This is a genomic window from Gillisella vitis (assembly GCF_021559775.1).
GTDB lineage: Bacteria > Pseudomonadota > Alphaproteobacteria > Rhizobiales > Rhizobiaceae > Allorhizobium > Allorhizobium ampelinum.
Window position 1 is genome coordinate 173015 of the sequence record NZ_CP056050.1, and the last position, 57671, is coordinate 230685.

Sequence of the window (57671 nt, forward strand, 5' to 3'; positions counted from 1 at the left end):
GAAGAGCTGAGTTCTGCAGCAGAAGAGCTGTCCGCCACCGTTCAGGAGCTTTCCGGTGCGGCTGGTGAAATTCTCATTGCGATCGAGCAGATCAGCCGCGGGGCGGAAGCGCAGGCAGCTGCCACGCAGCAGGCCAATGCGGCCATGACTCAGATCGAAAAGAGCGCTTCCCAGACCCAGGAGAGTGCCGAGCAGTCAAGCCAGCGCGCCGAGGAGATCAAGAAGTTCCTGGGCAGAAACAAGGCCGGCCTGGATGCGATTGCGGCAGGTGTTTCCGATGCTCTCGGCGAAACGCGGAACGCTTTGACGGATCTGAATTCGCTCGGCGAGATCGGTTTCCAGATCGAGCGCACGGTGGACCGGATCGTTCTCGTCGCAGTGCAGACCAGCATGCTGGCGGTCAGCGGTTCGGTCGAGGCGGCGAGGGCCGGCGAGGCGGGCCGTGGTTTTGCGATCGTTTCGACCGATATCCGCAAGCTCGCCCAGTATGCCGCCGAGAATATCGATGGCGTCAAGGACATCGTGCGGCAGATCCAGGTACAGATCGCAGCCGTGCAGCGGGAACTGGAAATGATCGTCGTGGCCTCCGAGGCCGAGATCGCCAAAAACAAGCAGATCGTCGATCGGCTGATCGCGGCGGAAGCCGATGTGGACCTGATGGTGCGCGGCAACGCATCGATCCTCAATGCGACGCAGGCGATCCTCGTCGCCGCCAAGCAGGTTCAGGCCGGAACGCAGCAGATTGCATCTGTGGCGCAGGAGGCGAGCGCCGCCTCCGAGCAGGCCGCGACCGCGGCAAGGCAGCAGTCCCGCGGGGCGGAGGACCTAGCGGCGGCGGTCGAGGAAATCGCATCGCTGGCGGACGAACTCCAGATGTCCGGAAACTGAAGCCATGGCAGGGTCACCCTCCCCAGCGGATGTCGATCGACGGCGGCTGGTATTCCGGGTCGGAGAGCAGAGCCACGAGATCGACGCGGGCCTTGTGATGGAGGTCGTGCGGGTGCCGTATATCACCCGAGTTCCGCATGGGCCCGAGGCGCTGGCCGGCATCGCCAATCTCCGCGGTAAGCCGACCCCGGTCCTGTCAATGGGCAAGGTCCTGAACGGCAGCCACAATGCGCGCCCGGATGGCAAGATCATCGTTTACGATCACGGTGGCGCCGTCGGCCTTCTTGTCGATGACGTGCTGCGACTTTCGGCGGATGCGACGGCCGCACCGCTTCAGGATCTGAATGGCCTGCTGGATGCCGCGTTCAAGGTGACGAGGCGCGCGCCGTCTGAACGGACCGCCCATGGCGACCGTGGTGCAAAGGTGGAGGCAAGCGCTCAGCTCATCGCCTTGCTGTCGTTTCGCGTCGCCGGGCAGCTCTATGGTCTGCCGCTCGACGATATCCGCGAGGTCGCGACGTTGACCGGCGATATCGCGGTCATTCCGAATGCGGCGTCGGCGGTGGTCGGTCTCATTCCGATGCGCGACAGTGTTCTGCCCTTGGTGTCGCTGGCATCGCTTCTCGGCCTCGAAGGCGTGCATTCGGCGGTCGAGGGCTCCCGGATCATCGTCGTCGAGCACGAGGGTGATCTGGTGGGTCTGGTCGTTGATGGCATGGATGTGATCCGCCGGCTGCCCAAGGATGCCATTGATACGGTCCCAACCGTTTTGCAGCGCGGGCGCGGCAATGCGCAGATCGAGGCGATCGGCCGGATTGCTGATGGCGGATTGCTGATCTCCATCCTGTCGCCGGGAAAACTGTTCGGCCATCATGCCGTCACCCAAGCGATCGGCCAGAATACAGGAGCCAAACCGATGGGACCGACACGTGAGAGGCAGGACATGTTCGAACAGTTCCTGATCTTCCAGCTCGGCGACGAGAATTACGGCCTGCCGATCGGATCGGTTGACGAGGTCGTCAGGGTTCCGAACGACATCACCCGCATGCCCGGCGCGCCGGCCTTCGTGATGGGCGTCATCAACCTGCGCGGCAAGGCGATCCCGCTGATCGACCAGCGCACCCGTTTCGACACGTTGGCTTTGGCGGAGACGGCGAAGGCGCGCGCCATCATCGTGACGCTCGGGACGCTGCAGGCTGGCTTCGTGGTAGATGGCGTAACGGAAGTGAAGGCCGTCTCATCGGCCGCGTTGTCGGCAGCCCCTGAATTTTCTTCCGACCGGACGGAGGTCTTCGATCGCATCGCCCATATCGAATCCGACGGCCGGATGATCCTGCTCGTCGATCCAAAGGAGCTTCTGAGCCGGGCGGAGCGGGATATCGTGGCGGCGATCACCGAAGACAAGCCGGCGGTGGCTGTTCCGTGATCCGTCTTCTCATCGTTGAGGATTCTGCGTTGATGCGGAAGCTTCTGGGCCAGATGTTCAGCGCGGAAGGGGATTTCGAGATCGAATTCGCCCGCGACGGTGTCGAGGCTCTGAAGGCTGTTTCGAGCTTCCAGCCCCATGTGGTGACCCTCGATATCCACATGCCTTTGATGGATGGGCTCGCCTGTCTCGATCGCATCATGCTCGAACATCCGTGCCCGGTGGTGATGGTGTCGTCACTAACGGAGGAGGGCGCGGAGGAGACATTGACTGCGCTGGAGATCGGCGCGGTCGATTTCATCGCCAAGCCTGGCGGCGCGATTTCACTTTCGATCAATGAACTGACTCCACGTCTTGTCGAAAAGGTGCGGATGGCAGCGACAGTGCGGATCCGTCGCAGCCGGCGGCTCGCCGAGCGCGTTCGGCGGACGCAGGTCGTTCCATCGCAAACCATAATCCCGTCTCGCGGTCGCGGGGCCGCCCCCCAACGACCGGTGCGGGATTCAAGTCGAACCGGTCTCGTGCTGATCGGCACATCGACCGGCGGGCCGCCGGCGCTCGACGCGGTGCTTGCCCATCTGCCCGCGGACTTTGGCTGCCCGGTGGTCGTGGCGCAGCACATGCCGGCCTCGTTTACCGGACCTCTGGCCCGGCGGCTGGACAAGCTCTGCGCTTTGACCGTCAGCGAGGTCAGCCAGCAGACCAAACTGGAGCCGGGCAATATCTATATCGCCAAGGGGGATGCGGATATCATCATCTCTTCGCGCGCCGGGTCGCTGGTGGCAATGGCCGCTCCGAGCGATCAGGCCTATCGGTGGCATCCGAGCGTCGACCGGATGGTGCGCTCGGCGATGAAACATGTGCCGGCAACCGATCTCGTCGGCATCCTGATGACCGGCATGGGGAATGATGGCGCCGCCGCCATGGCCGAGTTGCAGGCCGCCGGCGGTTACACGATCGCCGAATCCGAAGAGACGGCCGTCGTTTGGGGCATGCCGGGAGAGCTGGTACGCCTCAATGGCGCGAGCGAGATCAGACGCGTCGAAGACATCGGGGCTTCATTGCTGGATCGGGTCTGCTGATGGTGATCCCTCCGGCCAATTCGGGAAATTTTGGTGCGGACCCGCTTTCGGGCGCCGATCTCGAGGAAATCTGCGCGATCATCTACCAGCGCAGCGGCATGGTGTTCGGCGAGACCAAGCGTTATTATATCGAGCGTCGCGTCACCGACCTGATCAGCCAGCGCAAGGCCCAATCGGCCAAAAACTACATTTCTATCCTGCGCGGTGACCTGCGCGAGACCGAGTTGCTGATCAACAGCTTCACCGTCAACGAGACCTATTTCTATCGCGAGCAGCACCAGCTCGCCTGCCTCAGCAATTCCATCCTGCCCGATGTGATCAAAGCAAAAGGTCCGGGCGATCGTATCCGTATCTGGTCCATGCCCTGTTCGAGCGGCGAGGAGCCCTATTCTATCGCCATCTGGCTGCTCGAAAACTGGCCGCTGGTGGATGCCTATAATATCGAGATTACCGGCTCGGATATCGATACCGCCATCCTGCGGCAGGCGGTGGACGGCCATTACGGGCAGCGGTCGCTTTCGAAAATCCCGAAAGATATCCTTGACCGGTATTTCGAACCGGAAAAGGATCAGCAACGTCGGCTGATCGGCGATCTGCGGGAATCCGTCACCTTTGCTAAGGGCAACATCGTCGATCGGCCAAGCCTTGCGTCACTCGGGCGTTTCGATGTGATATTCTGCCGCAACCTGCTGATCTATTTCGACGAGGCGGCCCGCGAAATCGCCGCCCGCAATATTCATGAACTGCTTTATCCCGGCGGCTATATCTGCCTCGGCCATACGGAATCCATGTCACGCATTTCGGAGACTTTCGAGCCGGTTCGCTTTCCCGACGCCATCGTCTACCGAGAGGCGGGAGACAAATGAATGGTTGAATTGATCGCCCAATTCGCCATCGAGGCGCGCGAACTGGTCCAGCAGGCCTCGGAAGACCTGCTGTCGCTGGAGGCCAATCCGCGCCAACGGGAAAGCCTGGAAAGCGCCTTCCGGGCGATCCACACGCTGAAGGGCTCGGTCGGCCTTTTCGACTTCGGTCCAATGCTCGGAATATTGCACCAGGCGGAAGATCTTCTGTCGCAAGCACGCGCCGGCAAGATCGTCGTGGACGCGACGCTCATCGATCCGCTTCTCGCGGTGATCGAATGGGTTGACAGCAGCATAGAAGGCATCTCCGAGACGGGGCGTCTTTCCGAAGCGCAGGAGAAGCAGGCGCCGAGGCTGGTGAGGCTGGTGAGCGGCGAAATGACCGAGCGCGACGCCGGGGAGACTGCCCTTGCACCCACGGCAGTTCCGGACTGGGCGTTGTCTCTGCATCACAAGGTTCCCACGACGGATGCGGCAGGAACCTTGATTGCCATCCGTTACGAGCCGCATCCCGAATGTTTCTTCAATGGCGACGATCCGCTGGCAACGATATCGCGGCTTTCTGACCTCAGGCATCTGGCTCTTTCGCTCAAGGAACCCCGGCCGGCGCCGCAGGATTACGATCCGTTCCGTTGCAATCTGCTGATCGAAGCCGTTTCGGGCGGTTCGATAGCGGAGGCGGAAGGCGTGTTCCGGCTGATCCCCGATCAGGTCAAGCTTTTCGCCTTGCCCGGAGCATCCGAGGAACGGGAAACCGCCCAGCTGGAGGTATCGGCAAACCGCCCTACGGATCGTCAGTCGACAACTATGCGGGTCGACTCTGCGCGTATCGACAAACTCGTCGAAATCGCCGGCGAGCTGATCGCCGCCAAAAACGGCCTCGTGCCGCTGGCGGATGAAGCGCGCAGCCACGGCAATGGCCAGCTCGCGAGACGGATCCTCGCCAACCATCACGAAATCGAGCGTCTCGTTGCCTCGCTCTATAGCGCCGTCACTCAGGCGCGCATGATCCCGCTTGAACACACGTTCCGCCGTTTTCCGCGGCTGGTGCGCGAGACATCGGCAAGGCTCGGCAAGGCGCTCGACCTGATCATCGAGGGTGAGGCCGTCGAAGCCGACCGGGAAATCGTCGAGAACCTGTTCGAACCCTTGCTGCATCTCATTCGAAACGGTCTCGACCACGGCATCGAGCCGGAAGCCGACCGACTGCAACAGTCCAAGCCCGCCCGTGGCCGCCTCCTGTTGCGCGCCCGGCAGCGTGGCGACCAGGTCGAGATCGAGGTGGCTGACGATGGCCGTGGCATGGATCCGCAGCGCGTCCGGGCGACGGCGATCGATCGCGGTCTGATATCGGTAGGCCAGGCGTCAGCTCTCTCCGACCAGGACATTCTGCAATTCGTCTTCGCGCCCGGCTTTTCCACCGCATCCTCGGTGTCCGACCTGTCCGGCCGCGGGGTCGGCCTCGACGCTGTTCAGAGTTCCGTCAAAGGGCTTGGCGGGACGCTCGAGCTGCAAAGCACGGTCGGAACCGGCACTTCCTTCGTCCTGAAGCTGCCGATCAGCTTTGCGATGACGCAGTTGATGGTCGTTCAGGTCGGCGATGAGCGCTATGGCATCCCCATTTCGGATGTCATCGAGACACACAAGCTGCCGATCAGCGCGATCCAGTCCGTGCGGGCGGGCAAGGCCTTCGTGCTGCGCAACAGGACGATCCCTTTGCTGCATCTCGGCGAACTCCTGCAGATGCAATCGCCGAGCGCGCATTCCAGCGATCTCAAGGTGCTGATCGTGCGGGCTGGGGAAGACGAGATCGGGGTCGCCGTCGATGAGATTGCCGAGCGCGCCGAGACCCTGACCCGGCCGCTGGGGGGCTTGCTGGAGGGCCTACCTGGAATTGCAGGAACGACTCTGCTGGGGGATGGAAAGGTCCTGCTGGTCGTGAATATAGAGGAGTTAGTGTCATGACAGTGGACCTTGGCAATGGTACCATCGTCCTTTCTGGAAAATGTGGTATCGAAGAAGCGGAGACGCTCGTCAGCTATCTGGAAAATCACCGCGACCTTGCCGTCGATGTGGCGGCAGCAACCGAAATTCACACGGCTCTATGGCAAGCACTACTATTATACAGCCCACAATTCACCGGCACCCCTCAAGGGTCTACCATGGCCGACCTGTTGGTTCACGTAAAAAAAACTTCGCTCATGGACGCGTCAAAAACCTAGTGGCAAGCTTGCGGAGTCTCCATAGGCCTTTTAAAAGAGAGGTTTATGTTGGCGTCCAAGTGGATCGCAGCCCTTTGGTGGAGTTTTAGATGACGGTCATAGTCCTCATGGTTGACGACAGCAAATTAGCCAGGATCGTAGCCGGTAAGGCGATCGCGGCATTACAGCCCGATTGGACGCGCGTTGAGGCTGGAAGCGCCGCCGATGCTTTGGCTGTCGTTAACTCCCAGAGGATTGACGTAGCCGTTCTGGACTTCAACATGCCTGATAAGGATGGGCTTGAACTCGCTAGAGAACTACGCGGTTTGTATCCCAACATGCCGATCGCCGTCGTTACCGCCAATGTTCAGGATGAAATCATTGCAGGGGTCCGCGCGCTGAACGCGACCTTCGTGGCCAAGCCTGTCACGCAAGAAGCTTTGAGCGGCTTCATCTCCGGCGCAGAACTTCGCCTCAGGAAGGCCGCCATATGAGCAGTGGTTCGTTAGCGCTGGACGATCTCGAACGCGATGCCCTGACAGAACTCGTCAATATCGGCGTCAGCCGTGCCGCGGCAAGTTTGCGAAAGATGGTCAACAGGCAAGTCATCCTGTCTGTCCCCTCTGTCGAAGTCGTTACACGAAAGTCTGCGGCTGCCTTGATTGGTCAGCGAGAGAACGAAGATCTCATCGCCGTGCATCAGCAGTTCGAGGGCCCTTTTTCCGGGCGCGCGCTTCTCATTTTTCCTGAAAGCAATGGCCTGTCGCTCGTCCGTGCCATCATTGGCGAGGACATGGACGACGCGGGCGTCGCTGAAATTGCGGATGAAGCTCTCGCCGAAACCGGGAACGTTATCTTGAACGGCTGTCTCGGCTCGATGGCGAACATGTTGCAGCACACGCTGAAAATGTCGCTTCCCGGTGTTCGCCGCGGTAACAGCGCCGCTTTGTTCGACGTTTTCGACAACACCAGTGACCAAAGCTTCGTATTGTTCCTCTACATTAACTTTTCGGTCCAGGATCGAAAGGTACGCGGGTACATCGCCATGCTGATGGACCTGCCGTCTCTGAAGAAACTGAAAAGACTTATCGCCGATTTCATCGACCGGGTGATTGCATAAACGGGCAAACGCGTGACGATCATCAACAGCCCTGACAATAGCGCGAAATCCGAGCTTGAGCGTGCGCGTCCTGATATTGCAGTGGCACGTGGGCAACTTGAGCTCGCGCTCGATGTCGCGGGAGCGTCATGTACCTGGGAATGGGATATTCGACGCGACAGGCTTGTGGCCGATGCCCGGTTTGCGGCAATCACACGGCAGGATCCGGCTGCCCTTGCGGACGGCGCCTCTACAAACTGTTTCTTCAACTCGATCCATCCCGATGACCTCAAGCGGGTGAAGCTCGCTGTCGCAGGGATCATGGCCGGCTCGGAACTCTTTTCCAAAGACTACAGGCTGTTGAAAGACGATGGCGGGTATCGGTGGGTGCACGCCAGAGGCCGCGCGATATTCGATCAGGACGACGAGCCGACCATGTTCGTCGGTAATATGGTCGACATTACGGAGCAAAAGCGGATCACCGAAGAGCTTCGTGTTGCTCAGTCGGCGGGGGGCATTGGTACGTTCGAACACAGAGTGGGGTGGGCGACGATCACTGTTTCGGAACAGTTCTGCCGTCTGTTCGGCCTTCATCCCGCTCGGGTAATCGCGGTCGCCACCTTGAACGAGCTCATCCATCCAGACGATAGAAAGGTAATCGACCTTAGCTTTCCCGATGAACACCAGGACGTCAGCAGCATCGAATTCCGCATAAGACGGGCGGATAACGACCAAGAACGGTGGCTGACGCGTCGTGGCGAATACGTCGATGATGTTGATTCCGGAGGGCATCGCTATGTCGGGGTCATTTTTGACGTGACGGAGGCCAGACAGATCCGAGAAAGATTGCAGGAGGCTAACGAGGAACTGGCCGGCATTGCCCACGAACGAGAACAGTTCATTGCTGTGCTCGGCCACGACTTGCGCAATCCCCTCGCGTCAATGTCCGCTGGTTTGCGAGTGATTTCGAAAGACGTGACCGATCAGCGTACGATACGGATCTTGCGCCTTATGGGCGAAAGCGTACAGCGTATGAGCAGCCTGATAGACGATCTACTGGACCTCGCCCGCGGCCGTCTCGGAGACGGTATCTCCCTTAATATAACGAAGGCAGCGCCTATCGAATCGCTTCTCGCAAGGATCATCAACGAAATTCTGGTCGCGCATCCCGAGCGTATCATCGAAACCGACTTTGATGTGCATCGGCCTGTCGATGTGGATCACGCCCGGCTGGAGCAATTGGTTTCCAATCTCCTCGGGAACGCGATAACGCATGGCGCGAGCGACAGGCCTATAACTCTTTCTGCAAAAGTAGAGGGTAACCTGTTTCAGCTTGCGATTAGCAATGGTGGCACGAAGATTTCAGAGGCCACCATGAAGCGCTTGTTTCAGCCTTTCTCTCGAGGTGAAGGAAACGCGAGCAAGCAGGGTCTTGGGCTCGGACTCTATATCGCAAGTGAAATCGCAAAAGCTCACGGTGGAACCGTCAGTGCGACATCCGACGACACATCGACCTGCTTTATCTTCCGAATGCCACTAGAGACCGCAAGGTAAAACTCGCGTTGTCGGGGTCAGATCTCTATTGAGGCGTTATCATCTGCTCCAAGTAGTGCTTGTTGAGCCAGTTTGCTCGGTTGTTCCGAACTGTGCTTGGGCAAACGCGCCGTGGGCATTCCGGCGCAGGGAATGATATCCGAACAGACGAAACCATCATTCGAGCGATCGCACAAGTAGCCGAGGCAAATCAGCGACTCCGCTCTCAGAGTGGCCGCGGTCGTGGCTATTCGCCTTCGAGGCGATTTCGCAAACCGGAATGAAGGATTCCACGGTCATCTATATATAGGGCAAGATCGCCTTCACTCATAGGTCGCCCGTAGCGATAACCTTGGCCGGCTGGACAGCCCATCGCCCGCAGGGCTGCTTCCTGCTCTGGGGTTTCGATCCCCTCAGCGATCGTCTGCAAACCGAGATCCTGGCTCATTGCGATCAATGCTCTGGTGATTGCCGCTCCGAAGGGTTGGTATCTATGTTCCGGATGAACGCGCGGTCGATCTTGAGGGTCGTCAGCGGGAAGCGCTGCAGGGAACTCAGAGAAGCGTAGCCAGTCCCGAAGTCGTCGAAGGCGACACCGACGCCAAGGTCGCGCAATTGCAGGAGGGTGCGCATCGATCGCTCGTGGTCGCCCAAGGCCACCTCCTCGGTGATTTCAAGCTCGATTGATGCGGGCTTGACACCATGCCTTCTAAGGGCGTCGAGGACTTTGCCCGGAATTGAGTCGGAAACAGGTTCACGCCGATCTTGTAGGTGTCGCCCCGCGAATTCACCCAGGCGCTCACCCGGCAGGCCTCGTCCAGTGTCCACCAACCGATTTCCAAGGCGAGTGCGCTCTGCTCTAGCGCGGGAAGGAACTCACCAGGGGCAAGGAGGCCTCTTTCCGGATGATGCTATCTGATCAGCGCCTCAAAGCCGATCGGCTCAGCGGTATCCAGTCGCACCTGCGGCTGATAGTAGAGCCGGAGTTGTCCATCCTGAAGTGCCTGGCGCAATTCGTCTCTTATCGCTCGGCGCGCCTGGGCCTCGCTCCGCATCGAATGATCGAACAGGCGACCGCATCCACCTCCGGAAGCCTTGGCGCGATAGAGAGCGAAGTCGGCGCTCGCGACGAGCTCGTCGGCGTCTGCGCCATGCTGCGGAGCGATCGCGATGCCAAGGCTTGCGCCGAGATCCAGCACAAGACCGCCGAGATGAAATGGCTTTCTGAAAGCCCCCAGGATTTCAGTTGCTTCCGCATGTGCTTTCAGCGGGTCGCCGCTCCCCGGAAGGAGGATTGCAAATTCGTCGCCGCCCAACCGCGCCACAATAGCGTCTTGCCGCAGCAGATATTGCAGGCGGACACCGACCGCTTGCAGCAGCCCATCGCCGGTCGCATGACCATGCGTGTCGTTGACTTCCTTGAAGCCATCGAGATCCACAAGTATGACGGTCGCGGGTTCACCCAAGGACAGGTGGTCGCCGACATGGCTCAAGAACTGGTGCCGGTTGTGCAGGCCGGTCAAGGTGTCCTGCGCCGCCAAACGCATCAGTTTGTTGTCGCGTTCGCGCCGTTCGGAGATGTCCTTGATGATGGCTCCAGCGCAGATCCCGCGCGGGCCGGACCAACCGAAAGCGTTATTTCAATTGGGAACTCGGTGCCATCCTTCTTAATTGCAGGGCTTTCGACGGTTTTGCCAGCCAAGTTTGGCTTCTCTCCCGCTGCGACTCTGGCAAGGCCCGCCATGTGAGCGCCCCGCATGCGTTCCGGGATAATGATGGTGATCGGTTGACCGACAATTTCGTCAGACTCATATCCAAACAGGGTACAGGCGGAGGGATTGGCAAATTCGATGTTGCCGTCACTGCCGACCGAGATCAATGTTAGGTTCGCGGCCCTGGCAAAATGGCTTAGCGTGAGGGATTGATAGTTTGCGTCAATCACCATGTGTTCCAATTGTTCGGACCTCTCAGTTCTCCCAACCCTATCGTAGGTGTATTAGTAAAGAATAAAAATTGAATCCTCGAGAAACCATTTTTGGCAAAGATGATGCCCGCAAAGTCCTTGGGATTGAATTGACAAAGCGCATTGAGCCCCGCAGCTCCTCGCTAGAGACACCGGCTGTCACAAAATCTTCGTGTCCGGTAGCGTTGGTGCGTCCGCGACTTTTGACTAGAAATGTCGAACACGTAACAGCGGTGTCCTCGTGAGCGGGATTGATGCTGAAAAGTCAGGAGTTCCGCGACAGCTTTGGGCCGGCCATCGCTCATCAGCTCGGTGTACCCGGCGCTTTTCCACGTTCGATTAGTCGTTCTTATATAGAATGAAAATGACCATTATGTGCAAAGGATAATGTTGTGGAAACTCAGGCCATTATTTTCCAGCCAAGCTAATGGGTCCCCAACAACGGGACGCTTCCGGTCATGATGCATGAGGCCGTGTTATCTGGAACCGATCTTGTGGGAGAGCTTAAGCAACTTTTTGAGGAAAATGGATGGAGCGGCATCTGGCGCAACGGCGTATTCGATTACCCCAGCATTGTCACAGTGGCGCTCACGAGGCCCTCGGTGAGGGATGCGACACTGTTGACCGGTGGGCCCACCGGCCGAAAGATCGATTTCCGTTGGTGGTTTGTCTCGTTCTCCCTGCTGGGACTGGTCATCAAATCTTGGGTCAAGTTCGGGCTTTATCGTGGTCATGGTATCTCCAGGGCCCAGTTGGTATTTAGCAGCTTTGGTTCAGCGTATGTAATAAGGTGTAGGAGTCGTGCTCCCCTGCGCTGATCAGGAAAAGACAAGCGACGTGGCAAGCGATGCCGACATGCAGGACAGGATCACTCCCGACGCAAGGTCGAACAGTCTCAGGTAGCCGCGACGGGTGACGATTGTGGCGATCATCTGACTGAACAGCGAATAGGCAAAGCAACAGATCGCCGACATCCCAAGTAGTGCACCGGCAAAGCTGATCCGATCGATGTCCGTGTGAAAGCTCTGGGCAAGGGCGGCGGGAACGAGAAGCAGTTCCAGCGGCACTGTAAAGTTAACCTGGCATCGATCAACATTTGGGATCTTGTGGCATGACCAGATTTGCCCGTGATCCTCTTTATCGTCGCCATCGATTTCCAGCCGAGGTGATTGCCCATGCCGTTTGGCTCTATTTCCGGTTTCCGCTGAGCCTGCGGATGGTCGAGGATATGCTGGCTGCCCGTGGCCTCGTCGTCTCTCACCAAACCGTGAGGCTCTGGGCGGAGAAGTTCGGTAGACATTTTGCCAATGATATCCGCAAGCGATCTGCCGGCAGGCTCGGTGACAAATGGCACTTCGACGAGGTTGTCATCACGATCGCCGGCAAGAAACATTGGCTCTGGCGCGCCGTCGATCAGGACGGTTTTGTTCTCGACGTGCTGGTGCAAAGCCGCCGCGATGCCAAGGCGGCAAAGCGTTTGATGCGAAAGCTTCTGAAAGGGCAATGCCGTGCGCCGCGTGTGATAATCACCGACAAGCTTCGATCCTACGGTGCGGCGAAGCGTGATATCATGCCCGGTATCGAACATCGCTCGCACAAGGGCCTGAACAATCGGGCCGAGAATTCTCATCAGCCTGTCCGACGGCGTGAAAGGATTATGAGGCGCTTCAAGTCAGCGAGGCACCTTCAACGGTTCGTTTCCATCCACGATCCGATTGCCAACCTCTTTCACGTTCCCCGCCACGACATTCCATCCACCCATCATCGCGAATTGCGAGAAACAGCCATGCAAACATGGTACCAAATCGCTGGCATTCAAGCCGCCTGAACCAGAACCTCAACCCCAAATCATGACTGCGAAGCGCTAAGTTTACATTGCCGCTGCGCGACCTTCCGAATATCGAAGCGCTCGAGGACGCCGGCCGGTGTTGTCACGTTAAGTTTCCCATGCCGAGAATGGGTTGAGGTTCTCGGATTTTCAGGGGATGCAAGCCGCAATTTTCCATGCGTCGAAAGCTTCGAGGCGATGGTAGCGAATTGTTTGTGCGGCTCGGCGGCGGGATGGAACTGAAAAGCAATTCCGGGTAGCGGAGTGCATGGAGACGAACCGTTGCAATGCTCCCGTTGATCGGTGGCCCTGCATGGTTCGTTCCCTTTTTCGAAACGGCAGGTGGCTGTTTTCAGCCCGATTGTTGAGGCCTTTGTGTGACCAATGAACGAGGCGGGGTGCCACGTCCGCCTTTGCTGCGCCGTAGGAGCGCAATTTATCAGTGATGATACGTTTGGGAACAAAGCAATAGCGTTTCATCAACGCCACCAGCAGGCGCTTGGCCGCCTTTTTGTTGCGTCGCTTCTGCAAGATTTCTTCAAGAACAGTGCCATGCTGATCGACCGCACGCCAAAGCCAGAACTTCTCTCCAGCACATTTCACAACGGCTTCGTCCAGATGCCAAACATCGCCTGGGCGCGGCTGTCGCCGCCGCAAATTGCGAGCAATCTGGGGTCCGAACTTGGCGACCCAGCGGCGGACCGTCTCATAAGAAACGTCGACACCACGCTCAAGAAGCATTTCCTCAACTTCACGCAGGCTCAGATTAAACCGCAGGTAAAGCCAGACTGCATGAGCAATGATTTGCGCAGGAAAACGGTGACGCTTGAAACTGATATCGGATGTTTGCATCGTCGAAATCTACGACCAACCCGAAACGCAGCCAACTGTGAGCCGATTAACGTGACAACACCGTTGCCTGACTTGCATCAGTTGGGTGTCGTTGGTAACCCCGGCCGTGCAATAAATTCAGGGCCATTGATCAGCTAACCACCGGCAACGGCTCAATCCGCCGCCAGCTTGAACGCGGCACGAAGGTCTTCACTGGAAAATGGCTTTGACAGCAAGCTTACCCCCGCTGGCAACCCTTCGGGAAGTTCATGCCGACCGCTCGCTATGATAATCCCAAGACGCGGATGCATCTCCCTTGCCTTGACGACCAGTGTCTCTCCACTCATACCCGGCAGGCCCAGGTCGGTCACGAGGAAGTCGAAGTGGCCGCTTTGCAGCATCTCGATCGCCTGTTCGCCGCTCCCCGCTTCTTCCACCTGATGGCCGTCGTCAGCGATCATGTCGCAAATGTCCATCCGGATCAGCACATCGTCCTCGACGACCAAGATCTTGAACGGGCGTCCTTGGGGTTCTGATGGCGCTGGAACCGTAGGGACTGGCGCGGGTGCTGCTGTTTGCGGTTGTCGCGCTGTCAGCACCTGACGGATCTTCCTCGCCAGAGCGTCACGCGTGTATGGCTTGGAAAGCAGTTCCACGCCTGCATCGAGTCGCCCATGATGGACGATCGAATTTTCCGTGTAGCCTGAAGTGAAGAGGACAGCCAAGTTGGGTAACCGCTCCTTGGCTTTGCGTGCCAGTTCCGGGCTTTTGAGTTTGCCGGGCATGACGACATCGGTAAACAGCAGATCAATAGGAACGCCGCTTTCGATCACCGAAAGCGCACTTTGAGGATCCGATGCTTTAAGAATGCTATATCCGAGATCCGATAGCAGCTCGATGACGGTGTCGCGGACGTTGTCATCGTCCTCGACGACCAGAATGGTTTCCGACCCGCCGAGCGAAGGGCCGACGTCTTGCCTGATCTCCACGTCTTCGGCGGCCGCGGTCTTTGGCAGATAGAGCTTTACGGTCGTCCCTTGGCCAAGCTCACTATAGATCTTCACGTGCCCGTTCGACTGCTTGACGAAGCCATAGACCATCGAAAGCCCAAGTCCGGTGCCCTTCCCTTCGGCCTTGGTGGAAAAGAAAGGCTCGAAGACCTGCTCTATGACGTCGGGCGTCATTCCGGCACCGGTATCGGTGATCGCCAGCATGACGTATTGTCCGGGCTCGACCTCTGCATGGCGCGCCGCATAGGCGTCGTCCAAGAAGGCGTTACCCGCTTCGACCGTCAGTTTGCCAGCACCATCCATCGCGTCGCGAGCATTGATGGCCAAGTTGAGAACAGCGTTCTCCATCTGCGTCGGATCAATCGACGTGTTCCACAGGCCGCCTGAGACGATCGTCTCGATCTCGATCGCTTCGCCGATAGAGCGACGCAAGAGATCATCCATGTTCGTTAACAACCGGCCGAGATGAACGACTTTCGGCGCGAGAGGCTGTCGTCGCCCAAATGCCAGAAGCTGGCTTGCCAGCTTGCCTCCTCTGATCACACCGGCAAGAGCATTAGTGACACGCCGCTCGGCGCGCTCGTTTCCGGCCACGTCCTTGGCCAGAAGATTGAGATTCCCCGAAATGACCTGGAGAAGATTGTTGAAGTCGTGCGCAACGCCGCCGGTCAGCTTGCCGATCGTCTCCATCTTTTGGGATTGCTGCAAGGCGTTTTGCATTTCGAGTAGCTGGGCTGTTCGCTCTTCGACCCGAGCCTCGAGCTTAGCGGCGCTGATTTCGAGGGCTGCTTCTGCTTCCTTCTGGTCATGAATGTCGGTATTGGTGCCGATCCAGTGAGCGACACCGCCCCCCTCGGGCTTGATCGGGACGGCGCGTGCAATATGCCATCGATAGGCGCCATCATGGCGGCGCAGACGGAATTCCACCTGATATTGCCTGGCAGCGGCACGAGCTTCTGTCCATTCCTGCGCGGCGATATCGATATCATCGGGATGCACCATCGCGGCCCACCCGTTGCCAGTCAATTGCTCCGCGCTCATGCCGCTATAGGCAAACACCTGATCATTGAACCAGTCGAGCGATCCATCGGAACGCGCCGTCCAGACGTGGTTCGGCATCGATTGCGAAAGCGTCCTGAACCGTTCCTCGCTTTCAAAAACACGTTTCTCAGCAGCTTTGCGGATGGTGATGTCAAGAAAAAGGGCGGCGAAACGTTCAGGCCCTACCTTGCGGGCATGCGCCTCATACCAGCGGTTTCCCAGTGCCGGGATGTAGACCTCGAACTGCCTGGCCTGTCCGGTGTCGACGATCTCTCCATACGTGGCGATCAATTCGTCCTGAACGCCTGGTATCGCTTCGCGCACCGGCTGTCCGATCGTCTGGGCGGCAATCAGCCCCGTCTGTCGCTCGAATGCCGGGTTGATGTCGATAAAGACAAAGTCTATGACCCTACCTTCGGCGTCCCGCACCACCTCGGCGGTGAAGAAGCCTTCATGCATCTGCTCGAACAGCCCGCGCCAGCGCTCTTCGCTCTTTTGCAGCGTGACTTCCGCCTGCTTGCGGTCGGTGATGTCGAAAGCGATTCCGACGAAGCGTCTCCGGCCGCTGCGTTCACTGGATATCACCTGGCCTCGCCGTGCGATCCAACGGGTGTCCCCCGTCTTCGGATCGATACGGCGGTACTCGGCATATTCGAGCGGGTTGCTTTGTCCCAGTCGCGCAGGGCCGGAAACCGCGCGGTCATCTGGGTGAAGCAAGCTGATAAGAAGATCATCCGTGATGCGGATATCGGGGTCTAGACCCCAGACTTTCCGGTATTCCTGCGAGACATGGAGTTCGCCGCTTGCCGGAAACCATTCGAATGTGCCAACACCGCCGGCCTGTTGGGCGATCTCCAGCCGCTGCTCGACACGAACCCTCTCCGTCGTATCTTTCAAGATCACCAGAACGCCGGCCGGTATCCCATTCGCATCGAGGAGGGGGCTGAAGTCGAGATTGAGCCAGACATCTTCTGGGCCTGCGCCCCGTTCAATGACGGCATGACGGTCGCGAAAAGAGAGAGTTCGTCCGCCCAACACGACCTTGACGACCCTGCTGTTGAGCGCTGCCAGTTCGGGCCAGGCCTCTGAAATCGGCCGGCCGGGAAACGCGGAGTGCCGCTGACCCGCGAAATCGGCGTAGGCACTGTTATGGAAGACCCAGCCGTCCTCACCCCAGAGAATTGCCATCGGAACGCCGGCACTGAGGACCAGACTCAGCGTCTGCTCAAGCACCGTAGGCCACGCCGCGCGCGGCCCTAACCCCGTGAAACTCCAGTCGATCGTGTCGATCGACCGGGCCAGGTCCCCACGCCGTCCGTTAGAAGGAGCTTGAGCATTCAGTTTCGGCATCTTGATTTCGCGCATTGATAAGAGCCGCGCTATACCAGACATTCACAAGAATGTATAGGATAATGGCTCTAATTAGGAGCGCTCACTGCGACCGATCAAGATCTCGATCAACAGAACAGGTGGCTTTACCATATAGAGCTGGCTCGGGAAATCTGCACAGCTAGGATAAGTGGAGTTTCTGCCTGACTTCGGCTTAGGTGCCGGGAACAGGAGATACCCTGACAAGACGACCGCGCCGGAACCATAGCCCGGCTTTCAAGGCAAAGGTGGCGCTCGCCGCCATCCGAGGCGAGCAGACGCTAGTGGAATTGTCCCAGCGGCAATGTAAACTTAGCGCTTCGCAGTCATGATCTGGGGTTGAGGTTCTGGTTCAGGCGGCTTGAATGCCAGCGATTTGGTACCATGTTCGCATGGCTGTTTCTCGCAATTCGCGATAATGGGTGGATGGAATGTCGTGGCGGGAAACGTGAAAGAGGTTGGCAATCGGATCGTGGATGGAAACGAACCGTTGAAGGTGCCTCGCTGACTTGAAGCGCCTCATAATCCTTTCACGCCGTCGGACAGGCTGATGAGAATTCTCGGCCCGATTGTTCAGGCCCTTGTGCGAGCGATGTTCGATGCCGGGCATGATATCACGCTTCGCCGCACCGTAGGATCGAAGCTTGTCGGTGATTATCACACGCGGCGCACGGCATTGCCCTTTCAGAAGCTTTCGCATCAAACGCTTTGCCGCCTTGGCATCGCGGCGGCTTTGCACCAGCACGTCGAGAACAAAACCGTCCTGATCGACGGCGCGCCAGAGCCAATGTTTCTTGCCGGCGATCGTGATGACAACCTCTTCGAAGTGCCATTTGTCACCGAGCCTGCCAGCTGAGCGCCTCCGGATGTCATTAGCGAAATGCCTGTCGAACTTCTCCGCCCAGAGCCTCACGGTTTGGTGAGAGACGATGAGGCCACGGGCAGCCAGCATATCCTCGACCATCCGCAGGCTCAGCGGAAGCCGGAAATAGAGCCAAACGGCATGGGCAATCACCTCGGCTGGAAATCGATGGCGACGATAAAGAGGATCACGGGCAAATCTGGTCATGCCACAAGATCCCAAATGTTGATCGATGCCAGGTTAACTTTACAGTGCCATGGCGACAGCTCTCTATCCGGCGCGTTCGCGCTCCAGCCGCTCTGTCCAAGAGCCTCCCGCGTCACGATGACCAGCCAGTTTACATGCCTGTCGCGCATCGGAATATGCGCATTTTCGTCGGCAATGAAGGCCGGAAGATCTCGCAGAACCAATGCCATTGATTACTTCCAACGCCGAGAGGAGATCGTTAGACGGTATTAGGCCGAAGCGGAGCGGAACCCCGCTTCGGCTGCGAAAGTCGGAAATTCGCCTCAGCCTTCTGCCTTCTCATTGACGACAGAGGTGGCGATACCAGTCAACGCAATATCGGTCGCCTGTTCCTCGTCGAGCGTCGTCTGTAGCAGTTTGGCTGCATCCTTCAGGCCAAGCTCAAGCGCCCAGGCGCGCAGGGTGCCGTAGCGTGACATCTCGTAATGCTCGACCGCCTGTGCGGCGGCAAGCAGACCGGCGTCGAGGGCGGGAGAACCTTCGTATTCTTCCAGGATTTCGTCTCCCTCGTCGGTGATGCCCAGAATCGCATCGCAGGTCTTGGCTTCAGGCTTCTTGCCGATGATCTTGAAGACTTGCTCCAGACGCTCGACGTGGACCTTGGTCTCGCCGATGTGCTTTTCGAAAGCGTCCTTGAGCTGCTTGCTCTTGGCAGCCTTGTGCAGCTTTGGAAGGGTTTCGACAATCTTGTTCTCGGCGAAGTAGACGTCTTTCAACGTGTCGTGAAACAGTTCGTCGAGGGTTTTGATAGCTTTGGCCATGATGGCGCTCCAAATGATGAGAGGAAAAAAGAAGCCAACCCTTTGTGGAGAGGGCCGGCAATGTTAACGGACGTGGCGAACGGAGGTCTCGGTGGCATAAAGGTTATGCTTGGTGCCGTAGACCCCACCGAACCAGGCGGCGATTGCACCGATCAGGAGAGCAATGAAGCCGAGGATCGCACCGGCCGAGACGGCTTTGGTCGCGGTCTGTGCAGCTTCAAGCGCCTGGGCCTTGGCAGCCTGCACGTTGTCATTATAAGTCTTCATGTACTGATCGACCTGAGTGCGGGCCTGATCAACCGGAATGTTCTGGGCCTTGGCGATCGCGTCCGCGGCACGGTTGCGGGCATCGTCCGCCTTTGCAGTGTCGCCGGTGACGGCGGCCTGAACTGCGGAGATGGCAGCATTGCGCAGCGCTTCCGGATCATTGCCGCCCGAGGCGTCGCGGATCTGCTGTTCAATCCCGGCCATTGGGTTTGCCGAGTTGGCCATCGCTGGGGCTGCTGCGGTCACCGCTGTCGCCGTCGTGCTGCCAACGCCGCTGACAATGCTCGACAGACCGCTGAACGCACCGCCGACCAGAGCGCCGACGGAGGTGGTCAGCAAATAGAGAATAACCAGCGTGGTCACCGCCCAGGTGGTCAGACCCTGGTAGCCGCCGGTCGAATTGCTCGGACGGCCGGAAAGACGGCTGGCGATGTAGCCACCGACGAAGGAGGCGATCAGACCGGCGACCACAAACCACAGACCGCCGGCGATCGAGAATGTGCTGGCATCGGGGTTATCGTAACGCGCCGGGTCGATAACCGCTGCGCCGATACCCACGCCAAGGAGGTTGAGAAGAAACTGGACAGCCAGTCCGACGAAAACGCCAGCAAGGATGGCGCCCCACGAGACTTTGTAGAGCGCTGCGGTCGATCCGCCATCGACGCCATAGGCGATATCGCGCGAGAGGTGGGTAGAAACGGGTTCGGTCATGGTGGCCCCTTAGGTGTTCACGGGATCGTGAGTTCCACCATAACTCGCAAATGTCGTCGATGTTCCGCTTGGGCTACCGCGCGCCGTAAATGAGAATGGCAGTGTGGGGTGACACCGCCGCTCTCATGCTTTTGAATGGATAGATCAGTCCCGACGGATACCGAGCGTGCCATCCTTGCGGACGGCGCCTTCGCGGCGTTCGTCTTCGATATCAACTGGGTGTTGAGGACCGTATCGGAAACCGTTAGTCTCGCCGCTCCAGCCGCAAACCTCTCCATCTGGCAGCCAGAATTAAGCCCCATCTCCCGCATCGGACGCATTACCGCTTGGGTGTTGTAAGGCGTGGGGAAAAACCGCGCGGGAACCGGCAACGAAGCGGAGGTGACGGCGCGCAATGCAGACGTGACGATAAGTCGGATGGGCGGCCAGCGATTTCGGACCGAGGCGGCGAGTTTCAAGCCATCCATGTCGCCTGGCATATCAACATCGGTGAACAGCATGTTGATTTTCGGATGCCGCAGCAGCACGTTCAGCGCTTCTGCCGAGTTTCGGCATCGTAGACCGTGAGTCGGTCAGCCTAGGTCACAGGCATCTTGATGCGGATCAGGCTGTCATCTTCGATCATGTCTTGGATCATGATTTTTCGACTTCCGTGCCCGCGAGAGTGTGCGGAACGCATTTAAATATGGGGCGGTTGGCGCGAACTCCTTTGCCATTTCACGTTTGAAGTCTGTCGCGAATACACGGGATATGAGCCTTGAACCAATTCACTTGCGACTCATTGCACCACGAGTGGATCATATCGTTCTTCCCAAGGAACCCCGGTAAGAGGCTGATGGGGCGTCGCGGGGCAGGCTGTGCAGAAACACCTCATTCTCTTCGGTCTTGAAGCCTCGCCCGCTGTATCAAAGGCAGACCGCGGCGCCGTCTGCACAAGAGTATGATTGACTAGGAAACTTTCCTGATATAGTTTCCTTGTCAATCACTGGAGAGCCCCATGCCGTCAATCCAACCCGCGTCGGACTTGACCGCCCATCTCGGCTACTGGCTACGCCACGTCTCCAACCACGTCTCGCAAGCCTTTGCCCGCAAGGTTGAGGCGCATGGTGTGACGGTGGCGGAATGGGTGCTGATGCGCCATCTGCTGGAGGACGAAGCCCTTGCTCCGAGCCGTCTGGCTGAGCGTATGGGCATGACACGCGGCGCCATCTCAAAGCTGGCCGACCGGCTGATCGCCAAATCGATGCTGGTGCGCGTCGCCGATCCGGAGGACGGGCGGGCCCAGACGCTTTCACTCGCGTCCGCTGGCCGCGCCCTTGTGCCGAAACTGGCGGCGCTGGCCGACCTCAACGATGCCGAATTCTTCGATCACCTGGCACCGGATGACCGCGCGGTTCTGCTCTGCACCCTGCGGGAGATCGTAGAGAAACACGGTCTCAAATCCATGCCCGTCGATTGATGACGGACACCCTCACATCTCACCACGAAAGGACACTGACATGACGACCAAATGGGAAAATGTGGCCCGCACTTGCCTTGAGGGCGCGGAATCGGGCACCATGACCTTCCCGCAGATCGTCGGCACACTGATCGAGGCCGGCTTCGACGGCTATGCGGTCGATTTGCGCCGCGCCACCGCCATCTATTACCTCCGGACGGCGAAGCCGTCGAACTGGAAGCAACGCGGACCAAACCGGTCGCCCAGCTTTTCGACTCGGCCACGGTCAAGGAAGCGATCAGCGAGGCCGAGGCCCTGGTGCCGGGCTACACCTACAAGGGCTTCTGCGCCAAGGTGGCCGGGGCGGGCTGCGCGGGCTACCTGGTCTCATTTCTGGGCAAGCGGGTGCTTTACTACGGCCGCACCGGCGAGACCCACACCGAGTATTTTCCCGGGACGCAGCCGGCGGCCAAATCATGAAGCCCACCGGCATCATGGAGGGCGGAATTATACCCGCACTCTTCCTCGGCCCTGCCGCTTGTCCTGCGCTGGGTGACCGGCAATTCGTTTGAGCGAGTCGCTCGGTTTAATCTCCTCTCGAAAAAATTTGTGCAGCGCAGCATTCGTACCCACTTATAGTCCTTGAGCCAAGACGGGCAAAGGAGACGGAAGTGACGTTACCCTCCAATTCACGGCAACTGATCGAAGTGAAAAACTTCGGAGCGAACCCCGGTAAGCTGAAGTGCTGGCTTTATCTGCCGACCATCCTGGCTCCGAAAACACCGCTCGTCGTCGTCCTACACGGGTGCACGCAGAACGCTGCAGCTTATGATCATGGCTCCGGTTGGTCGAAGCTGTCGGAAGAGAAGGGATTCGCGGTCCTGTTTCCGGAGCAGCAGCGCGCCAATAACGCCAATCTGTGTTTCAACTGGTTCGAGCCGGCCGACACCCGGCGTGATCAGGGCGAAGCTCTTGCGATCCGGGAGATGATCGGGCACGTCATCGAGTCGCAGGGGATAGATCCTGAACGTGTCTTCATCACGGGACTGTCGGCCGGAGGCGCGATGGCGAACGTCATGCTGGCGACCTATCCCGAATTGTTTGCCGGCGGCGCGATCATTGGCGGGCTTCCTTACGGAACGGCCTCAGGAGTGGGTCAGGCTTTCGAACGGATGCGGGGCCATAACCCGCCGAGCGAAAGTCAGCTTCAATCGGCCCTGATGTCCGCAGCTTCCAGCTGGGGTTCATGGCCGCCGATTTCTGTCTGGCACGGGACGCACGACCAGACGGTCAAGCCGATCAATGCCGAGCAGATTGCCCATCAATGGGGCGGCATGCATCAGATCTCCGCGACACCGGACTTGATCGAGTCCGTCAATGGCCACAGCCGTAAGGCCTGGCTCGATGAAAGCGGCAAAGCGGTCATGGAGGTTTATCTCATCAAGGGAATGGCGCACGGTGTTCCCCTGTCGTTCGCAGCCAAAGCCCCGTTGGGGCACTCCGGACCGTTCATGCTGGAGGCCGGAATTTCTTCGACGACGCGCATTGCCAGGACATGGGGCCTTGCCGACGATGCCGATGTCGCCGCAACCGAGGCGGTATTCAACCCTGACTTGAAGCACGACGCGGTTCCCTCAGGCATTGAAAATGTTATCGCCAAGGCAATGGCATATGCAAAACCAGGCGCTGTGAATAACGTCGGCGATCGACATGATCACGGCGTCGGCAAGGTTATCAACGACGCGCTTCGCGCCGCAGGGCTAATTCGATAATTTAGGCTGGCGCAGTGTGTCGAAGACACGGATCGCGTTCATCGTGTTTCCCAGCAACGGTCTGCCTCACCATGGCCCGAGGAGGTCTGTTCCATGCCGATGCTCACCATTCATCACCGCACGACCTACAGTTTTCGAGAGGACGTATCGCTGCTGGTGCACCGCCTTATGCTCCGGCCCGGAGAGGGCCGGGAGCTGAAGCTGCTGGGCCATGACATCTCGACGTCTCCTGAGGCTGAACTGAGCTGGTCGACGACGTATTCGGAAACGCGATCGCTTCGGCGACGTTTCGGACCCACAGTGACAGCCTCGTGGTGGACAGTCTGGCGACCGTCGACCTGACTGCGTCGGCATGGCCCGTGTTCGACATCGCAGCGTCTGCGATCAACTACCCATTCCTCTACGCCGATCGTGACGGGACTGATCTCGGAGCTCTCGCGGTTCAACAATTTGACGATGTCGACCAGCGGCTTCGAACGTGGATGCGCGGCTTCGTCGCTGGCGAACCGACGGATACCCTGTCCCTCCTCAAAGACATCAGTCTGGGCATCGCGTCTTCTATCTCGTACCAGAGCCGGGAAGAGGAAGGCACGCAGGCGCCGCTGACGACCCTCGATCGGGGTTGGGGCTCCTGCAGGGATTTTGCCGTTTTGTTCGCGGAGGCTGTGCGCAGCCTGGGTTTCGGCGCTCGCATCGTTTCAGGCTATCTGTTCAATCCGAACAGAGCACTCACAGGATCGACCGATAGTGGATCGACGCATGCCTGGGCGGAGGTCTTCGTCCCCGGCGCCGGGTGGATCACACTCGACCCGACGAACCGCAGCATGGGCGGCGCCAACCTCATCCCAGTCGCGGTGACCCGCGACATCGCCCACGCCGTTCCGGTTTCAGGGAGTTTCATAGGCGGGTCGAACGGCCTTCCTGTCAATGAACGTGGCCGTAGAAGTCAAAGCAATCGACCCGGCCTCAGCGGCGCGGCTGTAGAACGGTGGATTGACGTGGCTCAATTCTCGCGTTGTCGAGCTGCACCTTTGGTCTTGAACCGACCTGAACCTTTGACCCGTTAAAACTGCTACTTCAGTTGCAAAATCAGAAGCTTCATTGAGTTGCTCGACAGCCCTTGTGCATTCCGACGTAGGCAGCCTGAAAACGCTGTTTTGAAAACGGTTATTCGTACGAAGATCTGTCGAATTTAGAATTCTGGACTTACCTTCATGCCCATGCCGCATCCTACTACTGCGCCGCAATCCCGAAAGCCGTCAGAACCTCCGAGGTGATTGTACCGGTAACCTTGAGTGTTGGTTTCCACGCAGAACTCCGGTTAGGCAGATAAGGGGGGCTCAGTTCCGCGTGAAAACCAACAGGCTGCTCTTAGCGAAAAAAAACTCATGCCGAAACCGAGAATTCCATGCCTGCTCGCTGCACTTACATAATAAAACTAAGCAAGCGCTCGCTGTAGGTCCTCGTGCTCGAAGGCGCTGGCCATGCGATTGACTTCGCTATTCCGCGCGCCGATCGCCTTGGCCGTATCTCGCCAAGTAGAGGTAACGGTTGCGACCTCTTTGATAATGACGCGTGCCTGAGCCAGCGTGAGCGCAAAATATCCCGATGCAGCTTCCAGAAGATCAAGCGAGCACGTGCCTTCGTCAAGGTCGATATTGGTGGTCAGCACCCGTGCCTTGAGATCGGTTGGAACAGGATTGAGATCGTAGGCCGGCGACAGCGACCAGCCAGCTTTCCCCAACCATAAGAATCCGTGGTTGCGCAGGTGATCATCAACATTGGAGATCAGCACGTTGAAGACCACGCGCCGATAAAGAGCATGGGCGTCGCTCTTCCCTTGCGCCCCGTGCTCGGCGAGCGCATCGACAATTTCCGGATAACTGCCGCGCTCGCCATCCCTGGCGCCCATCATTGCCATCGCTGACAGAAATGGAACGCGGATGGCGCCGTTGCGGTCGAAGCGACGAGACAACATGACGGCTTTTCCGGCCACTTCGATAAGCTGGTGTTGCGGAGTGGCGATGCCGGCCTGGTCGGCGAGTCGGAGGGCGATCTCCTCCCAGGTCTCCATGCTGTACTCGTCGGTCTCTTTTGGAAACTTGGCGATGGAAAGATGGCCATGCTGATCGATGACAGATGCTTTCGGTCGAGCGCCGCCCAGTGACGAACCGGGAGCGAAAATGAGCTGGAGGTCCTCGTCAGTCTCTTCGTCACGCAAAATGCGCTCAGTAATCTGCAGAAGCCGACCAAGCTCGATGACGGCCGGAACGCCGGTCTGGATCGGAGCCTGGAAGACCTCCTCCCCGACCCACCGGAATCGAAGCGCGCCGAGACGGGTTTCGTCGGCGACGCCCAGCAGGTAGTCGCTTTCGGCGAGGGTGCGAACAGCTCGCGCCTCGCGTTCCGCACTGCGACGCTCGGCGCGCTGCATGAGCCGTCGTCCCCAGGTGTCGGGGGCGGAGTCGCCGATCGATCCGAACGTCGCCAATCCTGCCGGCGGAGCGAAGGCCCCACGGGTCAATGCAAGCGCGGGTTCCAGCGAGAAGCGATCAGGATCCTTCAGCCAGGCATCGTCATACTCGAACAGTATGGTCTCGGAGCCGCGGATGCGATTGCTCCTCGCAAGACCAATTCTACGAGTCTCTCCAGCAAGGTCGATATGAGCCTCGAAGTCAGTCATCGCGAGACGATCCCGACGCGGGCTTCAGGCGAACACGCTTCGGCAGATCCGCACTGGCAAGCGCCTGGCCGACACTGTCGTTGCTGATGTCAGCAAGCTGGGTCAGCCCGTCGAGGAGACCGAGAGCTTGAAGGACGCCCGCATAGATTCCGATGCTGACATTCGTGTCGCCCGCCTCGATCTTTTGTAGCGTGGAGCGAGAGGTAAAGGCTCGCTCTGCCACGACTGCCATCGGCAACTTACGGCGGCGGCGAGCATCCTGGATATCCGCACCAAGCTTTCGCAAAGCCCGCCTGACAGCTGCCGATGGTTGATGGGGAGTGGGCATGTGGTCCCTTCGCGCTACAGAATTTAGCTTTATGTAGCACGAAGCTGACAATATTTCCAGTTAGGCATACCGCTTTGTTCGAAGGCTGGCCCATGCGTATAGATGCTTCACTGGGCCTTTAAGACATGCGTCACCTGAGTACCTGTTCGCTCTGGACGTTACATCCTTTGTTAAACGAGAGCTTCTATTTCGGCTCGCCCTCGGCATTGGGGCCGAGAAGGAATATTAGCATGCCAAAACAAGATATTGCCTCAAGTCAGTTTCAACGAAAAATCTCGGAATTCTGTGAGGTGCGCATTGCACCGGCCACATCCAAACGGACCTTAGAGAATATCAAGCCCTACCTCGTCAGCCTGATCATTTATCGCAAGTCACCGCCCTTGCTGAATGGCCGCATCCACTGGGCGGCCATTGCGGATGCCTGCGGGATCGAAGAGGACCTGACCACGGAGCTGAAAAAGCAGCTCCGTCCCGGCCTCGACGCCATCATCCGCTGGCTCGGCGCGCCGGCGGCTTTGGAAGACGTTCGACCGTCAAAACCGAAAAGCAAAGCGGCCAAGCCCGGCATGCGCGCGCCCACATCGACCACATCGTCCACACGCAAGCCGCAACGAACGGGCAGCGACGGAACTCCGGTTCAACCTGCCTCAGCGCAAAGAGGGCCACAGCCCAAGCCGATCCAGGAATTTCCACCACCGCTGTTCGAGGCAGCGGACGATCCGGAAACCTTCCGCGACGCGCTCGTCTACCACATGCGCCGGTTCGGCGACAGTTGCTGGCAGCTCTATCGCGCCATTGTTCGCCTCGGTGAGACCTTTGACGACAAGACCCTGTTGTCCTGGGTTCAGGGTGAACGGGCGCCGAGATCCATTGCCAGCTTCGACATCCTGTCGCGTATCGAGCGTCGCTACCAACTAAGACAAGGCTACTTTAAAGAGAAGCTGCCGCACCAATCCCGATCGCTGCACGGTCACGATCTCGGTGACATCAATCCGGCCGAACGGCGGAGACTGGCCTGGCATCTGCCCGACGACTTCGGCAGCCTGCCGTTCTCGAAGCGCGAGGAAATCCTCGACTGGGTGCGGCGGGTGATCATTTCCGGCTCGACCGATTATCACCGCTATCAGGCGGCGGCGAGCAAACAACGGTATGCCATCCGCTTTCCGGGGGTCACCTATGGCGGAGGAACGTTGTCTCCCCGATCGCCCTTTCTGACGTCTGGCGCAAGCAGCGGTGTGGACGATTCATTCGAAGACCCGGACCTGCTGTCCGGTGTGGTCGATGCGCCGCCGCGGCTGGCGATGGAGATGGCCGACCTGATCCGATTCAAGACTTCGACGCTGACGGCGATCGGTTTCCAGCGCAACGGCGTCTGGGGTGAAGAGTCGGCGTCGCAGAAGGTGGAGCACCTCGGACTGATGTTCGGCGCGCTCGCTGCTTCGCCTACCGGCATCGTCAAGGGTCGCGGCGTCCCGCTCAGCCAGTTGACTTTCGGCCTGCTGATCTTTCCTGGCGTCTGGGACTGGTATCTGCAATGGCTTGAGCAGCGGCGTGGATTCTACACCAAATGGGAAGAGGACATGCTGATGGTCGCGCAGGCTCTTACCCGGGCAGAGGTGGGATGGATCCGGCAGCACCCTGAGCTTCTGAAAAATGTCAGGCCGATCGAAGGCCTGATCGCACCTGAGGAAATCGAATTCGCCGCACGTGACTGGAACGGCGCCTGCGATGCGTTTCACCGCCATGCCGCCAATCGCTCGAAGGAGGTGCAGCGGGTGATGCGCGTCCATCGCGATCCGTTCGAACCGATCATGGTGATCCTGGAATCCGACAGTCCGCTGGCGGAGTATCGCAAGATCACCGACGAAATCCTGAAGCGCATGCCGGACCGGGATCGTTATCCGCGCCCGGCCGCCGAAGCCGTTCGCTCCTTCCTGATGCTTCGGCTCGGACTGCATCTGGGCCTTCGGCAGAAGAACCTACGCCAGCTTCGGCTTTGCCCGCGTGGGCATTTTCCGACGTCCGAACGCCGGCTGGAAGACATGAAATGTGGAGAACTGCGATGGAGCGACCGGAAGGATGGCTGGGAGGTGCTGATCCCCTCTGTTGCCTTCAAGAATTCCGGCTCGTCCTTCTTCGGGCAAAAACCGTTCCGGCTGATCCTTCCTGATCTGCTTGACCTCTACAAATACCTCGAGGTCTATATCGATCGGCATCGCGGTGTGTTGCTCGGCAGTGCCAAGGACCCCGGAACGTTCTTCGTCAAGACCGTGAAGACGACGAGCTACGATGCAGCTTATGACTCGACAAAGTTCTACGAGGCCTGGAGGACGATCATCCAGCGCTATGGCATCTACAATCCCTATACCGGTCGCGGTGCGATCAAGGGCCTGCTGCCACATGGGCCGCATAACCTTCGGGATATTCTCGCGACGCACATCCTGAAGCAGACGGGATCCTACGAGCAGGCGAGCTATGCGATCCAGGATACCCCGGATGTCGTGCAGCAGCATTACGGCCGCTTCCTGCCGCAGGACAAGGCGGCGCTCGCGGCAAAGATCTTGAACCAGGCTTGGGAAGCCGCTTGATCAGAGAGGGTGGAGCACTCTGGCGCTCCGCCCACTCCGGCCGACAGACCGCGCGGGATGCTGCTTTGTCGCAGCTCGCGGAGAAAGAGGGGTAAGCTTCAGCGCAGTTCGAGCATTGTCAGCGCGTTATCGATCGCGGCCCCTGATGCGGTATTGTCGAACACGCACCAGCTGTGGCGCTGCCAGCAGTTTCGAGAACGATCTGATCTCCTTATCAGTGTAGCTCGAGTAGTAGATTTTTGGTTTGCCATGAAGACGGACGTATTTCGGCGGCGTGTCGAAATCTTCCACCGGCCATACCGGCGCCGGATCAGCGAGAACCCGATCGATCGCGAAGTTCTTCAGCAATTCCAACGCCTCGGCCGATGCCCAGCCCTTGTGCCGAACCTCGATGACAATCGGTCCGTCATCGGCATTCCGTACTGTTTTGAATGCGGTTTCGAGCACCTCAGCATCCGAAAGCCAGCAACGGCGGCAACTGGCAGAGCAGCGGCCCGCGTTTTTCTCCGAGCGGTGCAATATCCTCAAGGAACGTGTCGAACGGCTCGGCGATGTCTTTCATCGTCCGCGTGTGGGTAATCTCCTTAGGAATCTTGACCGCGAACCGAAAGCTGTCCGGGACGGACTCAGCCCACCGTGCGAAGGTCGATGCCTTGTGTCGACGGTAGAAGGTCGAATTGATCTCCACCCCGTCGAACACCGAGCATAGCGGCTAAGACCACTTCCTTCCTGAGCAAACCTGTCGGCCACCTTTTTCGGGATAGACCAGGCGGCGGTGGCAATGATCGGCAATCGTCTTCTCCTCCATTTGCGAATTCGCGAGCAAAACGAAGGGCCGGCAGCCGAGTTCCTTACGCCGATCAAGCACAAACCGGAACCGTCAACCAGCCAAGAACGTTTGCAGAACGAATTCAGGAGATCGTTATGAGTGACAACCCGAAAACCGATACCTCTTCCAACACGCAGAAAGACCCGGACGACTGGGTCAGCGGCGATGAGCCGATGACCGGCGCCCAACGCTCCTATCTGAAGACCTTGTCGGAGCAGGCGCATCAGCCCGATGCCTGTGCCGAGGATCTAACCAAGGCGGAAGCGTCAAAACGGATCGATGAACTGAAGCAGTCCCTCGATCTGGAGTGACGTGATGTCTCTGATGGCAGATGAACCGCCTGGAGGTCGATGCTGCACGGAACCTTTGTTCGCTGCAGCACTTATGGATCGTCAACCGCGAAAGGACGCGACCATGTCAGACCTGAAGCTTGGTGAACCGATCCCCACAGGCATTCCCGGTATTGAACCGGTCAGCACGGAAGTACAAGATGCCGCCAAGGCGGTCGTCCGGCCGATCGAGCGGACGATTGATAGCGCGGCAGGCGCCTATCCAGATACAGCATTGCTCGACCAGTTGCTGCTTCTTCCAATGAAGCTCGGCCTGTCGATGGCGCTGGCTTCGACGGCAATGCTCGTCAGCCCGATTGCGATGACGAAGCGGCTGCAGACGACCGGTATCATTCAATAAAGGACGCTCCTTCGTCCGCGTCGCTTTCGCCGCCTTCCGAGGCGGCGATTTCTTTTTGAACCGCATGTCGGCTCAGCAGGCCGGCGGGTGTTGTCACGTTAATCGGCTCACAGTTGGCTGCGTTTCGGGTTGGTCGTAGATTTCGACGATGCAAACATCCGATATCAGTTTCAAGCGTCACCGTTTTCCTGCGCAAATCATTGCTCATGCAGTCTGGCTTTACCTGCGGTTTAATCTGAGCCTGCGTGAAGTTGAGGAAATGCTTCTTGAGCGTGGTGTCGACGTTTCTTATGAGACGGTCCGCCGCTGGGTCGCCAAGTTCGGACCCCAGATTGCTCGCAATTTGCGGCGGCGACAGCCGCGCCCAGGCGATGTTTGGCATCTGGACGAAGCCGTTGTGAAATGTGCTGGAGAGAAGTTCTGGCTTTGGCGTGCGGTCGATCAGCATGGCACTGTTCTTGAAGAAATCTTGCAGAAGCGACGCAACAAAAAGGCGGCCAAGCGCCTGCTGGTGGCGTTGATGAAACGCTATTGCTTTGTTCCCAAACGTATCATCACTGATAAATTGCGCTCCTACGGCGCAGCAAAGGCGGACGTGGCACCCCGCCTCGTTCATTGGTCACACAAAGGCCTCAACAATCGGGCTGAAAACAGCCACCTGCCGTTTCGAAAAAGGGAACGAACCATGCAGGGCCACCGATCAACGGGAGCATTGCAACGGTTCGTCTCCATGCACTCCGCTACCCGGAATTGCTTTTCAGTTCCATCCCGCCGCCGAGCCGCACAAACAATTCGCTACCATCGCCTCGAAGCTTTCGACGCATGGAAAATTGCGGCTTGCATCCCCTGAAAATCCGAGAACCTCAACCCATTCTCGGGATGGGAAACTTAACGTGACAACACCAGGCAGCCTGCTGCTCCGTCCTCTTCGAGAGGTCGTCAGCGCTCTGCGCAATCTCACGCGCACCACCATCCAGCGCGTGCGTGGTACGAGCGACCGACTCGACGGTTTTCCCGAGACGCATCACCGCCGAATTCAAATCGCTGCGAAGTGTTTCGAATTCCGCGGCGAAAGGTTCGGTGATCTGAAACGAAAGGTCGCCGTCAGCAAGACGGCGCAGGCCGTCGGCAATCCCGGAAGTCGCCTCAGCAAGGCGTACGTTGGCAGCTGCTTCCGTTTCCGCTTTCATACGGTCTCGCTCAGCTTCCGCCTGCGCGCGGTGGCGTGCTGCGGTCTCCTCCAACTGCTTCTTTTCAATGGCGCCCTTCCTGAACGTCTCGATGGCTTCGGCGATAGAACCGATCTCGTCCTTTCTTCCCGCGAAAGGTATCGCGCGATCGGTCTGGCCCGCAGCGAGGTTCGCAATGGAATCCCTTACGATCTCGATCGGCCGGGCGACACAGAAGTAAGCGAAGTAGACGATGACTCCCATTATGAGAACCGAGACGCCAATGGCGATATAGCTCGTCTGCACCGTCCAGCTGTATGATGCCTGGCTGGCAGTATAAGCATCTTGTGCGCCCTTGGTGTTGAAGTCCACGAGAGCGTCGAGGTCTTCGGCGATCCGGTCACCGACGGGTCCCAACTCGGTGCTGACAGCGTTGATGGAAGCTAAAAGGCCTCGGGATTTGAAGGATCCGGTAATGCCTGATCCAGTGACCACGTAGCCGTCGAAGACATCTATCACGCGACCGATCAACGCTTCGTCCGTAGAGGTCATCGGTAGGCTCCTGTATAAGTCAGCCTGCTTCCGGAAGTCAGCGATCGCAGCCGTAATAGCGCCGTCGGCTTTCTGCAACTGGTCCTCAGACTGGGCCATTATGTAGTTTCTGTAAGCCAGTCGAAGGTCACCGAGCGCGACGTTCATTTCCTTCGCTGACGACACGTTCGGCAGCCAGTTTGTCGCTATACTGCCAACATTGGAGTTTATGGCAGAGATCTGTCCCACCGCGAATGTCGAAAATGCTAGGAAGACGATTCCCGCGAGTATCACCAAGGATGGGAGCGCCGTCTTAATGCTGGTTCGTGCCATTGTCATCTTTCTAAGTCGGCGCGCGCTGCCCGCCGTTGTTGATGCAACGCTAAAGTCATCTCGCTTGCACACTGGGCCGCGGGAGCCCGCGGCACTGAAATCAGATACTTGATGTACCAGACGGTCAAATTGCTCATGAAGTTGTACTAGGCGGTGTGGACGGATTGCCGCAAGTTTAATTTCTGCGATTCCCAAATCAGTATTTGAATGATTCATGGGTTGCCGGTTTCAGAGGAGATCGGCGATGCTGACGAAGATGACAGAAGCGGACTGGGCGGTCGCACTTGAGGTTTTCCGCGCCTCGCTTCCGCGGCGGGGCGACAAGGGTCGAGATGACCGGCTGTTTTTGGAGGCCCTGCACTATTTCTCCGTCAACAATATCACCTGGCGCGGTCTGCCGGAGCGCTATGGACATTGGAACAGTGTCTGGAAGCGCTTTTCCCGATTGAGCAAGGCGGGTGTTTTTGAGATTTTCTTCGAGCACCTTGCCAGCCTGAGCACGTCGGCCGATCTGGTTCAGATGTTCGACAGCACCGTGGTGCGCGCGCATGTTTCGGTAGCAGGAGCAAAAGGGGGCAATATGGCCAAGCGCTTGGCCGCTCGCGAGGCGGCTTCTCGACCAAAATCCACCTGAAGACCGATTTCGACGGACATCCCATCGCCTTTGATCTGACCGGGGGCGAGAAAGGTGACGCTCCGCACTTTCCAATCCTGCTTGGCCTTGGCCCCGATGTAGATCCCCGCGCCGCCATGGGCGACAAGGGCTATGACAGCAAGGCTAACCGCCAGGCCGCAAGAAGGCGGGGTGCGGTTCCCGTCATTCCTTATCGTTCAACGGCAAAATCAAAGCCGACGTTCTTTCCCAAAGCGCTCTACAAAGGTCGCGCCCGCATCGAGCAAGCAATCGGAAAACTCAAGCGCTTCAAGCGCGTTGCGCTACGATGCGAGAAGACCAAACAAAATTTCTCCTCCATCGTCGCAATCGCCGCAGGCTTCATCTTGATCAAATCCGTCCACACTGCCTAAAATGCTAACGGAAACGCCCTGTCAGCGCGCTGGACCCCTTTATTCGCTTTCGGTATTAAACCTGCGCGTTAATTGTATTTTCGACATCGATAAAAGAGATGACCGGCGGCTCGTAAGGGCCGGAACGTCCCGCGCTTGTGAGGTGAGGAGAGTCCGCAACGGGATAGCAGGTCGCTGGGACTGCTGGCAGGCCACTATACATTCACGGCTGAAGTGTGAGTGGCCTCTTCGGATCGCCTCCGCGCTGGGCCATCCGACATGCAACGCCTGTACGGCTCGAAGCGCAGTCAGCGCGTCCGTGTTTGTTTGGGAGTTTCGCCAAACCGCTTTCGGTATCTTCGAGAAAAGTCCGCGTGATGCTGGAAACCCCAGGCATTTGCGATCTGCGATATGTAGCCTGGAGCGAAGCCTCGCTTGAGGGCATCGTGGACGCGGTCAAGTCGACATTCGATAATGTACTGAACCGGAGTTATGCCTTTCGATTCCCTGAAAGCGATCTGCAAACTGCGAACGCTGACCCCTGCGGCGAACGCGATCTCGGACACGGTTATCGGACTTGCTAGGTTCGCTTCTATGTAATCGAGGGCGTTTCGAAGCACTCGGTTGTTTACCTGGTCGGCGGTGGGTCTCACGGCCGCCGTTGTTGGCCAGCAGGACAGCAGGTGGAAGACGAGCAGTTCCTCGACTATCGGAAAAGACAGCGGATTATGGTCTCCGTGCTGCTGGAGGTTGTCGTGCAAGCGGAGGAGCGCGGTCCTGAAGATGCGGATCTGAGGTATGTTCACGTCGACGACGGGTACGAAGGATGCGAACGTGCTACGTTCCTCCCCGTACAGCGCCTGCATTTTCTGGAATATGCTTACGGATGCGATTGTACAGCTTATCATACTGGCGCTCCGGGAAGTTCGCTCATACTCCATATCCCGAAAAGGTATGATAACGCCCTGTCCTCGGTCGATGTTGACCTCTTCCCGACCGTCCTTACGCGCCAAGCCGCCGCTTATAGGGAATCGGATAGTCACCAGATCCGAAACAACACGCGGCCGGGCTTCGAAACCTGTCGCGGACTCCGTTTTCCAAACACAAAAATCTCGAATTTTAGTCCCGCCGAACTTGAGACGGACCGGCTCTCGACCAAGAGAAGTGAATCCAACCGGGCACAAACTGTCTGACTGTAACCTGTCGTTATCATCGTGGGTTAGGAGATCGAAACGAAACCTTGTCGGAACCGTGTTCGCAACAGAATTCAAGACAGGCATCGAAAACTCGTGATAAAATGCCGCTCACGACAGCGAGCAGATCGGAGGGATAGTAGGAAAGCGGTCTCTAGCCGTGACTTACCACTAATGCAACCATTCGTCACTAACCGCCGATCATCGAAGCTATGCATTTAACGAAATTATCATAGTGAATGCGAAAACACCTCAACAGTACGACGGGCAAACTGTGGAGCGTGTTGATGATCAACACGCAATTCCCGCCCCTTCGGACCCGGCCAACTATCCGCAGCTGTACATAGCTACGACCGAGGCCTGCGGGTTTTGCCAGACTGTAGAGCGTTCGCCACGTCAGCGAGACGGCAAGCGGCAAACCGACCTATGGCTTGAACCGAATTCCCGGCAGCCGGAACCATTCGGCTGATATGTAAGTGCGCGCCTTGCGAGCTCATACCGGTAAGTCTCATACGACGTCGACGGGTATCTAGCGACAGCGCTTCGTTCGAGAAGCTTTTGGCGGGCAGGCTACCGATTGGTCGGCGCGTGAGAAGCGATCGAGGCTGTGGCGCTCGATCAGACCGATGTTTGTATAGATTGCGAGAGTCCTATCATATTTCGGCACGTACTACGTAAAATCGAAGTATGATATTGTCTAAGGAAAGTCATTGGATCATTACAGCAAGCATTAAATCAACTCCTAGGCAGTGTGGACGGATTTGATCAAGATGAAGCCTGCGGCGATTGCGACGATGGAGGAGAAATTTTGTTTGGTCTTCTCGCATCGTAGCGCAACGCGCTTGAAGCGCTTGAGTTTTCCGATTGCTTGCTCGATGCGGGCGCGACCTTTATAGAGCGCTTTGGGAAAGAACGTCGGCTTTGATTTTGCCGTTGAACGATAAGGAATGACGGGAACCGCACCCCGCCTTCTTGCGGCCTGGCGGTTAGCCTTGCTGTCATAGCCCTTGTCGCCCATGGCGGCGCGGGGATCTACATCGGGGCCAAGGCCAAGCAGGATTGGAAAGTGCGGAGCGTCACCTTTCTCGCCCCCGGTCAGATCAAAGGCGATGGGATGTCCGTCGAAATCGGTCTTCAGGTGGATTTTGGTCGAGAAGCCGCCTCGCGAGCGGCCAAGCGCTTGGCCATATTGCCCCCTTTTGCTCCTGCTACCGAAACATGCGGCGCACCACGGTGCTGTCGAACATCTGAACCAGATCGGCCGACGTGCTCAGGCTGGCAAGGTGCTCGAAGAAAATCTCAAAAACACCCGCCTTGCTCAATCGGGAAAAGCGCTTCCAGACACTGTTCCAATGTCCATAGCGCTCCGGCAGACCGCGCCAGGTGATATTGTTGACGGAGAAATAGTGCAGGGCCTCCAAAAACAGCCGGTCATCTCGACCCTTGTCGCCCCGCCGCGGAAGCGAGGCGCGGAAAACCTCAAGTGCGACCGCCCAGTCCGCTTCTGTCATCTTCGTCAGCATCGCCGATCTCCTCTGAAACCGGCAACCCATGAATCATTCAAATACTGATTTGGGAATCGCAGAAATTAAACTTGCGGCAATCCGTCCACACCGCCTAAAACGAGTGTAATGATGGCTACCACAACGCAGTTCAACCCATTGCGGCTTGTGAACGACGCTATTAACAATGCCAATATGGCAGGTCAAACACTTACCACGGACGCCATAGCGCTGCTCTGGAAGGTCGCACAGGGAAAACTCAGCAAGGGTGACGCAGCTGAACTTTCGCGAACCCTGATAGGAACCATTATCCAGAAGCGGGAGCGGCATGAGGTCCGCGTTGTCGACAAAGAAACGGCCGCGGCACTCGACGCCAAGCAGCGACCCTGTCCGAAATACGCGGACAACTCGTCACGTTACAAGCTCCAGCGTCCTATAATAGCACCTCCATCAAGCAATAGTCGCTCGGACGTTGTGCGTGGGCACCGTTTCAAAACGTATCTCGATCACGGCCTGAATACCAGCCGCTTGACTGAGGGACCCGGTGCCTTCGGGTCCCCATCGTGCGGATACGCTAACCCTGCGTTTATCCGAGTAGCTGCCATTCGTCTTGCGGCGCTAGGTCAATGGATTGCCAACCACGCGTTCGGGTACACGAATCCGTTAGCGTTGGCTATCGGGCAACTGCTCAACGCGGCACCTTTTTCTTAGCCGCACACCCTGCAGCTTCGGCGGTGCCACCGTAGGTCGAGTTGAGACGAAACAAAAGACAGCCGCGCCCCAATTCACGAACACCCATTCACGCGAGTTGAGTTGCCGCCGAGTGCCGTCGACGACCCGCTGCGACGGCTAGCATCAGTTCCTATCATTTTTACGAAATTAGACATACCTGACGCGAAGCGAGCCGTAGCGTTAACATTTTGTCCATCGCTTGACGATGAGATGGTTAACGGACTGGAACGGAGCAATGTCCGCCGTCTCTAATAATAACAACAGCTTGCAGAGTAAGGCGATGAGAAAACGAGTGCGTTTGAACGAGCTGCGGGTTGGAATGTGGGTCGCTGAGATAGACATGCCTCCTGGCATGTCTTCTGATCATGCCGCGCCCTTCGCAATCGCATTTCCTTCGGAGTTAGAGCGCCTTACCGATCTCAGCATTCTCAGTGTCGTCAGCGATGCGAGGAAAGGACTGGATATGGCGAGAAGTCGCGTATCGACCGTCGACCTCCAGCAGGAAATAAGCGCCAGATTGCCGAGAGAGGAGATAGCTGCAGCCGCGCGGACAATCTCTAGATTAAGGCCGCATCTCAACGCGGTTTCAGAGTCTTTTAGACAGTAAATCGCAACGAAGCCTGAAATAAAGAAGGTAATATTATCAGAATGGAACATCGGAAAATCATGCAACAGTCATACAATGACATAAACGATATCAAAAGAAGTGCCTGCCCGGGGAGAGATAAACTTATGGATAGAAATGACCGTAGTTCATTGAGAATAATGTTCTCGTCGGTATGTCTCTTCCTTCTCATGCCCCATCATACATTCGCAGGCATGAAAGAAGCCCGCGAATTCCTCTCATCCGAGATTGGCTCGCTATCGGTTCTATCTCGGGCTGATCAAGAGAACGAGATGAAGTGGTTCATCGAAGCGGCGAGGCCTTATCAAGGAATGGAAATCAACGTCGTTTCCGAGACTCTGACGACGCATAAATACGAGTCGGAAGTCCTCGCTCCGGCATTCACGGCTATCACCGGCATCCGGGTCAACCATGAGCTCACGAGCGAAGGCGACGTCGTGGACAAGCTCCAGACCCAGATGCAGTCCGGTGAAAGTTCCTACGATGCGTACGTAAACGACTCGGATCTGATCGGCACGCACTGGCGCTACCAACAGGCCCGGTCACTTACAAAGTTCATGCGCGACGAGGGCAGGGACGTCACCAATCCGGACCTGGACCTGAACGACTACATCGGCCTCAAGTTCACGTCGGCACCGGACGGCGACCTGTATCAGCTACCCGACCAGCAGTTCGCGAACCTCTACTGGTTCCGGTACGACTGGTTCAACGACCAGAAGAACAAGGCCGACTTCAAGGCGAAATACGGCTACGACCTCGGCGTTCCCGTCAACTGGTCCGCCTATGAGGACATCGCCGAGTTCTTCACCGGCCGCGAGATCGACGGCAAGAAGGTCTATGGCCACATGGACTACGGCAAGAAGGACCCGTCGCTCGGCTGGCGCTTCACCGATGCCTGGCTGTCGATGGCTGGCAATGGCGACAAGGGCCTGCCGAACGGTCTTCCGGTCGACGAGTGGGGCATCAAGGTCAACGAGAAGTCCCAGCCGGTCGGCTCCTGCGTCGCCCGCGGCGGCGACACCAACGGCCCGGCTGCAGTCTATTCCATTCAGAAGTATCTGGACTGGATGAAGGCCTACGCACCTCCAAGGGCAGGCAGCATGAACTTTTCCGAGTCCGGTCCGGTTCCGGCGCAAGGCGAGATTGCGCAGCAGATCTTCATGTACACCGCCTTCACCGCGGATATGGTCAAACCCGGCCTTCCGGTCGTGACAGGCGACGGAACCCCGAAATGGCGCTTCGCTCCTTCGCCGCATGGCGTCTACTGGAAGGACGGGATGAAGCTCGGCTATCAAGACGTCGGCTCGTGGACGCTATTGAAATCCACGCCCGTGGACCGAGCTAAAGCGGCTTGGCTTTACGCCCAATTCGTCACTTCGAAAACTGTCGACGTCAAGAAAAGCCATATGGGCCTGACCTTCATTCGCGAGTCTACGATACACGACACGAGCTTTACGAAAAGGGCCTCCAAACTCGGCGGTCTCGTCGAGTTCTACCGCTCGCCGGCCCGCGTCCAGTGGTCGCCCACCGGCACCAACGTTCCCGACTATCCGAAGCTATCTGAGTTATGGTGGCAGGCTATCGGCGACGCAGCAGCGGGGACGAAAACCCCGCAGGAGGCATTGGATTCGCTATGCGCCAACCAGGAACGTGTCCTCCAGCGCCTTGAGCGTGCCGAAATCCAGGGAGCCATCGGTCCGGTGCTGTCAGAACAGCGCGATCTCCAGTACTGGCACCAGGTCGCCGTAGCGAACGGCCACCTCGCGCCGCAGCCGAAAATCCAGAACGAAAAACAAAGCCCGGTCACCGTTGACTACGACGCGCTCGTCGACAGCTGGCGAAACTAGCGACAGGGCGACGTCAGACATTGAAATGTACCACTTTAAACCCTCCCTCAAAGGTAAATCATCATGCGACGCCCTAGTATCCTAGTCTCAGTAAGCCTCTCTCTTGTTACGATCAGCATCGTCGTCTTGGGCCTGTACGCCTTCATGGTAACGGGCATGGATCGGCTCAACGCGCGCACGGCAGACGTCGCCGACGGTTGGCTCCCGCGCAGCAAACTGTCCGCGCAAGTCAAGATCGCCTTGGACGATCTGCGGATTGTTTACGGCCAGCATGCGGTGGAAGCGAACGTCCAGCGAATGAACGAGCTGGCCAAGATATCTGCAACCCGGGAAGCCGACCTGCGTGATGCGCTGGAGGTCTATGAGAAGCGCATCTCCTCAGACGTTGAGCGCGCGGCGTTTGCGCCGATCCCTCCACTCGTGGACAGTTTCGTTCAGAAAGGCGGCTACATGCTGGAGATGTCCTCCGGCAAGTCTAAAGACCTTGCCGGATACCTTTTCGGCCACGGCATGACGACCTTGGCAAAAGACATCAACGCGTCGCTCGACAAACTGATCGCATTCAGCGAGGAGGGTGCCCACGCTTCGAAGACAGACGGCGTCAAGACGTTCAGATCAGTGCAGTTCGGAAGTCTGCTCGCACTTGGTATCGCGCTGACGATCCTGGCCGGTGTGACCGCATATGTTATCCGCGGCGTCGCGCGGCCAGTGAAACTCATCACGGGCTCAATGTCCCGTCTCGCTGGAGGGAATACTCAGGCAAGCGTGCCTTTCGCCGATCGGTCCGACGAAATCGGCTTGATGGCCGCCGCGGTCGAGGTGTTCCGCAAGGAGGCGATCGAGAAGACGGCGCTGGAAATCCAAGCGGATCGAGACCGCAAACATGCGGAAGCTTCACGCGAAAGGCTTACTCACGAGGCTGAAGCCGCCGCGATGGCGCGGCTTCAGCAAGCGATCTCCGGCATCGCCGATGGTCTCCACGCAATATCGCACGGCAATCTGCAGATGAGGCTGGGCAAGCCGCTGTCGCCGGAATTCGACAAGCTACGGCTCGACCTTAATACGGCAGCCGAGCAGCTTTCGGCCACGCTGAATACGGTGAACTCCGCGGCGCATTCCATTTTGAGCCGTTCGACCGAGATCGCAGACAGCACTGCGGCCCTGTCGAACCGTACCGAAGAGCAGGCCGCGGCGCTTGTCAAGACGACTGCCTCTATCAATCAGATCGCTTCTACCATGGGGCATTCAGTCAAGCGACTCGACGACGCACGCCTGGTCGCCAGAACCGCCAACGAAAGCGCGACGAAATCGGGCTGCATCGTGGCTGAGACCATTCAAGCGATGGAGAAGATCGAACACTCCTCTGGCCAGATTTCGAGCATCACGCAGGTCATCAACGAAATCGCGTTTCAAACGAGCCTTCTGGCACTCAACGCGGGTGTCGAAGCCGCTAGAGCGGGAGAGGCTGGAAAGGGCTTCGCCGTCGTCGCCCAGGAAGTTCGCGCGCTCGCCACGCGATCGGCCGAGGCCGCGAAGGAAATCAACGGACTCATCGAGACGTCGAGCACCCAGGTCAAAGCGGGCGTCGAACTCGTCCACAAGACCGGAGCAACCTTGGGGACGATCGTATCCCATATCTCTTCCATGAACGAAAGCATGGAGGGTATCGCATCTGCGACAGTTGAACAGGCGACGACTCTTTCAGAGGTCACGCATGCGATCAACCAACTGGACAAATTCACGCAGCAAAACACGGCCATGGTCGAGGAAACCTCAGCCGCGAGCTTCGAGCTGGCAGCGGAAGCGAGAATACTGCAAGACCTAATGGCCGCCTTCGAGCTTCCGGATACATCCATGGCCGACAGGCCTTTCCAACAGCCGGCGCGGCAACGCGCAGCCTAATGGCGAACGTCCGGCGAACGGCGATGTTCATCGAGCAGGTTGACGTCTAAGGAAGACTTGCCCTACTGAAAAAATCACCTCCCCTAAGCAGCTAGAAGGGGTGGTGAAATCCAGATGCAGCAGATACGCTGACAGGACAAGCAACCTTCCTGTTCGCCAACGCCGTCGGTACTGTCCCTGCTGGTGCCCGGCACCTAGCTACGACGTCTGTGTCTGCTCGCTGGAACTGCCAGCCACTCGGTCAGAAGGCTCGCGCCGGTCACGTGACAACAATAGGTACGGTGACCGCTTTTGACGCCTCCGCTCGCCGTGTCGCGCGCTAGCATCGTCTTTCGACTCTGGGAAGCAATCTCTGCGATTTACCAGCCCAAAATTGCATCAGACATACCAATCTCAGCCAACAGTACAAACTAGAATTGTTAAAGCGCAAGAATTGTCGTTATTGCTCAAGATTTCTGCGTGTCTAATGGAATATTTACATCGCGTAAATATCTTTACCCAAGAATTCGCATCAGCATTAGCTGCTGCGAGCTTGCGGATGGTCCGGCCGAGCGACGGGGAGCATTTTGGGGTAAATGGGATGTTAGGATTTGGTGGCGCCGACGCAAAGGCAGTCCTTGAGGCCCTCAGCAAGTCTCAGGCCATTATCGAGTTTAAGCTCGATGGTACGATCATCACCGCAAACGAGAATTTCTGTCGGGCGCTTGGATATCAGCTGTCCGAAATCGTGGGCAAGCACCACAAGATCTTCGTCGATCCGACCGAAGTCAACAGCTCCGATTACATCGATTTTTGGGCAAGGCTGGGACGCGGCGAATTTGACCGTCGCCAGTACAAGCGTATCGGCAAAGGCGGCATGGAAGTCTGGATCGAGGCTTCCTACAATCCGGTGTCGAGGGGCGGCAGGCCCTATAAGGTCGTCAAATTCGCGACAGATATCACCGAACAAAAACTTAAAGCCGCCGAAGATAGTAGAAAGCTCGACGCGATCTCCAGGGCTCAGGCCGTCATCGAGTTCACGCCCGGCGGGGACATCCTGACGGCAAACGAGAACTTCCTTCAGACCCTTGGCTATCAACTCTCTGAGGTTCAGGGCAAGCATCATTCCATGTTCTGCGAGCCGGGCTACACGAGGAGCGAGGATTACCGCCGCTTCTGGGCAAGGCTCGCCGGCGGCGAATTCGTTGCAGATGAGTTCATGCGTCTCGGCAAGGGGGGCAAGCGCGTCCACATCCAGGCGTCCTACAACCCGATCTTCGACATGAATGGCAAAGTGTTCAAGGTGGTCAAGTTTGCGACCGACGTGTCTGAGCGTGTCAACAGCGTCGAGCAACTGGCCAGCGCACTCCAGGCTATGGCTGGCGGTGACCTGACGCAGGAACTCCGCTCACCCTTCATGCCCGCCTTGGAAAGACTGCGCAGCGACTTCAACGAAACGTCTTCGAAGCTCCGCACGACGCTGCAAACTGTCCGACATCAGCGCCCATGAGACAGAACTGGCTTAATTGAGAAGAGAGGATTTTCGGCTCATCGTAGCTCATTCAAAGGAAGCGAAGATGAGACAAAAATCCGGGCCGCAGACATCGACGACCGAGAAGACGATCAAGGACATCCGCCGCGCCACGCGCAAGCACCATTCGTCGGAAGAGAAAATTCGCATCGTGCTGGAAGGCCTTCGTGGCGAGGACAGCATTGCCGCAATCTGCCGACGTGAAGGGATTGCCGAGAGCCTGTATTATAGCTGGTCCAAGGAATTCCTCGAAGCTGGCAAGAAGCGGCTTGCGGGCGACACCGCCCGTTCGGCAACCACTGACGAGGTGAAAGCACTGCGCCGTGAAAGCCGCGACCTGAAGGAGGCTCTGGCCGACCTCACCCTGGAAAACCGCCTGCTTAAAAAAAGCATGATCGGGGATGGGGGCGGCGACGAATGAGATATCCCGCCACCGAGAAGCTTGAGATTATCCGGCTCGTGGAAGAATCCCACCTGCCTGCCAAGCAGACCCTCGACAAGCTCGGCATTCCTCGGCCGACCTTCTACCGCTGGTATGATCGTTTCCTGACCTACGGCGTCGAGGGGCTGGAAGACCGGACATCCGCCCCGTCACGGGTATGGAACCGTCTTCCCGACGATGTCAGGGACCGTATCATCGAAATGGCGCTGGATCATGCCGAGTTGTCGCCGCGCGAACTGGCCGTGAAGTTCACCGACACGGAAAGCTATTTCGTATCAGAGGCTTCGGTCTACCGCCTGCTCAAGGCCCACGATCTGATAACGTCGCCCACCTATATCGTCATCAAGGCCAACGACGAGTTCAAGGACAAGACCACGCGCCCGAACGAGATGTGGCAAACTGACTTCACCTATCTGAAGGTCATGGTTGGGGATGGTTCTACCTGTCGACCATCCTCGACGACTTCTCGCGCTACATCATCGCCTGGAAGCTGTGCACCAGCATGAAAGTCGAGGATGTTACCGACACGCTCGACTTGGCGCTTGCGGCATCAGGATGCGACAAGGTCAAGGTCGAACACCGGCCGCGCCTGCTGTCCGACAACGGCCCGTGTTACGTTGCTTCCGATCTCGGTGAATGGCTGGAGAAATACAAGATCGGGCAGGTCCACGGCGCTCCCGGCCATCCGCAAACGCAGGGCAAGATCGAACGCTGGCACCAGACGCTGAAGAACCGCATCCTGCTCGAAAACTACTTCTTCCAGGAGGACCTCGAAGCTCAGATCGCGGCTTTTGTCGAGCACTACAACCATCGGCGCTATCACGAAAGCCTCGACAATCTTACCCCAGCCGACGTCTACTCCGGGCGCGGCCAGACCATACTGCTCGAACGCGAAAAGATCAAAAGAGACACCATCAGACAACGCCGCTTGAACCACCAAAAGAAAGCAGCTTAAATCAACGCGCAAACCGAGCCGGAAACTCCATTCTTCCAAAGCCGAGGAAGTCTCAAATCATTCGACGACGGACACCCGCTGCGTAATCATTGGAGGCTTGTTCGGAGGTGAGGCTGAAACACATGGATCCTCGCATGAGCCAAAAACCCTATCTGACCATTTCTGGTTACAATCCGGCCGCCTTGGTGAGATTGGCGCTGAAGCCATGGCGTTCCGCCACCTCTTTTACAACTACGCTCGGCCGCAGACCCTCTCACACGATACGAGCTTTGAACGAATCCGGCCATTTGCGATGCGCCGAGTGTCAAGCCGACCATCAACAAGCCGGGTCGCAAGATCTACCGGCACGATCGTTCCGCACTGGCGGCGCCAGATCGTTCGAGGGAACGGAGTGGTTCCCTTGGGCTGCGGCAGGCCAGTTAGCACCAGTGATGCGACAATCCGCCGAATTCATGCGACGGGTTTAGTGAGCACCTGTTGCACGGCGCGAGCAAGGTGATCGCGCTCGTAAGGTTTTTGGATAATGACCTCGCTCCCCTTACGCCCTGCGATCGCCAACTCATCGCCATAGCCCGTCGCGAAAATGAAAGGCGTGCCGGCTTCCCCAAGCTTCGTCGCGAGATCGAAACTCGTTCCGCGACCGACGTTGATGTCCAGCATCGCGAACTGAAAGCTATGTTTTGCGAGTAGCTGCTCAGCTTCGGTAATCGTCGAGGCGAGGGCCACGTGAACGGCGCCCAGTTCGTGCAGCATGTCCTCTGCCTCTAGCGCAATTAGCATATTGTCCTCGACCAGCAGGACATGCGTTCCTTGAAGGAGTCGGGCAGGAGTAACGTCGGTCTTCTTGGTGGCGTCAGTGTTGAATGTGGTCGGAGCGGGTGTCTCGTCCTCGTCCGCGATGAAGACATAATGATGCGGGATGAAGAAATCGGCTTCAAGTCCTGCCAACAGGAAGCGGAGCTCCGCTGTGCCCTGTAGATCGAACGGGATTGTTCGTTCGACAATGACAGATCCGAAGCCGCGACGTGTCGGGGCAACCACGGCCGGGCCGCCGATTTCCTTCCACTTGATATAGACGCCTTCGCCATCGACTGCTTCGACGGTCACCTCTACACGACCTGCGGCGGAAAGCGCTCCATGCTTGCAACTGTTGGTGACGAGTTCGTGCACGACCAGTGCTACGGTGGAGATCGCCTGCGCCTGGAGCAGAACATTAGGGCCCTTCAAGCTGAGGCGGCCCCTCGCATTGTCATGTGCAGCAATTTCATCCTCGAACAGCCCGGCCAGCGGAGCAGGGCCCCAGCTCTGACGCGTAATCCTGTCATGCGCTCTCGCCAGCGCCTGTACCCGGCCACTGAGCGAGTCGACATAGCTGGTGACATCGACGGCAGCTTGGCTCGTCTTTGTCACCAGGCTGCGGATCAGAGCGAGGATGTTGCGAACGCGGTGATTGAGCTCTGCGATGAGCACCTCCTGACGTTCGGATGCACGCCTTCGCTCGTCGCTGGCACCGTCCGAATAGCGCAAGATGACTTCGATCAGTGCCTGTCTGATCGCTTCACCGATGCGCTGGTCGCGGTCGCAAAAGCGGGGAGCCCTGCCACGGACCAGTCGGGCGAATGCCGCAAAGCTCTTGCGGGGAGACATACGCTCACCATCGGTGCTGGCTTCCAAGAGCTTTGCGGGATCGCCGCCCCACCTGATCTCGCTGATGCGCTCTCGGCGAAACAACAAAATATAGTCGCGTGGGACACGTGAGATAGGGATCGACATCATGCCGGCGGCGCGATCAGCCGTTGCGCTGCACGGCGCATGCACGGAAGCCAGGTCGTCGGTCGTGAAGACCCGGCTCGGCGATGCTGCGTTCAGATGATGCGCGAGCGCGATGACATTCTCTTCAGACGGCGTGGAGCCGTGAAGATGGGCTTTACCGCTACGATAAATGGCGACACCATCGCAATCCACCATGTCGCGCGTCATGTCCTGCAGCCATTGCGCGTTTTCCATCAAAGTCTCGTCGCCGGCGATCATGGTGATGACGCGATCAGCTAAAGCCCGTGCGCGTTGCTCATGCTCTTCACTTCCGCGCCGCAGGCGGCTCTCGAGCATCATCGAATACATCGCGCCGAACAGCTCGGAAGCGGTCCGCATGATAAAGCTTGGCAGGCGCGGCCCATTCGCGTGGCATGCGATAAGACCCCAAAGCTTTTCCTCGACGACGATCGAGATCGATAGCGAGGCACCGATCCCCATGTTGCGCAGATATTCGATGTGTACTGGCGACACGGCGCGGGTGATCGACATCGATAAGTCGAGCGGTGGCGTTACAGCATCAGCGGGAGGTAGGAGCGGTACCGTTGGCGCCGTGACGTCCGCTATAATGCGGAATGGGTTGCGCAGGTAAAGTTCGCGAGCCTGACGCGGGATGTCAGATGCGGGATAATGGAGACCGAGAAAGCTTCCCATTCCAGCGCGTGCCGATTCCGCGATGACTTCGCCATGGCCCTCGGTGTCGAACTGATAGATCATGACGCGATCAAAGCCTGTGATCGCCAGCACCTGTCGAGCCGTATCATGGTGAAACTTAGCGATCGTTGGTGATTTAAGGAGACGTGCAGCCATCGCACGAACCATCGAGGCCGCCTCCACCCGTTCGGCCTTCTGTGTCCGTTCGCCTTCGATGATCAGCAGGTCGCCCTGGAAGTGGATCGAGAGATCGACGTTGGGCAATCCCTGCACCAGCTTCAAGTCGAAAATCCGCTCACCTGTCGTTGACGCCAGGATCGCCATCCGGTTGCGAATGTCGTGGAGCGCGATCTCACTGATCCATCGGTCGAAGCGAGTGCCGAGCAGTTCCTGGGGTTTAACTTTAAAGAACTTCTCGCAATTTTCGGATGCGCGAACAATCGTCCAGTCGTTCGACATTGCGATGAGGAACGCAAAGTTCTGGATCTCATCGAGTCGCGTGATCGGTTCCCGGTCGCAGACAGTCAGGTTCGCATCGGTGTAGTCATTGCCCATTGGTTGGCCCCCGCCATCTATTTTAACGTCGCAGACGATATTTCAGCGGAGAGGTACCCATTACCTCATGAAACGCCCTTCGAAACTGTGGTGTGCCCTTGTACCCGACTGCCCCCGCAATCGCGTCGATAGGGAGTTCAACCTGTTCCAGTAGTTTGACAGCTCGCGAGATGCGCCGCCTTTGGACGAACGCATGGGGATTTTCCCCGGTTGTCGCCTTGAAGGCACGAGAGAAATGAAAACGGCTAAGCCCGGCGACGGCGGCCAGCTCAGCCAATCCTATGGTTTCGTGAAGATGCCCCTCCACAAAATCCGTCACCGAGGCGATCTGTCGGTCGGACAGGCGCCCCTGCCTATCGGCCATGACGCCAAAGACTTCGAGCGACGCCACCAGGCACACGCTCTCGGCATGAAGTTCATCGACTTGAGGCGCCCTTACGAGCGCTGCGAGTTTTTTGAGCGTCGCGCGCAGTTGCGGATCGCGCGAATAGGCGAACGGCGGTAGATCGCGTCTGGCATATCGGCTCCCGAGATCTTGGTGGATCACCTCAGGATCGAAATACATCGCCACAAAACTGTTGACCCGTGGTTTAGGCTTACTCCAGCCTTCAATGCCGCAGCCCTTGGGCACGAACGTGATCGTGTCACGTAAATCCCGCACATGAAGCCTCGGCAGGCTGTCTACGCGAAGCTCGCCGTCCGTAAGGGCGATGTCGTGCAGTGCCAGATAATGGCTATCACCACGGCTTCTAAATTCGTACGGTTCCGCGCTGCCCAGCTCCACATACTCGACTGAAAATCCATGGGAATGGTGCGCCCGTCGTGAGACGGGTGCCAAGTCCGGTTCCGCAAAATCAATTTTGAGCGCGCGAGGAGAGGTCATGAGCCTGTTTAGCACGATATTTGCTAATGAAAAACAATTTTTGCGCGAAAGTTTTGCGATTATAACTAAGCTTTCTTGGGAAAACACCTACGTCGGTGACGAGGTTGAACCGCCTATTGTTGAACGGACGCTGCAACGGTCCAGGTATCTGTCTGCTGACCCGTCATACAAATTTCCTTCAGCGACTTCCTGCAGCGGTGATCCTCCACCCGCCTCGGCAGTGACTTCTGAACAGGGGCGCTATGGGCTGCTTTCTGCGTGGGAAGTCCCTACAGCTGACTGTCCGCTCCCGGCCCCATTTACGACATTCCGCCAAGACATTCATATTCTGTGTGAAGTTGCGTTCAGCACAGAAAAGTCCCTTGACGCTCAACCATACTGTTGCCTACCCGCACTTATATTACTATCAGTCACTTAAGGTTTTTGAGCTTCATAGATAAGAGCGGGTCCGAGGTTCAACCCGCTCAAGGCAAAGACGGCTGCTGCGGAGATCGTTTCCGCATCTACATGGACAATGTGGATCAGCTCTTTATCTGACGGGCTATGTAGCTTCCCAAACCTGATCCAGGATTTTTGCCGCAAGTGCCGCCTTCTCCTGCTGACGGCGTCCGGTGTGTCCTAGAAGGCATGGCTGGCGTGCTCCCGTGACCCGGTCTGCTTGAGGATATGCGTTGCCAGAATATCCCGAAAGTTGTGCGGCCCTTGTGGCAGCAAACTCTTGATGGCTCCGCGCCCCGTACTGGGGTTGTCGACGCCATAGCGTTGGATCACAGGTCGGAGCAATAGATGGAGGGGGACGCTGCCGCGAAGGGCAGGGGTGTCTAAAAGGGCACAAGCCAAAGTTCGATGCAGCCGAAATTCGCCGCTTGCGAGACGAAGGAGCCGGACCGACTAGAACCGCCAGCAGCTCGGGATCCGCGCGAGCGCTGCGCCTCCATGTGGTCGGTAAACGTGAATCGCCAAACCGTCAGCAAAATCAGCCCATTTATTCAAAATTGACGAATGTAAAATATAGTTCCGGCCAAACGACTTATTTATGCTTTGGAGAAAGTAATGAGCGATCACACAGTTAGGCGGCCATTATGGATTCAGATTACTGGTTACGGGTTTGCCGCGGTTATGTTTGCCAGTGCTGCAATCGGCGGCCTTGCCTGGCACGCGCAATCGACGATGAACGACACTGCGGTAAAAAGCAAAACCGCAAGCGACCTCGCCGTCATCCAGGCCGAAATGGCCGCCATTTCGAGATCGGCAGCAGCGCTTGCCTCCTCCGTCGCCAATGATCCCGGTACGGTACAAATGATCGCAAACGGCGACCGCGAGGGTCTGCTGACCAAATACCAGCCCGGCATGGCGGCGGTTGCCAAGGAAGGCGCTTTGCAAACCTTCACTTTCCTTGACGTGACCGGAACGGTCGTGGCCCGGTCGCATTCGCCTGCGAAATTCGGCGACATGATTATCGGCAGACGGCAGACGGTGGCTTCGGCGATAAACACCGGTAAACTCTCCGCTGGCATCGAACAAGGTCGCACGGCCATCAATACCAGCGCTACAGCGCCCGTGATCCGGGACGGCAAGGTCATCGGTGCGATCGACGTGGGCACAGAACTCAGCAACGCCTTCTTCGGCCCAATTGCCGACCGCCTCGGCGCGGAAATTGCCGTGGACGTGCTGGTAGAAGGCAAGGTGCAAACCCAGGCTTCGACGCAGGGGGACAAGAGCATTCTTGCGGAAGAGCAGATCAGGGCGGCCCTCGATGGCAAGCCGGTGACGGCGGGCGTTACACTCGACGGCCGCGACATGATCATCAACGCTATTCCCTTCAACAATTTTGGCGGCGCCAAGCTCGGCGTCATTGAACTTGCCACCGATGCAACGACGATTCTTGCCGATGGTCGTCAGTCGACGCTGAACTCGATTGGCGCTTCCGTTCTGGTGTCGCTGCTCTCGCTGTTCGGTTTCCTATTCTTCGCCCGTGCGCTGGGTGGAGCGATTTCCCGGCTGACCGGGACGATGACACGGCTCGCCACGGGCGATCTGTCGGCCAGTGTCGAAGGCGGTCGTCGCCCCGACGAAATTGGCGCAATGGCCCGCGCGGTCGACGTGTTCAAGGAAAACAGCTTAAAGGCGCGCGAGCTGGAGCGGCAGGCGGAAGAAAACCGCAGCCTCAGCGAGGAACAGCGTCAGCGCAGCGCCGAACAAGAGCGCAGCCGTTCGCAGGCCATGGCGGAAGCGACCAGCGGCCTTGCTACCGGCCTGAAGCATCTGTCCGAGGGCGACCTGACATACCAGCTCGACCGTGCATTCGTGGCCGACTTCGAACCGCTGCGCGCCGACTTCAATGCCGCCGTCAGCCAGTTGCGCGGCACGCTCATTTCGTTTGCGCAGGCCACCAGCTCGATCGACAGCGGCTCGCGTGAAGTCAGTCAGAGTGCCGACGATCTGGCCAAGCGGACAGAACAGCAGGCCGCCTCACTGGAGGAGACAGCCGCCGCCCTCGACCAGATCACTGTCAATGTCGCGAGCTCCTCCAAGCGAACCGAAGATGCCCGTACCGTCGCCATCCAGGCCAATGAAAGCGCCCGCCATTCTGGTGCTGTCGTTGCCAATGCCGTCGACGCGATGGGCCGCATTGAGCAGTCGTCGGGCCAGATCTCGAACATCATCGGCGTTATCGACGACATCGCCTTTCAGACCAATCTTCTGGCGCTGAACGCCGGCGTCGAGGCAGCCCGGGCCGGCGAAGCAGGCAAGGGTTTTGCTGTCGTCGCCCAAGAGGTGCGCGAACTTGCCCAGCGTTCCGCCAAAGCCGCCAAGGAGATCAAGGACCTGATCGGCAAGTCATCGGTGGAAGTCGGGACCGGAGTCAAGCTGGTTAGCGAAACCGGCGACGCGCTGCGCAAGATCGAGACCTATATCGTCACCATCAACCAGCACATGGATGCGATCGCCACATCCTCGCGCGAGCAGTCGGTCGGCCTGGCGGAGGTCAACACGGCCGTCAACCAGATGGACCAGGTGACGCAGCAGAATGCCGCGATGGTGGAAGAAGCCAATGCGGCCGGCGCTACGCTTGCCAACGAAGCCGGCCGCCTGCGCGAACTGATCAGCCAGTTCCAGCTCGGCCATGAACACGCGGTTTCGCGGCAGGACCCCGCGCCGCGCCGGGCAGCCCCGGTTACGGCAGTTTCCGGTCGCCCGTGGGCGTCGGCTTCAGCACGCTCGGTGCCGGCAGACTCGCCGGCACGCGGCATGGTCAGCAAGATCGCAAAGGCATTTGGCGGCGGGCAAAGCCGTGTTGCAGCAGCGCCATCGACGGACAGCTGGGAAGAGTTCTGATCGCTCCGACGATCCGGCTTTGACTTCCAGAAGCGGGGATGCTCAGGCATCTCCGCATTTTTGATACGCCGTCATGCCTCGAAGAAATGCAGTCTTTTGATCGGAACTCTTCCAAGACTGAGCCACAGTGCCGCTGATCTACCACTGAAGGCAGTGGTTTTCGTGCGGCCAAGCGCCCGTGCTGGCGATGCGGTGGGCGGCTCGTGTTTAAAACGGCGTCAACGGAGGGACTACGTCTGGAACGCTGTCCCTGGCCGACTTTATACTGCGAAAGCAGTTCGTTTAAAGACGCCACTCCTTTGCTAGTCACCCGAATCTGAAGTTCGGCTCATTGTTTTTTGGCAGAATCGCTTGACGGAGGCGAGGATTTGGCCGGCGGATTTCACCCATCTGTATGGCTTGGGATTCTCGTTGTGCGTTGCGATAAACGCGTCGATGTCGGCTTCCAGTTCGGCGGTGGAACGATGACACCGCGTTGCAATTACTTGCGCATCAGCTCTGCAAACCACCGCTCGACTTGATTGATCCAGGAGGCTGACGTTGGCGTGAAGTGAACATGCCAATGCGGGCGGCGTGCGAGCCAGGCCTTGATCCTCGGCGTCTTGTGGGTCGCATAGTTGTCCATCACCAAATGCACGTCCGGCCCCTTGGGCATCTCGGCGTCAATCCGCTTCAAGAAGTCGAGAAATTCGGTCGCCCTGTGACGTTTGTAGCACTGGCCGATTACCGCGCCAGTCGCAACGTCGAGCGCGGCGAACAGGGATGTCGTGCCGTTGCGGACATAGGTATGGGTGCGCCGCTGCTCGGCGATGCCCGGCGCCATGGGCAGAACCGGCTGCTCGCGATCCAGTGCCTGGATTTGCGATTTCTCATCCACGCATAGCACGACTGCCCGATCAGGTGGCGACATGTAAAGGCCGACTATGTCTTGCACCTTATCAACGAACAGGGGATCGGAAGACAGCTTGAATGTCTCCGAACGATGCGGCTGCAAACCAAACGCGGTCCATATCCGACGGATGGTGGTGTGCGACAGCCCGCGGTCGGCTGCCATCAAACGGATAGACCAGTGCGTGGCATCCTTCGGGGTGGTGTTCAATGTCCGTTCGACGACCTCAGCTACCTGGGCGTCAGAGACGGTTCGTGGCCGACCTGCGCGATATTCGTCGGTCAGCCCGTCAATGCCACCCTGCACGAACCTGCGGCGCCACTTGCCAACCGTGTGCTCGTGGACGCCAAGGCGTTCGGCAACATCTTTGCTCCGCAAGCCCTGCGCGCACAGCAAAACTATCCGGCATCGATCCGACAGCGAGCGCGGCGCCTTGTGCCGCCGCACCTGAGACTCAAGAAAATTTCTATCCTCGTCGCTCAGAGCGACAAAGCCCGCTTGCCTGCCGACCATCAATCAAACTCCCGCTGTTACAACAGAAGCAAAATAAAATGATGCCTACTTTAGTTCCACGTTACTCTGTTATTCGTGGACTCGTCGCCGAAGGCGTGTCCATCAAGGAGATCGCGCGCAGAACCGGGCACAGCCGAAAGCTGGTCCGCAGTGTCGTCCGTGGTCAGCGGACCGACATCTTTCGGGTGCGGCAAACCTCTCTCGAACCGCAGTTGCCTTGGCTGGAAGCGCAATGGGACGCCGGATTGCGAAACGGCGCTGAACTGTGGCGGCAGCTTCGGCTGGTTGGTTTCGGTGGAGGTCTCCGCGTTGTTACAGAATGGGCAACACGACGAAGGCGAGCCGAAAAAGCCGAAAACGGGCTCGGCCACGCGCCCGCAGCACGCACCGTCGTCCGCCTGATGACCCTTGAACGCAACAATTTGACCAAGGCTCAGACGATGACGGTCGCTGCGATCGAGGAGCGACTACCAGACCTTGTCGAGGCCAGAGATGTCGTGGAGAGCTTCCACGAAATGCTGCGGCGCAAGTCTAAAGATGATCTGGACACGTGGATCGACCGCGCCGCAACAAGCTTGGTCGCGTCATTTGCCAACGGCGTTATCCGCGACAGAGCAGCGGTTCAGAATGCAATCACTTCAATTTGGTTGAACGGCCAGACAGAGGGCCAAATCAACAAGCTAAAACTCATCAAGCGCCAGATGTACGGGCGCGGGAAACTCGATTTGCTTGAGGCACGTATCGTCGGAGCAACGTGATGTCATCGAGATAGCGTCAGACCCCCGTTACTAAGCCGATTGACATACTGCGCGAAGACCAGCGACTGGACCGAAACGCGATACGACATGGTCGACGCCTTGAAGGGCGGTCTTACGTCGAGAGATTGCGATAAAATAGGCTGACAATCTTACGGCGGAGCTAAAGAAACACCTGGTGACTGGTAGCGGCCGCGTCCGTTGGAGCGACAACTCGATCTCGATCGATAGCGGGTATCAATAGGGTTTGTTACGCTCCACCCGAAGGCAAATTCGGATGATCACAATTCGATAGCCTTCGGTAGGTTGAGAACGAATGCACTCCCACGGCCAGGTCCGTCGCTCTGCACGGTGATGCTGCCCTCGTGAAGCTCTACAAGCTGCTTTACGAGTGCAAGCCCGATTCCGAGCCCTCCATGAGAATGTTCCCGGTGACCATCGACCTGAGCGAACATGGCGAAGATGGTCGTTGAAGCCTCCTGCGTCAGTCCAAGACCATTGTCCGAAACAGTTAGGCGGAAAGACTCGACGTCTTCTACGAGCTCGACGTAGATCTGACCGCCATCCGGCGTGTACTTGGCTGCGTTGTTCAAAAGATTAGCAAGGCATTGTGTAATTCGGACATTGTCTGCCATGGCGTCGCATGACCGCTCGGGAAGTTTAACGACTAGATTGTGGCCCTTCGCATCGATCGCTGGCCGGGTCATGTCGACAGCGGATTCGACTGCGTCCCGCAGGTCGAAGAAGGCCTTGCGAAGGACGATTTTGCCCTGCGTAATTCGCGATACATCTAGGAGATCATCCACCAGATGGCTGAGGTGAGTGATCTGCTCTTGCATCAGCTTTCCGATCTTTGCGGTCTGTTCTTCACCGTTAACTTTCTTCAGGAGCGAAAGGCCGCCTTGCAGAGCGGCGAGCGGGTTGCGGAGTTCATGAGCAAGTACGGCAAGGAACTGATCCTTGCGCTTGTCGGCAAGCTGTAGAGCCTGAGCCTGGGATTGCAGTAGATCCCGCTGCTCGGCGAGCGTCTGGCGCTGGCGGTAGACTTCCAGAAAAACATCCGCCTTGCTGCGAAGGATATGGGCTTCGATCGGCTTCTGGATGAAGTCGACGGCGCCGACCTCATAGCCTTGAAAGCGCCGCTCGGAGCTGTGCGCGCCGGCTGTAACGAAGATGATCGGTATGCGTTTGGTCCGCTCGTTGCCACGCATCAGTTCGGCAAGCTCGAAACCATTCAGGCCCGGCATCTGAACGTCGATCAGCGCCAGTGCAAAATCATGGTGCAGGCATAGCTCGAGCGCCTCGTCGCCCGACCTTGCCTTGACGAGTTCGAGATCAGGACGCCGGAGGAGCGCCTCAAGAGAGAGAAGGTTCTCGGGGAGATCGTCGACGAGCAGGAATTTGACCGGCGTGTTCATCAAGCGATACCTAGAAGATATGACGAAATATTTTGAAGAGAGAGGACGCGGGCTTGAGGGCACGCGGCAATAGCGGCCTCCGGCATCGCGCGTGCGTAAGCGCCAAGCGGTTGCTGGACGATCACGCCGCCGCCGGCCTTGGCTACTGCGGACAGCCCTTTCGCCCCATCGCTATTAGCACCCGTCAGAACAACGGCCAGAAGACCGTCACCCCACGCCTCGGCGGCGCTTTCAAACGCTACGTCGATTGACGGACGGGAAAACATCACTTCCTCGTCAGACGACAGCGCGATGGTCGCCCTGTCTTCGATCAACATGTGGTAATTAGGAGGGGCGAAGTATATTACTCCCGGTTCGATCGGTTCTTTGTCCTCGACCTCCACCGCTCGCAACTGGCACTTCGCATTGAAGATTTCGGCAAGTACGCTGCGTTTGTGAGGTGGCACGTGGACGACCACGAAAACCGGATATGGATACCCGGACGGAAGCGAGGGAAGGATTACGGACAGCGCTTCAAGCGCGCCAGCCGAAGCTCCGATAATGACAGCGCCGTGAGAGGTGTCGGTCATGCGCCGGTCCTCCTGTAGATCTTTTCCTCGCGCACGAAGTCCTGGAAAGCGTCCTCATGACGAGAAAACCGCAACGTCTCCTTGGAGCCCAGCCCGAGGAAACCGTTGCGCGGCAGCGCGTCCCTAAACAGCGAAACCGCGCGATCCTGGAGATCACGATCGAAATAAATCATGACGTTGCGGCAGGAGACAAATTGCATCTCGCCGAACACCTGGTCGGTGACGAGACTATGATCGGAGAAAACCACATTGCGTTTCAGGCTCTTGTCAAAGACACAGCGATTGTAACCAGATTGATAGTAGTCCGACAGGGATGTCTTACCTCCTGCCTGCTGATGGTTCTCAGTAAACAGGCGTAGCCGGTCCAGCTCGTAGACGCCGGCCTCCGCCTGGGCCAGTGCTTCCGGGTTGATATCTGTCGCGTAGAATAGGGTTCGCTCTTCCAGTCCCTCTTCGCGGAACAGGATGACGAAGGAGTACAGTTCCTCGCCGGTGCTGCATCCGGCGATCCAGATCTTCAAAGATGGATAAGTGCGCAGATGAGGTACAACCTTTTCGCGAAACGCCCGGAAATAGCTCGGATCCCGAAACATCTCGCTGACCTGGACCGTGAGGTAGCGCAGCATTCGCGGCAACATGTCGGGATCGTGCAGAACGCGCTCCTGCATCGCGGAAATTGTCGCAAAGCCTAATTGCTCGCGCGCCTGACGCAGCCTTCGGCGGATCGATGACATCGCGTAGTTGCGGAAATCATAGTGGTAGCGATGATAGAGCGCCTCGAGCAAAAGCCTGATCTCGATGTCTTCTATCTTCTCGTAAGTCTCCGTCATTGAGGCATCCAGACACGGACAAGCGACAGGAGTTTCTCGACGTCTAGCGGCTTGGCCATATAGTCGTTGGCGCCGGCCTCGATACACCGCTTTTGGTCGTCGGGCATAGCTTTCGCCGTCAGCGTGATCACCGGTAGCTTCTTCCAGTTCGGATTGTTGCGGATGTGGCGGGTGGCGGTCAGCCCGTCCATCACCGGCATCATCACATCCATCAAAACCAGATCGATCCGGCCATCGGTGCTGGAAAGCGACCGGTCCAGCTTCTGCAAAGCTTCCTCACCGTTACGGGCGATTTCGATAACGGCGCCACGCGGCTCAAGAATGTTCGTCAGCGCGTAGATATTGCGCACGTCGTCCTCAACGATCAGGATCCGGCGTCCCTCAAGCAAGGCGTCGCGATTCCTGGCCTTTCGGATCATCTTCTGCTGTTCGTCGGGAAGTTCGGACACGACTTGATGGAGGAAAAGCGTCACCTCGTCCAAAAGGCGCTCCGGTGATTTGGCTCCCTTGATAATGATCGATTTGGAAAAGCGCCGTAGGCTCTGCTCTTCCTCTGCCGAAAGGACCCGCCCCGTGTAGACGATCACAGGAGGGAAAGAATGGGCAGTGTCCTGACTGATCGTTTCGAGAAGCGCAAATCCCGAGGCGTCCGGCAGCGAGAGATCGAGCACCATGCAATCGAAAGTCTGTTCCTTCAAAAGCGCCAGGCATTCCGCCGCAGTGCCAGCTCCGACGGTCTCCACATCTTGCGATCCAATGAGCTTAGAGACTGCCTCGCGCTGGATCTGGTTGTCCTCAACAATCAAAACGCGGCGCACGTTCTGCGATATTTTTGCCTCCAGCGATTTCAGGACGTCAAGAAGCTCATCGCGTTGGACCGGCTTCATCGCATAACCGATGGCGCCTAGTGACAGAGCGCGTTCGGAATAATCTTCCGCAGATATGATGTGAATTGGAATATGGCGCGTCCGAACGTCACGCTTAAGGCGATCAAGGACCGAGAGCCCAGACTGGTCCGGTAGACCAACGTCCAAAACGATCGCGCTTGGCGCGTGTTGGCGGGCAAGTTCAAGTGCTTCTTGTGCCGTCCCGGCGACCAGCACCTGAAAGCTCAGCTCTCGCGCCAGATCACGCAGAATCATCGCGAAGGACTGGTCGTCCTCCACAACGAGAAGTTTACGGGTGGGGCTACCGCTCAGATGACGATCGTCGTCGACGATGCCATGCGAACGCGGCGAACGTTCTGTTGCAATGGGATTACTGGTGAGGGCAGGTGCTGTGGTGCCCGTAATGATAGCAGGTTCGGGCGCGCGAACGGCACTAGCCGAAAAGATCTTCGGGATGATCACGGTGAACGTACTTCCCGTACCTGGACGGCTTTGCAGATGCATCCTGCCGCC

At 58.0% G+C, this 57671-nt stretch carries 43 protein-coding genes and 9 pseudogenes (2 of these 52 running past the window's edge); 26 read left to right on the plus strand and 26 right to left on the minus strand.

The window, feature by feature from the left end:
• The 9 genes from AVCG78_RS25015 to AVCG78_RS25055 form a co-directional block, all read left to right on the plus strand.
• A protein-coding gene (locus tag AVCG78_RS25015; RefSeq protein ID WP_071204596.1) for a methyl-accepting chemotaxis protein crosses the window boundary here: on the plus strand, nt 1–888 show its 3' end. The gene continues 1044 nt to the left of window position 1, outside the view; the window shows 888 of its 1932 coding nt (coding positions 1045–1932); the start codon falls outside the window, past its left edge; its stop codon occupies nt 886–888.
• Nucleotides 889–892: 4 nt separating this feature from the next.
• Nucleotides 893–2314: a chemotaxis protein CheW gene (locus tag AVCG78_RS25020; protein ID WP_071204595.1), complete on the plus strand. Its 1422-nt coding sequence runs from the start codon at nt 893–895 to the stop codon at nt 2312–2314.
• The gene (gene cheB / locus AVCG78_RS25025) at nt 2311–3396 is read left to right on the plus strand and encodes a chemotaxis-specific protein-glutamate methyltransferase CheB (protein WP_071204594.1); all 1086 of its coding nucleotides are present in this window, start codon (nt 2311–2313) and stop codon (nt 3394–3396) included. Before AVCG78_RS25020 ends, cheB begins: the two co-directional genes overlap by 4 nt.
• Entirely contained in the window at nt 3396–4262 is an 867-nt protein-coding gene (locus tag AVCG78_RS25030) for a CheR family methyltransferase (protein WP_071204593.1), read from the plus strand. Before cheB ends, AVCG78_RS25030 begins: the two co-directional genes overlap by 1 nt.
• Entirely contained in the window at nt 4263–6224 is a 1962-nt protein-coding gene (locus AVCG78_RS25035) for a chemotaxis protein CheA (RefSeq protein ID WP_071204592.1), read from the plus strand.
• A complete protein-coding gene (locus AVCG78_RS25040; RefSeq protein WP_071204591.1) occupies nt 6221–6481 on the plus strand; it encodes a hypothetical protein in 261 nt (86 codons plus the stop codon). The genes AVCG78_RS25035 and AVCG78_RS25040 overlap by 4 nt, the downstream gene beginning before the upstream one ends.
• 89 nt (nt 6482–6570) lie before the next feature.
• Nucleotides 6571–6954 (plus strand): response regulator, encoded by a 384-nt coding sequence (locus tag AVCG78_RS25045; protein WP_071204590.1) that lies wholly within the window; start codon nt 6571–6573, stop codon nt 6952–6954.
• On the plus strand, nt 6951–7580 hold the full coding sequence (locus AVCG78_RS25050) for a chemotaxis protein CheX (protein ID WP_071204589.1): 630 nt from the start codon (nt 6951–6953) through the stop codon (nt 7578–7580). Before AVCG78_RS25045 ends, AVCG78_RS25050 begins: the two co-directional genes overlap by 4 nt.
• Nucleotides 7581–7592: 12 nt before the next feature.
• Entirely contained in the window at nt 7593–9113 is a 1521-nt protein-coding gene (locus AVCG78_RS25055; RefSeq protein ID WP_071204588.1) for a sensor histidine kinase, read from the plus strand.
• 226 nt (nt 9114–9339) lie between these two features.
• Here the strand turns inward: AVCG78_RS25055 and AVCG78_RS27405 are convergent.
• From AVCG78_RS27405 to AVCG78_RS25080, 4 genes and pseudogenes are all read right to left on the minus strand, one after another.
• Nucleotides 9340–9920: pseudogene (locus AVCG78_RS27405) on the minus strand (EAL domain-containing protein).
• 83 nt (nt 9921–10003) lie between these two features.
• Nucleotides 10004–10639, minus strand: coding sequence for a GGDEF domain-containing protein (locus AVCG78_RS25070; RefSeq protein ID WP_071204585.1), 636 nt, complete (start codon nt 10637–10639; stop codon nt 10004–10006).
• A complete protein-coding gene (locus AVCG78_RS25075; protein ID WP_071204584.1) occupies nt 10639–11037 on the minus strand; it encodes a PAS domain S-box protein in 399 nt (132 codons plus the stop codon). Before AVCG78_RS25075 ends, AVCG78_RS25070 begins: the two co-directional genes overlap by 1 nt.
• Before the next feature lie 836 nt (nt 11038–11873).
• Nucleotides 11874–12122 carry a hypothetical protein gene (locus AVCG78_RS25080; RefSeq protein ID WP_087730409.1) on the minus strand — a complete coding sequence of 83 codons (249 nt, stop codon included), beginning with the start codon at nt 12120–12122 and terminating at the stop codon, nt 11874–11876.
• A 44-nt stretch (nt 12123–12166) separates the two neighbouring features.
• Here AVCG78_RS25080 and AVCG78_RS25085 point away from each other — a divergent pair, with 44 nt between their 5' ends.
• The gene (locus tag AVCG78_RS25085) at nt 12167–12883 is read left to right on the plus strand and encodes an IS6 family transposase (RefSeq protein ID WP_087730410.1); all 717 of its coding nucleotides are present in this window, start codon (nt 12167–12169) and stop codon (nt 12881–12883) included.
• 150 nt (nt 12884–13033) lie between these two features.
• Here AVCG78_RS25085 and AVCG78_RS25090 read toward each other — a convergent pair whose 3' ends face one another.
• The 7 genes from AVCG78_RS25090 to AVCG78_RS25120 form a co-directional block, all read right to left on the minus strand.
• Nucleotides 13034–13735, minus strand: coding sequence for an IS6 family transposase (locus AVCG78_RS25090; RefSeq protein WP_071202394.1), 702 nt, complete (start codon nt 13733–13735; stop codon nt 13034–13036).
• Nucleotides 13736–13887: 152 nt separating this feature from the next.
• On the minus strand, nt 13888–17130 hold the full coding sequence (locus AVCG78_RS25095; protein ID WP_234618230.1) for a hybrid sensor histidine kinase/response regulator: 3243 nt from the start codon (nt 17128–17130) through the stop codon (nt 13888–13890).
• A gap of 355 nt (nt 17131–17485) precedes the next feature.
• Nucleotides 17486–18202, minus strand: a complete 717-nt coding sequence (locus tag AVCG78_RS25100) for an IS6 family transposase (protein ID WP_087730411.1) — start codon at nt 18200–18202, stop codon at nt 17486–17488.
• Nucleotides 18199–18411, minus strand: a complete 213-nt coding sequence (locus AVCG78_RS25105; protein ID WP_071202308.1) for a hypothetical protein — start codon at nt 18409–18411, stop codon at nt 18199–18201. Before AVCG78_RS25105 ends, AVCG78_RS25100 begins: the two co-directional genes overlap by 4 nt.
• A gap of 93 nt (nt 18412–18504) precedes the next feature.
• A complete protein-coding gene (locus tag AVCG78_RS25110) occupies nt 18505–19002 on the minus strand; it encodes a YciE/YciF ferroxidase family protein (RefSeq protein WP_012650496.1) in 498 nt (165 codons plus the stop codon).
• A gap of 63 nt (nt 19003–19065) precedes the next feature.
• Nucleotides 19066–19980, minus strand: coding sequence for a hypothetical protein (locus AVCG78_RS25115; RefSeq protein ID WP_012650497.1), 915 nt, complete (start codon nt 19978–19980; stop codon nt 19066–19068).
• 17 nt (nt 19981–19997) lie between these two features.
• On the minus strand, nt 19998–20507 hold the full coding sequence (locus tag AVCG78_RS25120; RefSeq protein ID WP_071206036.1) for a response regulator transcription factor: 510 nt from the start codon (nt 20505–20507) through the stop codon (nt 19998–20000).
• A gap of 470 nt (nt 20508–20977) precedes the next feature.
• Between AVCG78_RS25120 and AVCG78_RS25125 the strand changes: the two genes are divergently transcribed.
• From AVCG78_RS25125 to AVCG78_RS25140, 4 genes and pseudogenes are all read left to right on the plus strand, one after another.
• Nucleotides 20978–21439 (plus strand): MarR family winged helix-turn-helix transcriptional regulator, encoded by a 462-nt coding sequence (locus AVCG78_RS25125; protein ID WP_012650499.1) that lies wholly within the window; start codon nt 20978–20980, stop codon nt 21437–21439.
• Nucleotides 21440–21736: 297 nt separating this feature from the next.
• Nucleotides 21737–21898 (plus strand): DUF1398 domain-containing protein, encoded by a 162-nt coding sequence (locus tag AVCG78_RS27270; RefSeq protein WP_322267445.1) that lies wholly within the window; start codon nt 21737–21739, stop codon nt 21896–21898.
• A 191-nt stretch (nt 21899–22089) separates the two neighbouring features.
• Nucleotides 22090–23190: an extracellular catalytic domain type 1 short-chain-length polyhydroxyalkanoate depolymerase gene (locus AVCG78_RS25135; protein WP_087730412.1), complete on the plus strand. Its 1101-nt coding sequence runs from the start codon at nt 22090–22092 to the stop codon at nt 23188–23190.
• 93 nt (nt 23191–23283) lie between these two features.
• A pseudogene (locus AVCG78_RS25140) lies at nt 23284–24174 on the plus strand (transglutaminase family protein).
• Nucleotides 24175–24628: 454 nt separating this feature from the next.
• Here the strand turns inward: AVCG78_RS25140 and AVCG78_RS25145 are convergent.
• Both AVCG78_RS25145 and AVCG78_RS25150 read right to left on the minus strand, forming a co-directional pair.
• Nucleotides 24629–25873 (minus strand): type II toxin-antitoxin system HipA family toxin, encoded by a 1245-nt coding sequence (locus AVCG78_RS25145; RefSeq protein ID WP_012650503.1) that lies wholly within the window; start codon nt 25871–25873, stop codon nt 24629–24631.
• Complete coding sequence (locus AVCG78_RS25150) at nt 25866–26201, minus strand: helix-turn-helix domain-containing protein (RefSeq protein ID WP_012650504.1); 336 nt, start codon at nt 26199–26201, stop codon at nt 25866–25868. Before AVCG78_RS25150 ends, AVCG78_RS25145 begins: the two co-directional genes overlap by 8 nt.
• Before the next feature lie 230 nt (nt 26202–26431).
• Between AVCG78_RS25150 and AVCG78_RS25155 the strand changes: the two genes are divergently transcribed.
• Complete coding sequence (locus AVCG78_RS25155; protein WP_012650505.1) at nt 26432–28789, plus strand: hypothetical protein; 2358 nt, start codon at nt 26432–26434, stop codon at nt 28787–28789.
• 98 nt (nt 28790–28887) lie between these two features.
• Here the strand turns inward: AVCG78_RS25155 and AVCG78_RS25160 are convergent.
• Nucleotides 28888–29581 (minus strand): annotated as a pseudogene (locus tag AVCG78_RS25160) (DUF72 domain-containing protein).
• Nucleotides 29582–29713: 132 nt separating this feature from the next.
• Between AVCG78_RS25160 and AVCG78_RS25165 the strand changes: the two are divergent.
• The 3 genes from AVCG78_RS25165 to AVCG78_RS25175 all read left to right on the plus strand — a co-directional run bounded on the left by AVCG78_RS25165 (nt 29714) and on the right by AVCG78_RS25175 (nt 31158).
• Nucleotides 29714–29929 (plus strand): DUF3072 domain-containing protein, encoded by a 216-nt coding sequence (locus AVCG78_RS25165; protein WP_071202306.1) that lies wholly within the window; start codon nt 29714–29716, stop codon nt 29927–29929.
• 103 nt (nt 29930–30032) lie between these two features.
• Complete coding sequence (locus AVCG78_RS25170; protein WP_139191523.1) at nt 30033–30308, plus strand: hypothetical protein; 276 nt, start codon at nt 30033–30035, stop codon at nt 30306–30308.
• 148 nt (nt 30309–30456) lie between these two features.
• Nucleotides 30457–31158 carry an IS6 family transposase gene (locus AVCG78_RS25175; RefSeq protein ID WP_071202394.1) on the plus strand — a complete coding sequence of 234 codons (702 nt, stop codon included), beginning with the start codon at nt 30457–30459 and terminating at the stop codon, nt 31156–31158.
• A 13-nt stretch (nt 31159–31171) separates the two neighbouring features.
• Here AVCG78_RS25175 and AVCG78_RS25180 read toward each other — a convergent pair whose 3' ends face one another.
• Nucleotides 31172–32557 (minus strand): methyl-accepting chemotaxis protein, encoded by a 1386-nt coding sequence (locus AVCG78_RS25180; protein ID WP_322267446.1) that lies wholly within the window; start codon nt 32555–32557, stop codon nt 31172–31174.
• Nucleotides 32558–32585: 28 nt separating this feature from the next.
• Here AVCG78_RS25180 and AVCG78_RS25185 point away from each other — a divergent pair, with 28 nt between their 5' ends.
• Nucleotides 32586–32975, plus strand: coding sequence for a transposase (locus tag AVCG78_RS25185; protein WP_156583139.1), 390 nt, complete (start codon nt 32586–32588; stop codon nt 32973–32975).
• Nucleotides 32954–33367 (plus strand): annotated as a pseudogene (locus tag AVCG78_RS25190) (transposase); the annotation flags it as partial. The gene AVCG78_RS25185 and the pseudogene AVCG78_RS25190, both read left to right, overlap by 22 nt.
• Nucleotides 33368–33654: 287 nt before the next feature.
• On the opposite strand, the gene AVCG78_RS25195 reads toward AVCG78_RS25190, so the two are convergent.
• The 3 genes from AVCG78_RS25195 to AVCG78_RS25205 form a co-directional block, all read right to left on the minus strand.
• Nucleotides 33655–34626, minus strand: a complete 972-nt coding sequence (locus AVCG78_RS25195; RefSeq protein ID WP_012650509.1) for a helix-turn-helix transcriptional regulator — start codon at nt 34624–34626, stop codon at nt 33655–33657.
• 655 nt (nt 34627–35281) lie between these two features.
• On the minus strand, nt 35282–35797 hold the full coding sequence (locus AVCG78_RS25200; RefSeq protein ID WP_148213984.1) for an IS5 family transposase: 516 nt from the start codon (nt 35795–35797) through the stop codon (nt 35282–35284).
• Nucleotides 35748–36062, minus strand: coding sequence for a transposase (locus AVCG78_RS25205; protein ID WP_197434965.1), 315 nt, complete (start codon nt 36060–36062; stop codon nt 35748–35750). The genes AVCG78_RS25200 and AVCG78_RS25205 overlap by 50 nt, the downstream gene beginning before the upstream one ends.
• 1476 nt (nt 36063–37538) lie before the next feature.
• Here AVCG78_RS25205 and AVCG78_RS25210 point away from each other — a divergent pair.
• The 4 genes and pseudogenes from AVCG78_RS25210 to AVCG78_RS25225 all read left to right on the plus strand — a co-directional run bounded on the left by AVCG78_RS25210 (nt 37539) and on the right by AVCG78_RS25225 (nt 44054).
• A complete protein-coding gene (locus AVCG78_RS25210) occupies nt 37539–39245 on the plus strand; it encodes an ABC transporter substrate-binding protein (protein ID WP_049777466.1) in 1707 nt (568 codons plus the stop codon).
• Nucleotides 39246–39401: 156 nt separating this feature from the next.
• Entirely contained in the window at nt 39402–41147 is a 1746-nt protein-coding gene (locus tag AVCG78_RS25215; RefSeq protein ID WP_409065504.1) for a HAMP domain-containing methyl-accepting chemotaxis protein, read from the plus strand.
• A gap of 580 nt (nt 41148–41727) precedes the next feature.
• Nucleotides 41728–42618 (plus strand): annotated as a pseudogene (locus AVCG78_RS25220) (PAS domain S-box protein); the annotation flags it as partial.
• Nucleotides 42619–42703: 85 nt separating this feature from the next.
• Nucleotides 42704–44054: pseudogene (locus AVCG78_RS25225) on the plus strand (IS3 family transposase).
• Between the two features lie 450 nt (nt 44055–44504).
• Here AVCG78_RS25225 and AVCG78_RS25230 read toward each other — a convergent pair.
• The 3 genes and pseudogenes from AVCG78_RS25230 to AVCG78_RS27410 form a co-directional block, all read right to left on the minus strand.
• Nucleotides 44505–47075, minus strand: coding sequence for an HWE histidine kinase domain-containing protein (locus AVCG78_RS25230; protein ID WP_071203745.1), 2571 nt, complete (start codon nt 47073–47075; stop codon nt 44505–44507).
• Nucleotides 47076–47097: 22 nt separating this feature from the next.
• Nucleotides 47098–47958, minus strand: a complete 861-nt coding sequence (locus tag AVCG78_RS25235) for an AraC family transcriptional regulator (protein WP_139191369.1) — start codon at nt 47956–47958, stop codon at nt 47098–47100.
• 541 nt (nt 47959–48499) lie between these two features.
• Nucleotides 48500–48735, minus strand: a pseudogene (locus AVCG78_RS27410) (hypothetical protein); the annotation flags it as partial.
• 276 nt (nt 48736–49011) lie between these two features.
• On the opposite strand from AVCG78_RS27410, the gene AVCG78_RS25240 reads away from it, so the two are divergent.
• The gene (locus AVCG78_RS25240) at nt 49012–51297 is read left to right on the plus strand and encodes a methyl-accepting chemotaxis protein (RefSeq protein ID WP_071203747.1); all 2286 of its coding nucleotides are present in this window, start codon (nt 49012–49014) and stop codon (nt 51295–51297) included.
• 302 nt (nt 51298–51599) lie between these two features.
• On the opposite strand, the pseudogene AVCG78_RS25245 reads toward AVCG78_RS25240, so the two are convergent.
• A pseudogene (locus AVCG78_RS25245) lies at nt 51600–52699 on the minus strand (IS630 family transposase).
• A 65-nt stretch (nt 52700–52764) separates the two neighbouring features.
• Here AVCG78_RS25245 and AVCG78_RS25250 point away from each other — a divergent pair.
• A pseudogene (locus AVCG78_RS25250) lies at nt 52765–53457 on the plus strand (transposase); the annotation flags it as partial.
• A gap of 278 nt (nt 53458–53735) precedes the next feature.
• Here the strand turns inward: AVCG78_RS25250 and AVCG78_RS25255 are convergent.
• The 4 genes in view from AVCG78_RS25255 to AVCG78_RS25270 are tightly spaced (each overlapping or abutting the next) and all read right to left on the minus strand, a layout consistent with a single transcriptional unit that may run on beyond the window.
• Nucleotides 53736–54872, minus strand: coding sequence for a hybrid sensor histidine kinase/response regulator (locus AVCG78_RS25255; protein ID WP_012650521.1), 1137 nt, complete (start codon nt 54870–54872; stop codon nt 53736–53738).
• A complete protein-coding gene (locus tag AVCG78_RS25260; protein ID WP_012650522.1) occupies nt 54872–55441 on the minus strand; it encodes a chemotaxis protein CheB in 570 nt (189 codons plus the stop codon). Before AVCG78_RS25260 ends, AVCG78_RS25255 begins: the two co-directional genes overlap by 1 nt.
• The gene (locus AVCG78_RS25265; protein ID WP_012650523.1) at nt 55438–56271 is read right to left on the minus strand and encodes a CheR family methyltransferase; all 834 of its coding nucleotides are present in this window, start codon (nt 56269–56271) and stop codon (nt 55438–55440) included. Before AVCG78_RS25265 ends, AVCG78_RS25260 begins: the two co-directional genes overlap by 4 nt.
• Nucleotides 56268–57671: the 3' end of a response regulator gene (locus AVCG78_RS25270; protein ID WP_012650524.1), read on the minus strand. Its footprint extends 2034 nt past the window's final position; 1404 of the gene's 3438 nt are visible here — the last part of the coding sequence; its start codon lies off the right edge, out of view — the gene reads right to left on this strand; its stop codon occupies nt 56268–56270. The genes AVCG78_RS25265 and AVCG78_RS25270 overlap by 4 nt, the downstream gene beginning before the upstream one ends.

Bases quoted from the DNA above. Each gene is read 5' to 3' on its own strand.
- AVCG78_RS25020 (WP_071204595.1), top strand. From the start codon at position 893: ATGGCAGGGTCACCCTCCCCAGCGGATGTCGATCGACGGCGGCTGGTA.
- AVCG78_RS25030 (WP_071204593.1), top strand. From the start codon at position 3,396: ATGGTGATCCCTCCGGCCAATTCGGGAAATTTTGGTGCGGACCCGCTT.
- AVCG78_RS25035 (WP_071204592.1), top strand. From the start codon at position 4,263: ATGGTTGAATTGATCGCCCAATTCGCCATCGAGGCGCGCGAACTGGTC.
- AVCG78_RS25040 (WP_071204591.1), top strand. From the start codon at position 6,221: ATGACAGTGGACCTTGGCAATGGTACCATCGTCCTTTCTGGAAAATGT.
- AVCG78_RS25045 (WP_071204590.1), top strand. From the start codon at position 6,571: ATGACGGTCATAGTCCTCATGGTTGACGACAGCAAATTAGCCAGGATC.
- AVCG78_RS25050 (WP_071204589.1), top strand. From the start codon at position 6,951: ATGAGCAGTGGTTCGTTAGCGCTGGACGATCTCGAACGCGATGCCCTG.
- AVCG78_RS25070 (WP_071204585.1), bottom strand. From the start codon at position 10,639: ATGCGTTTGGCGGCGCAGGACACCTTGACCGGCCTGCACAACCGGCAC.
- AVCG78_RS25075 (WP_071204584.1), bottom strand. From the start codon at position 11,037: ATGGTGATTGACGCAAACTATCAATCCCTCACGCTAAGCCATTTTGCC.
- AVCG78_RS25085 (WP_087730410.1), top strand. From the start codon at position 12,167: ATGACCAGATTTGCCCGTGATCCTCTTTATCGTCGCCATCGATTTCCA.
- AVCG78_RS25090 (WP_071202394.1), bottom strand. From the start codon at position 13,735: ATGCAAACATCCGATATCAGTTTCAAGCGTCACCGTTTTCCTGCGCAA.
- AVCG78_RS25095 (WP_234618230.1), bottom strand. From the start codon at position 17,130: ATGCGCGAAATCAAGATGCCGAAACTGAATGCTCAAGCTCCTTCTAAC.
- AVCG78_RS25100 (WP_087730411.1), bottom strand. From the start codon at position 18,202: ATGACCAGATTTGCCCGTGATCCTCTTTATCGTCGCCATCGATTTCCA.
- AVCG78_RS25105 (WP_071202308.1), bottom strand. From the start codon at position 18,411: ATGGCATTGGTTCTGCGAGATCTTCCGGCCTTCATTGCCGACGAAAAT.
- AVCG78_RS25110 (WP_012650496.1), bottom strand. From the start codon at position 19,002: ATGGCCAAAGCTATCAAAACCCTCGACGAACTGTTTCACGACACGTTG.
- AVCG78_RS25115 (WP_012650497.1), bottom strand. From the start codon at position 19,980: ATGACCGAACCCGTTTCTACCCACCTCTCGCGCGATATCGCCTATGGC.
- AVCG78_RS25125 (WP_012650499.1), top strand. From the start codon at position 20,978: ATGCCGTCAATCCAACCCGCGTCGGACTTGACCGCCCATCTCGGCTAC.
- AVCG78_RS25145 (WP_012650503.1), bottom strand. From the start codon at position 25,873: ATGACTGACTTCGAGGCTCATATCGACCTTGCTGGAGAGACTCGTAGA.
- AVCG78_RS25150 (WP_012650504.1), bottom strand. From the start codon at position 26,201: ATGCCCACTCCCCATCAACCATCGGCAGCTGTCAGGCGGGCTTTGCGA.
- AVCG78_RS25155 (WP_012650505.1), top strand. From the start codon at position 26,432: ATGCCAAAACAAGATATTGCCTCAAGTCAGTTTCAACGAAAAATCTCG.
- AVCG78_RS25165 (WP_071202306.1), top strand. From the start codon at position 29,714: ATGAGTGACAACCCGAAAACCGATACCTCTTCCAACACGCAGAAAGAC.
- AVCG78_RS25170 (WP_139191523.1), top strand. From the start codon at position 30,033: ATGTCAGACCTGAAGCTTGGTGAACCGATCCCCACAGGCATTCCCGGT.
- AVCG78_RS25175 (WP_071202394.1), top strand. From the start codon at position 30,457: ATGCAAACATCCGATATCAGTTTCAAGCGTCACCGTTTTCCTGCGCAA.
- AVCG78_RS25180 (WP_322267446.1), bottom strand. From the start codon at position 32,557: ATGAATCATTCAAATACTGATTTGGGAATCGCAGAAATTAAACTTGCG.
- AVCG78_RS25185 (WP_156583139.1), top strand. From the start codon at position 32,586: ATGCTGACGAAGATGACAGAAGCGGACTGGGCGGTCGCACTTGAGGTT.
- AVCG78_RS25195 (WP_012650509.1), bottom strand. From the start codon at position 34,626: ATGCCTGTCTTGAATTCTGTTGCGAACACGGTTCCGACAAGGTTTCGT.
- AVCG78_RS25205 (WP_197434965.1), bottom strand. From the start codon at position 36,062: ATGCTGACGAAGATGACAGAAGCGGACTGGGCGGTCGCACTTGAGGTT.
- AVCG78_RS25210 (WP_049777466.1), top strand. From the start codon at position 37,539: ATGTTCTCGTCGGTATGTCTCTTCCTTCTCATGCCCCATCATACATTC.
- AVCG78_RS25215 (WP_409065504.1), top strand. From the start codon at position 39,402: ATGGATCGGCTCAACGCGCGCACGGCAGACGTCGCCGACGGTTGGCTC.
- AVCG78_RS25230 (WP_071203745.1), bottom strand. From the start codon at position 47,075: ATGGGCAATGACTACACCGATGCGAACCTGACTGTCTGCGACCGGGAA.
- AVCG78_RS25235 (WP_139191369.1), bottom strand. From the start codon at position 47,958: ATGACCTCTCCTCGCGCGCTCAAAATTGATTTTGCGGAACCGGACTTG.
- AVCG78_RS25240 (WP_071203747.1), top strand. From the start codon at position 49,012: ATGAGCGATCACACAGTTAGGCGGCCATTATGGATTCAGATTACTGGT.
- AVCG78_RS25255 (WP_012650521.1), bottom strand. From the start codon at position 54,872: ATGAACACGCCGGTCAAATTCCTGCTCGTCGACGATCTCCCCGAGAAC.
- AVCG78_RS25260 (WP_012650522.1), bottom strand. From the start codon at position 55,441: ATGACCGACACCTCTCACGGCGCTGTCATTATCGGAGCTTCGGCTGGC.
- AVCG78_RS25265 (WP_012650523.1), bottom strand. From the start codon at position 56,271: ATGACGGAGACTTACGAGAAGATAGAAGACATCGAGATCAGGCTTTTG.